The organism is Nostoc sp. PCC 7524 (assembly GCF_000316645.1).
Taxonomy (GTDB): domain Bacteria; phylum Cyanobacteriota; class Cyanobacteriia; order Cyanobacteriales; family Nostocaceae; genus Trichormus.
Window position 1 is genome coordinate 5,777,501 of sequence record NC_019684.1, and the last position, 57,671, is coordinate 5,835,171.

Annotated in this window: 53 protein-coding genes, 1 tRNA gene and 4 pseudogenes; 34 read left to right on the forward strand and 24 right to left on the reverse strand. The window is 41.6% G+C overall.

Annotated elements, in window-relative coordinates; translation table 11 throughout:
• Nucleotides 1-107: 107 nt before the first annotated feature.
• Both NOS7524_RS23545 and NOS7524_RS31235 read left to right on the forward strand, forming a co-directional pair.
• Nucleotides 108-407, forward strand: a pseudogene (locus tag NOS7524_RS23545) (transposase); the annotation flags it as partial.
• Nucleotides 408-435: 28 nt separating this feature from the next.
• A pseudogene (locus tag NOS7524_RS31235) lies at nt 436-519 on the forward strand (IS5/IS1182 family transposase); the annotation flags it as partial.
• Between the two features lie 34 nt (nt 520-553).
• Here NOS7524_RS31235 and NOS7524_RS23550 read toward each other — a convergent pair.
• A pseudogene (locus tag NOS7524_RS23550) lies at nt 554-811 on the reverse strand (IS5-like element ISAva5 family transposase); the annotation flags it as partial.
• A gap of 155 nt (nt 812-966) precedes the next feature.
• Between NOS7524_RS23550 and NOS7524_RS29685 the strand changes: the two are divergent.
• The 3 genes from NOS7524_RS29685 (at nt 967) to NOS7524_RS23560 (ending at nt 2,067) form a co-directional block, all read left to right on the forward strand.
• Nucleotides 967-1,089 carry a hypothetical protein gene (locus NOS7524_RS29685; RefSeq protein WP_015140981.1) on the forward strand — a complete coding sequence of 41 codons (123 nt, stop codon included), beginning with the start codon at nt 967-969 and terminating at the stop codon, nt 1,087-1,089.
• 194 nt (nt 1,090-1,283) lie between these two features.
• Entirely contained in the window at nt 1,284-1,598 is a 315-nt protein-coding gene (locus NOS7524_RS23555) for a 2Fe-2S iron-sulfur cluster-binding protein (protein WP_015140982.1), read from the forward strand.
• A gap of 286 nt (nt 1,599-1,884) precedes the next feature.
• Complete coding sequence (locus NOS7524_RS23560) at nt 1,885-2,067, forward strand: hypothetical protein (RefSeq protein WP_015140983.1); 183 nt, start codon at nt 1,885-1,887, stop codon at nt 2,065-2,067.
• 241 nt (nt 2,068-2,308) lie between these two features.
• On the opposite strand, the gene NOS7524_RS23565 is transcribed toward NOS7524_RS23560, so the two are convergent.
• A complete protein-coding gene (locus NOS7524_RS23565) occupies nt 2,309-2,779 on the reverse strand; it encodes a hypothetical protein (protein ID WP_015140984.1) in 471 nt (156 codons plus the stop codon).
• Nucleotides 2,780-3,224: 445 nt separating this feature from the next.
• Here NOS7524_RS23565 and NOS7524_RS23570 point away from each other — a divergent pair, with 445 nt between their 5' ends.
• Nucleotides 3,225-4,292: a DUF3326 domain-containing protein gene (locus NOS7524_RS23570; RefSeq protein WP_015140985.1), complete on the forward strand. Its 1,068-nt coding sequence runs from the start codon at nt 3,225-3,227 to the stop codon at nt 4,290-4,292.
• A 66-nt stretch (nt 4,293-4,358) separates the two neighbouring features.
• Nucleotides 4,359-4,943: a CPBP family intramembrane glutamic endopeptidase gene (locus NOS7524_RS23575; RefSeq protein WP_015140986.1), complete on the forward strand. Its 585-nt coding sequence runs from the start codon at nt 4,359-4,361 to the stop codon at nt 4,941-4,943.
• A 10-nt stretch (nt 4,944-4,953) separates the two neighbouring features.
• Here NOS7524_RS23575 and purN read toward each other — a convergent pair whose 3' ends face one another.
• On the reverse strand, nt 4,954-5,625 hold the full coding sequence (purN, locus tag NOS7524_RS23580; protein WP_041555436.1) for a phosphoribosylglycinamide formyltransferase: 672 nt from the start codon (nt 5,623-5,625) through the stop codon (nt 4,954-4,956).
• 124 nt (nt 5,626-5,749) lie between these two features.
• Between purN and NOS7524_RS23585 the strand changes: the two genes are divergently transcribed.
• Together NOS7524_RS23585 and tatA are read left to right on the forward strand one after the other, a co-directional pair.
• Nucleotides 5,750-6,631, forward strand: coding sequence for a carbohydrate ABC transporter permease (locus NOS7524_RS23585; RefSeq protein ID WP_015140988.1), 882 nt, complete (start codon nt 5,750-5,752; stop codon nt 6,629-6,631).
• 205 nt (nt 6,632-6,836) lie between these two features.
• Nucleotides 6,837-7,013 (forward strand): twin-arginine translocase TatA/TatE family subunit, encoded by a 177-nt coding sequence (tatA, locus tag NOS7524_RS23590; protein ID WP_015140989.1) that lies wholly within the window; start codon nt 6,837-6,839, stop codon nt 7,011-7,013.
• 67 nt (nt 7,014-7,080) lie between these two features.
• On the opposite strand, the gene cphA is transcribed toward tatA, so the two are convergent.
• Both cphA and NOS7524_RS23600 read right to left on the reverse strand, forming a co-directional pair.
• Nucleotides 7,081-9,786, reverse strand: a complete 2,706-nt coding sequence (cphA, locus tag NOS7524_RS23595) for a cyanophycin synthetase (RefSeq protein ID WP_015140990.1) — start codon at nt 9,784-9,786, stop codon at nt 7,081-7,083.
• Between the two features lie 170 nt (nt 9,787-9,956).
• A complete protein-coding gene (locus NOS7524_RS23600) occupies nt 9,957-10,820 on the reverse strand; it encodes a cyanophycinase (RefSeq protein WP_015140991.1) in 864 nt (287 codons plus the stop codon).
• A 562-nt stretch (nt 10,821-11,382) separates the two neighbouring features.
• On the opposite strand from NOS7524_RS23600, the gene trmD reads away from it, so the two are divergent.
• From trmD to argH, 6 genes are all read left to right on the forward strand, one after another.
• Nucleotides 11,383-12,108, forward strand: coding sequence for a tRNA (guanosine(37)-N1)-methyltransferase TrmD (trmD, locus tag NOS7524_RS23605; protein WP_015140992.1), 726 nt, complete (start codon nt 11,383-11,385; stop codon nt 12,106-12,108).
• Between the two features lie 50 nt (nt 12,109-12,158).
• Nucleotides 12,159-12,641 (forward strand): 2-C-methyl-D-erythritol 2,4-cyclodiphosphate synthase, encoded by a 483-nt coding sequence (gene ispF / locus NOS7524_RS23610; RefSeq protein ID WP_015140993.1) that lies wholly within the window; start codon nt 12,159-12,161, stop codon nt 12,639-12,641.
• Between the two features lie 280 nt (nt 12,642-12,921).
• Nucleotides 12,922-14,709 carry an ABC transporter substrate-binding protein gene (locus NOS7524_RS23615; RefSeq protein WP_015140994.1) on the forward strand — a complete coding sequence of 596 codons (1,788 nt, stop codon included), beginning with the start codon at nt 12,922-12,924 and terminating at the stop codon, nt 14,707-14,709.
• Between the two features lie 128 nt (nt 14,710-14,837).
• Nucleotides 14,838-15,626, forward strand: a complete 789-nt coding sequence (larB, locus tag NOS7524_RS23620) for a nickel pincer cofactor biosynthesis protein LarB (RefSeq protein ID WP_015140995.1) — start codon at nt 14,838-14,840, stop codon at nt 15,624-15,626.
• A gap of 98 nt (nt 15,627-15,724) precedes the next feature.
• Nucleotides 15,725-15,931, forward strand: a complete 207-nt coding sequence (locus tag NOS7524_RS23625) for a hypothetical protein (RefSeq protein ID WP_015140996.1) — start codon at nt 15,725-15,727, stop codon at nt 15,929-15,931.
• 131 nt (nt 15,932-16,062) lie between these two features.
• On the forward strand, nt 16,063-17,451 hold the full coding sequence (gene argH / locus NOS7524_RS23630; protein ID WP_015140997.1) for an argininosuccinate lyase: 1,389 nt from the start codon (nt 16,063-16,065) through the stop codon (nt 17,449-17,451).
• Nucleotides 17,452-17,617: 166 nt separating this feature from the next.
• On the opposite strand, the gene NOS7524_RS30265 is transcribed toward argH, so the two are convergent.
• On the reverse strand, nt 17,618-17,782 hold the full coding sequence (locus tag NOS7524_RS30265) for a hypothetical protein (protein WP_015140998.1): 165 nt from the start codon (nt 17,780-17,782) through the stop codon (nt 17,618-17,620).
• Between the two features lie 775 nt (nt 17,783-18,557).
• Here NOS7524_RS30265 and NOS7524_RS23635 point away from each other — a divergent pair.
• From NOS7524_RS23635 to phnE, 5 genes are all read left to right on the forward strand, one after another.
• On the forward strand, nt 18,558-19,052 hold the full coding sequence (locus NOS7524_RS23635) for an NUDIX hydrolase (RefSeq protein ID WP_015140999.1): 495 nt from the start codon (nt 18,558-18,560) through the stop codon (nt 19,050-19,052).
• A gap of 145 nt (nt 19,053-19,197) precedes the next feature.
• Nucleotides 19,198-20,013: an alpha/beta fold hydrolase gene (locus NOS7524_RS23640; protein ID WP_015141000.1), complete on the forward strand. Its 816-nt coding sequence runs from the start codon at nt 19,198-19,200 to the stop codon at nt 20,011-20,013.
• A 506-nt stretch (nt 20,014-20,519) separates the two neighbouring features.
• Entirely contained in the window at nt 20,520-21,494 is a 975-nt protein-coding gene (locus NOS7524_RS23645; RefSeq protein WP_015141001.1) for a phosphate/phosphite/phosphonate ABC transporter substrate-binding protein, read from the forward strand.
• A 157-nt stretch (nt 21,495-21,651) separates the two neighbouring features.
• Complete coding sequence (locus tag NOS7524_RS23650; protein ID WP_015141002.1) at nt 21,652-22,386, forward strand: phosphonate ABC transporter ATP-binding protein; 735 nt, start codon at nt 21,652-21,654, stop codon at nt 22,384-22,386.
• 94 nt (nt 22,387-22,480) lie between these two features.
• Nucleotides 22,481-23,275, forward strand: a complete 795-nt coding sequence (gene phnE, locus NOS7524_RS23655; protein ID WP_015141003.1) for a phosphonate ABC transporter, permease protein PhnE — start codon at nt 22,481-22,483, stop codon at nt 23,273-23,275.
• 105 nt (nt 23,276-23,380) lie between these two features.
• On the opposite strand, the gene NOS7524_RS23660 is transcribed toward phnE, so the two are convergent.
• Entirely contained in the window at nt 23,381-24,007 is a 627-nt protein-coding gene (locus NOS7524_RS23660) for a (2Fe-2S) ferredoxin domain-containing protein (RefSeq protein WP_015141004.1), read from the reverse strand.
• Between the two features lie 49 nt (nt 24,008-24,056).
• Nucleotides 24,057-24,323: an Asr1405/Asl0597 family protein gene (locus tag NOS7524_RS23665; RefSeq protein ID WP_015141005.1), complete on the reverse strand. Its 267-nt coding sequence runs from the start codon at nt 24,321-24,323 to the stop codon at nt 24,057-24,059.
• A 547-nt stretch (nt 24,324-24,870) separates the two neighbouring features.
• Between NOS7524_RS23665 and NOS7524_RS23670 the strand changes: the two genes are divergently transcribed.
• The 7 genes from NOS7524_RS23670 (at nt 24,871) to nblB (ending at nt 34,243) form a co-directional block, all read left to right on the forward strand.
• Nucleotides 24,871-25,425: a Dps family protein gene (locus NOS7524_RS23670; protein WP_015141006.1), complete on the forward strand. Its 555-nt coding sequence runs from the start codon at nt 24,871-24,873 to the stop codon at nt 25,423-25,425.
• 958 nt (nt 25,426-26,383) lie between these two features.
• Nucleotides 26,384-29,644 carry a carbamoyl-phosphate synthase large subunit gene (carB, locus tag NOS7524_RS23675; protein WP_015141007.1) on the forward strand — a complete coding sequence of 1,087 codons (3,261 nt, stop codon included), beginning with the start codon at nt 26,384-26,386 and terminating at the stop codon, nt 29,642-29,644.
• A gap of 736 nt (nt 29,645-30,380) precedes the next feature.
• Nucleotides 30,381-31,337: an RNA polymerase sigma factor, RpoD/SigA family gene (locus NOS7524_RS23680; RefSeq protein WP_015141008.1), complete on the forward strand. Its 957-nt coding sequence runs from the start codon at nt 30,381-30,383 to the stop codon at nt 31,335-31,337.
• A gap of 172 nt (nt 31,338-31,509) precedes the next feature.
• Nucleotides 31,510-31,854 carry a DUF760 domain-containing protein gene (locus tag NOS7524_RS23685; RefSeq protein WP_015141009.1) on the forward strand — a complete coding sequence of 115 codons (345 nt, stop codon included), beginning with the start codon at nt 31,510-31,512 and terminating at the stop codon, nt 31,852-31,854.
• Between the two features lie 521 nt (nt 31,855-32,375).
• A complete protein-coding gene (gene mutT, locus NOS7524_RS23690) occupies nt 32,376-32,789 on the forward strand; it encodes an 8-oxo-dGTP diphosphatase MutT (protein ID WP_015141010.1) in 414 nt (137 codons plus the stop codon).
• A gap of 193 nt (nt 32,790-32,982) precedes the next feature.
• Nucleotides 32,983-33,447 carry a CBS domain-containing protein gene (locus NOS7524_RS23695; protein WP_015141011.1) on the forward strand — a complete coding sequence of 155 codons (465 nt, stop codon included), beginning with the start codon at nt 32,983-32,985 and terminating at the stop codon, nt 33,445-33,447.
• 133 nt (nt 33,448-33,580) lie between these two features.
• Nucleotides 33,581-34,243, forward strand: coding sequence for a phycobilisome degradation protein NblB (gene nblB, locus NOS7524_RS23700; protein WP_015141012.1), 663 nt, complete (start codon nt 33,581-33,583; stop codon nt 34,241-34,243).
• A gap of 188 nt (nt 34,244-34,431) precedes the next feature.
• Here the strand turns inward: nblB and NOS7524_RS23705 are convergent, their stop codons facing one another.
• The 5 genes and pseudogenes from NOS7524_RS23705 to NOS7524_RS23720 all read right to left on the reverse strand — a co-directional run bounded on the left by NOS7524_RS23705 (nt 34,432) and on the right by NOS7524_RS23720 (nt 38,435).
• On the reverse strand, nt 34,432-35,073 hold the full coding sequence (locus NOS7524_RS23705; protein WP_083882633.1) for a PEP-CTERM sorting domain-containing protein: 642 nt from the start codon (nt 35,071-35,073) through the stop codon (nt 34,432-34,434).
• Nucleotides 35,074-35,766: 693 nt separating this feature from the next.
• A complete protein-coding gene (locus NOS7524_RS23710; protein WP_015141014.1) occupies nt 35,767-36,507 on the reverse strand; it encodes a PEP-CTERM sorting domain-containing protein in 741 nt (246 codons plus the stop codon).
• Between the two features lie 518 nt (nt 36,508-37,025).
• Nucleotides 37,026-37,197: pseudogene (locus NOS7524_RS29695) on the reverse strand (IS630 family transposase); the annotation flags it as partial.
• Between the two features lie 218 nt (nt 37,198-37,415).
• Nucleotides 37,416-37,488 (reverse strand) — tRNA-Phe (locus NOS7524_RS23715).
• Nucleotides 37,489-37,565: 77 nt separating this feature from the next.
• Complete coding sequence (locus NOS7524_RS23720; RefSeq protein ID WP_015141015.1) at nt 37,566-38,435, reverse strand: metal ABC transporter permease; 870 nt, start codon at nt 38,433-38,435, stop codon at nt 37,566-37,568.
• A gap of 143 nt (nt 38,436-38,578) precedes the next feature.
• Here NOS7524_RS23720 and NOS7524_RS23725 point away from each other — a divergent pair, with 143 nt between their 5' ends.
• Complete coding sequence (locus NOS7524_RS23725) at nt 38,579-38,941, forward strand: ArsR/SmtB family transcription factor (protein ID WP_015141016.1); 363 nt, start codon at nt 38,579-38,581, stop codon at nt 38,939-38,941.
• A gap of 17 nt (nt 38,942-38,958) precedes the next feature.
• Here the strand turns inward: NOS7524_RS23725 and NOS7524_RS23730 are convergent, their stop codons facing one another.
• Nucleotides 38,959-39,729, reverse strand: a complete 771-nt coding sequence (locus NOS7524_RS23730) for a metal ABC transporter ATP-binding protein (protein WP_015141017.1) — start codon at nt 39,727-39,729, stop codon at nt 38,959-38,961.
• 121 nt (nt 39,730-39,850) lie between these two features.
• The gene (locus tag NOS7524_RS23735) at nt 39,851-40,876 is read right to left on the reverse strand and encodes a metal ABC transporter substrate-binding protein (protein WP_041555932.1); all 1,026 of its coding nucleotides are present in this window, start codon (nt 40,874-40,876) and stop codon (nt 39,851-39,853) included.
• Nucleotides 40,877-41,231: 355 nt separating this feature from the next.
• Between NOS7524_RS23735 and NOS7524_RS23740 the strand changes: the two genes are divergently transcribed.
• Nucleotides 41,232-42,860 carry an iron uptake porin gene (locus NOS7524_RS23740; RefSeq protein WP_015141019.1) on the forward strand — a complete coding sequence of 543 codons (1,629 nt, stop codon included), beginning with the start codon at nt 41,232-41,234 and terminating at the stop codon, nt 42,858-42,860.
• A gap of 134 nt (nt 42,861-42,994) precedes the next feature.
• Here NOS7524_RS23740 and NOS7524_RS23745 read toward each other — a convergent pair whose 3' ends face one another.
• From NOS7524_RS23745 to NOS7524_RS23770, 7 genes are all read right to left on the reverse strand, one after another.
• Nucleotides 42,995-43,819, reverse strand: a complete 825-nt coding sequence (locus tag NOS7524_RS23745; protein ID WP_015141020.1) for a hypothetical protein — start codon at nt 43,817-43,819, stop codon at nt 42,995-42,997.
• A gap of 798 nt (nt 43,820-44,617) precedes the next feature.
• A complete protein-coding gene (locus NOS7524_RS23750) occupies nt 44,618-45,520 on the reverse strand; it encodes an MBL fold metallo-hydrolase (protein ID WP_015141021.1) in 903 nt (300 codons plus the stop codon).
• 11 nt (nt 45,521-45,531) lie between these two features.
• The gene (gene panD, locus NOS7524_RS23755) at nt 45,532-45,915 is read right to left on the reverse strand and encodes an aspartate 1-decarboxylase (protein ID WP_015141022.1); all 384 of its coding nucleotides are present in this window, start codon (nt 45,913-45,915) and stop codon (nt 45,532-45,534) included.
• A 236-nt stretch (nt 45,916-46,151) separates the two neighbouring features.
• Nucleotides 46,152-46,664 (reverse strand): inorganic diphosphatase, encoded by a 513-nt coding sequence (locus tag NOS7524_RS23760; protein WP_015141023.1) that lies wholly within the window; start codon nt 46,662-46,664, stop codon nt 46,152-46,154.
• A 428-nt stretch (nt 46,665-47,092) separates the two neighbouring features.
• Entirely contained in the window at nt 47,093-47,278 is a 186-nt protein-coding gene (locus tag NOS7524_RS28935; protein ID WP_015141024.1) for a hypothetical protein, read from the reverse strand.
• An 871-nt stretch (nt 47,279-48,149) separates the two neighbouring features.
• Nucleotides 48,150-49,121 carry a DUF362 domain-containing protein gene (locus NOS7524_RS23765; RefSeq protein WP_015141025.1) on the reverse strand — a complete coding sequence of 324 codons (972 nt, stop codon included), beginning with the start codon at nt 49,119-49,121 and terminating at the stop codon, nt 48,150-48,152.
• A 147-nt stretch (nt 49,122-49,268) separates the two neighbouring features.
• Nucleotides 49,269-50,681, reverse strand: a complete 1,413-nt coding sequence (locus NOS7524_RS23770; RefSeq protein WP_015141026.1) for an aspartate ammonia-lyase — start codon at nt 50,679-50,681, stop codon at nt 49,269-49,271.
• A 157-nt stretch (nt 50,682-50,838) separates the two neighbouring features.
• On the opposite strand from NOS7524_RS23770, the gene NOS7524_RS23775 reads away from it, so the two are divergent.
• Together NOS7524_RS23775 and pgsA are read left to right on the forward strand one after the other, a co-directional pair.
• Nucleotides 50,839-51,402 (forward strand): Uma2 family endonuclease, encoded by a 564-nt coding sequence (locus tag NOS7524_RS23775; protein WP_015141027.1) that lies wholly within the window; start codon nt 50,839-50,841, stop codon nt 51,400-51,402.
• A gap of 20 nt (nt 51,403-51,422) precedes the next feature.
• The gene (pgsA, locus tag NOS7524_RS23780; RefSeq protein ID WP_015141028.1) at nt 51,423-51,938 is read left to right on the forward strand and encodes a CDP-diacylglycerol--glycerol-3-phosphate 3-phosphatidyltransferase; all 516 of its coding nucleotides are present in this window, start codon (nt 51,423-51,425) and stop codon (nt 51,936-51,938) included.
• 13 nt (nt 51,939-51,951) lie between these two features.
• Here the strand turns inward: pgsA and rfbB are convergent, their stop codons facing one another.
• Nucleotides 51,952-53,016 (reverse strand): dTDP-glucose 4,6-dehydratase, encoded by a 1,065-nt coding sequence (gene rfbB, locus NOS7524_RS23785; protein WP_015141029.1) that lies wholly within the window; start codon nt 53,014-53,016, stop codon nt 51,952-51,954.
• A gap of 93 nt (nt 53,017-53,109) precedes the next feature.
• On the opposite strand from rfbB, the gene NOS7524_RS23790 reads away from it, so the two are divergent.
• The gene (locus tag NOS7524_RS23790) at nt 53,110-53,835 is read left to right on the forward strand and encodes a Uma2 family endonuclease (RefSeq protein WP_015141030.1); all 726 of its coding nucleotides are present in this window, start codon (nt 53,110-53,112) and stop codon (nt 53,833-53,835) included.
• A gap of 167 nt (nt 53,836-54,002) precedes the next feature.
• Here NOS7524_RS23790 and NOS7524_RS23795 read toward each other — a convergent pair whose 3' ends face one another.
• Nucleotides 54,003-54,941: an NAD-dependent epimerase/dehydratase family protein gene (locus tag NOS7524_RS23795; RefSeq protein WP_015141031.1), complete on the reverse strand. Its 939-nt coding sequence runs from the start codon at nt 54,939-54,941 to the stop codon at nt 54,003-54,005.
• 258 nt (nt 54,942-55,199) lie between these two features.
• Between NOS7524_RS23795 and NOS7524_RS23800 the strand changes: the two genes are divergently transcribed.
• Together NOS7524_RS23800 and NOS7524_RS23805 are read left to right on the forward strand one after the other, a co-directional pair.
• Complete coding sequence (locus tag NOS7524_RS23800; RefSeq protein ID WP_015141032.1) at nt 55,200-56,342, forward strand: glycosyltransferase; 1,143 nt, start codon at nt 55,200-55,202, stop codon at nt 56,340-56,342.
• A gap of 112 nt (nt 56,343-56,454) precedes the next feature.
• Entirely contained in the window at nt 56,455-57,213 is a 759-nt protein-coding gene (locus NOS7524_RS23805; RefSeq protein ID WP_015141033.1) for a sugar transferase, read from the forward strand.
• The last annotated feature ends 458 nt before the right edge of the window (nt 57,214-57,671 follow it).

Here is a 57,671-nt window from a genome sequence, read left to right on the forward strand (position 1 = left end):
TTTCTTATGCCTCAGTCTCAGAGGGTGTTTGAAAAGTCAGAAAGGTTGTAAAAAAGCTCTCTCAGTATAAGCTGTGAATGAATAGTAAACAGCACCGAGAGAGTGACATGAGTCAAGCTTACCCCAGCAATCTGACCCGTGACCAATATGAATTTCTCAGTGACCTGATTCCAGAGGCAAAACCTGGTGGACGCAAGCGTGAAGTTGATATGTGGGAAGTCCTAAATGCAATTTTCTATATTTTGGTAGAAGGAGTGAGATGGCGAGGGCTACCGGGTGACTTTCCGCCCTGGCAGACAGTGTACACATATTTCCGTAATTGGCGCAAAGATGAGACTTGGCTGTTAATCCATGACAGTCTCAGGGAGTGGGTGCGGATAGAACAGGAACGACACAAGAGTCCAACCCTTCGGGAAGCAAGCTACGGAAGCGGGATTGGCTAGAGATTATGAATTATTGCCCGAAACTTCAGAAACCTTTATCTACCTTGCAATGATCCGTATTATGGTGAAGCGATTGGCTTAATTTTTGACTCCCTAGGACTTTTCAAACATCCTCTCACTGCATCCGCCGCTTGTCTATCAGTTAACCCTTCGATAAATTGCATTACTGTCACTAATGCCAGTTGTCCTGCTGATATTCCACTTTGACCACAATCTGCGCGGTAAAGTTTGACAAAATCTTCATCCTTATATAACACTCCTATTTCATCCCGCATCTTCATATATATGTTCCCTTTGGGAAATGAATTCCGGGCTACTTGCGCTGTTGTTTCAGGAATATGCGACATATCACGCGGGTGCAGGGTCACAATCTTTGTAGATGCTACGCTCAATATACTTATTCTCTTTTTTCAACTGTTCCAAACTATTGAGGGGCTTAACCCCTCAATAACTCGCCAACAGTATCCTACAAGGAGAGAGGTACCCTGCGGGTAGGCTTACGCCATCGTAAGAGAAGCAAGCTATGGAGAGGGGTTTTCCATATCCCGTGAAAAGTCAGGAAGAACTAGCACCACAAGAAAAACAACGTGCTGAATGCCAAGCCGCTAAGTTGCGGGAGTTAAATATTGACCCGGATGTTCTATAAAATTATTGATGATATTGAGCGATGACCGACCGTGTGTCGTAGACCATCGCACCCTAGATTGCTCAATTCTAAATTAAGCTGCTTCAGTTAGATGCAGGCGATCGCGCTTTCTTTAGTAGTTGATCATATCTGCAATATTGTTAAACAATTCAGATATAATAATGAGTTTGTTTATTGCATTAATTTTTTAGAATATGTCCAAGACTTACACCGTTGAGATTCTCCACCAAGGCAAAACCTACACATTACAAGTTCCTGAAGATAAAACCATCTTATCAGTTGCCGATGAGCAAGGGCTAGATTTACCCAGTTCTTGTCATGCTGGTGTGTGTACAACTTGTGCAGGACAAATTATAAGCGGAACTGTAGACCAAACTGACGGCATGGGAGTTAGCCCCGAACTGCAAAAAGAAGGCTACGTATTGCTGTGTGTAGCTTATCCTCGTTCTGATGTGAAAGTTGAGACAGAAAAAGAAGAAGTAGTTTATCAGAAGCAATTCGGTAAGTAAGACAAATTCAAAATTTAAAAACTACTTGCTTAGGTAGGTAGTAGGGAATAGGGAATAGGGAGTAGGGATGAAGCCTTTTCTATTGATCACTAGCTTCTCAAAAATCCAATAGAACAGCTATTTGATTTTTGCAAATATTCAGCACACCTGATAATTCTTTCTGGTTTGTCACCTGTTACCTGTGACATAGCACCGATTACCTACCTACTACTATAAATAACAACACTGTTGAATTACCGTTGAGATCGGTTATTCTAGAATCTACCAATCAACCGGATTAACAGCAATGACAACTCATTTTATTACCGCAGAAATCGACCTCCAAGAAACACCCACAGAATTGCAACAAGTAATTGAAGCAGAATTACAAAAGCAGGGTGAACCTCTACGCTGGGCAATTACTGCTGTAGACTCTGATGCAGAAAAGGCGACTGTGGAAGCTGTGGTGACTACAGTAAATGTTGAGTAATTAAGTGCTGTAATTGCAGCCCATACTGAGTATTAAGTATGGTTCATTCATAATGAAAAGCTCCTAAAGCATGAGAAGAGATTTATCTTCTTTGACTTTAGGAGCAAGTTAAAATCATACTTAGTTAGAAGCTCAGATATCAAGTATGCTCAAACATTTGGAACATACCTATAGAAATCAAAGCGGATTCCTATAGACTAAAACTCATCTGTTATAAAGTTTTGCCAGACTCCATGCAAAATTATTTTTCTCTAATTTCATAGAACCAGATGATTGACCTGCCCTCTTCTTTCATGAAAGCACGAACTCTTACAGAATCGTTAGATGTAGATTTATCTGATGGGTCATCCATATCATCCCAGATTTTTTGTGCTGGGGAATTACCACTTTGATTGATACTGCCAATATTGATTTTTCTTCTGCCAATAATAGGCCATGAAGCGGCTAATTGTATGAAACCTGAACCTCCTGCAATTTGATAGTTTGCACCAAATGAAAAGGAATTACAGTCAAATTTTCCTACAGATAATTCATTTGAAGAAATATCACCAATAGGCCAGTTTTCCGAATCATTGTATGCGCCTACACGACTAAGTTGATAACGCGTAAAGTTAGCTACTTCGATAACATATTTTTTATCATATGTTACCAAATGGATAACCTGGTCTATGGTTTGATTTACATCAATGTTTAATGCTGCGGATACTGCCATGGTAGTGAACCCTTTATTAGTTGATACTTGGTATATTTAGTCTCGGAAGAGATAGCTAATTAATTGGAAATTAAGCTGTTAAAGCTTCATAAAAATATTGGCTATCAAACATACAAGCTTGAAACTTAGCCAATGTTTTTTGTGCCATCTCTTCTACTGACTATTGCTATTATTTGATAATTTTTTTTAAATCAACATCCTGATTAACACTGTTGTTTGGAATAATTATTGCCAAGCATTTTGTGTGATTACACTTAAAAGTTAATTTTTGAGATGAAATTTTAAATCATGTTATGCAACATTTCGATGATGTCACTTACCTTATTGGAATTGTTGTAAGCAAGGTCTAAGTATATTTCACAAATTTAATCAAATTTTTATAGCTTAATTTGAATTTTAGTCGAGTCTCAACTCAGTATTTCAAACTGAAAAGTAACTGCTTAATATGAATCATCCTTACACTGTTATTCTCATAGTCCCAACTGGCGTTGGTGCGTCAATTGGCGGCTATGCAGGGGATGCTATACCCGTTGCTAGATTAATCGCACAGGTTTGCGATCGCCTAATCACTCACCCCAATGTCCTCAATGGCGCAAGCTTGTACTGGAATATTCCCAATGCTTTCTATGTCGAAGGCTACGGGCTTGACAAATTCGCTGCCGGGTGCTGGGGTTTACGTCCTGTACGCAATAACAAAATAGGTTTACTTTTAGACCAAGGAATTGAACCAGAGTTAAGGCTGCGACACTTACAAGCAGCCGATGCAGCGCGGGCGACTCTGGGTTTAACTTTAACGGATTATGTAACTACTGATGCACCATTAAAAGTAGAATTACGGTCTGCGTCATCGGGTGCAAGTTGGGGAACTATTGGCAACCCAGATAGTTTACTCAGGGGAGCGGAAACATTAATTAAACAAGCTGGGGCAGAAGCGATCGCAGTTGTTGCCCGTTTCCCCGATAATATGGATGAGGAAGCAGTGCAGAACTACCGCCTAGGCAAGGGAGTAGATCCAATAGCAGGTGCAGAAGCCGTAATTAGCCATTTAATAGTCAGAAACTTTCAAATTCCTTGCGCCCATGCACCAGCCCTAGCTGCTGAACCTCCAGAGCTTAATTTATCGCCGCGATCGGCTGCGGAAGAATTAGGTTATACTTTTTTACCAAGCGTACTCGTAGGATTGAGTCGCGCCCCACAATTTATATTAGAAAAGGGATTAACAGCATCCCTCGCTGCTGATATTTGGGCAGAACAAGTAGATGCCATAATTATGCCAGCCACCGCCTGTGGTAGTAGTGCATTACTCAGCCTCAGTCAAAAGCCATGCCAAATCATCACTGTAGAGGAAAATCACACCCAAATCAAAGTACCTCCCCAACCATTGGGAATAAAATCTATACAAGTAAACTCATATTTAGAAGCAGTAGGAATATTAGTTGCCCACAAAGCAGGCATAAACCCAACTTCCCTAAATCCTAAAATAAATCCTTTGTCAAAATTCAAAAGTCATTAGTCATTAGTCATTAGTCAAAAGAAGTTCTTAATTTTTAATTGATTCGTCCCCATTCCCCAAACACCCGTGGTTGAACAACAAAAACAAGAGCCAGAAATTCCATACTTAACACGTACCCAAGTGCTAGTAGCGATGGGAGTCACTGCTACTTTGTTGTGGATAGTCGCCAAATTGTGGTTACGCTTTGGCAATTTTTTATTATTTGAATGGCACTGGTATCCTAGGGACTTTGCTTTAGGGCTGGGTGTGGGTGTAATGATTACAATTCTGAGTGGACTGACTTACCGCTTTTACCCCGCATACCGCAAAAGTGCAGACTACTATTTAGAATTAGTGCTGAAGCCTCTAGCATGGCCGGATTTAATTTGGTTAGGCTTGCTACCAGGATTAAGTGAAGAATTATTATTTCGCGGTGTCATGTTACCCGCTTTAGGACTTGATCATTTCGCGGTAATTGGCTCTAGTGTGTGCTTTGGGATTTTGCATCTAAGTGGTTCCCAACAATGGCCTTATGTGATTTGGGCTACCATTATTGGGTTAATTCTCGGTTATAGCGCCCTGTGGAGTGGCAACTTGCTAGTCCCAATTGTCGCTCATATGATGACAAATTGGGTTTCTAGCTGTTTGTGGAAACTAAAAAATAATCATTAGTTTTTCTCCCTTACACTCCTACACCCCTTAATATTTCTCCTTGCCTTGTTGCAGCTAGTGCGATCGCTTGTGGTAGTATGCGATGTTCTTGGACTTGAATCCTGGCGTGAAGTGTTTCAGCCGTGTCATCTGGTAGGATTGGCACGGCTGCCTGCATTAATATGGGGCCGCTATCTACTTCTAAACATACTAAATGCACCGTGCAACCAGTAATTTTTACCCCTGCATCCAAGGCTTGTTCGACAGCATGAATACCTTTGAAACTAGGTAGCAAACTGGGGTGAATATTAATAATTCTCTGGGGAAAGGCATCAATTAACACAGATGTCACAACTCGCATCCAACCAGCTAAAATTAGCCAATCGACATCATATTCCTGTAAAGTATTGACAATTTCCTGGTCAAAAGACTCGCGGCTTTTGTAGGCACGGTGATTCAATAAAACCGCCTCTACGCCCCTATCTGCTGCCTTGCTTGCTACTTTAGCTGAGGGATTATTGTAAATTAAAACTTGAATTTGGGCATTGAGTTGTCCATCTGCGATCGCTTGGGCAACTGCTTCAAAATTACTGCCACTACCAGAAGCCATAATCCCCAATTTTAAAGGAGCATCTGCCGCCAATTGATGAGTGTTAATCCTGGGAGAAACAAGGCTAGAGGTAGAATCAGGGCGGAGGTTCATAAGCAATTCAAAAATCAAAACTCAAAACTCAAAATTAAGCGACCAAGACCAATTAAGTATTCTGGCTTCTAGGAGTATGCCACTTAATAGCACATTAGCTGAACTCTCAAGAGGAAAATTACAAATGCCAAAAAAATCTGCCCAGTCATGGTTAGACAATGATACATTTGCTGCCTGGACTTTTCTCACACCCGCACTAATTTTATTAGGTTTATTTGTTATTTGGCCAATTGCTTATTTGTTTTACCTCAGCTTTACTGCTGGCAGTTTCACCTCTAGAGGCACTTATTGGATAGGTTTAAAAAACTACTGGCGATTAATCCTCAACCCTGATTTTTGGCAAGTTATCGGCAACACAGTTTATTTTACCGTTGCTACTTTAATTCCTAGCTTAGTTATCCCCATAGGTTTGGCAGTATTATTAAATCGCTCCCTAGCCTTGCGGGGATTTATCCGCAGTGCCTATTTTTTACCTTCTATTATTTCTTTAGTAGCTGCCGGTTTAGGATTTCGTTGGTTATTTCAAACCTCTGGCCCCGTCAATGATTTATTAAATTTATTTGGTATTGCACCAATTTCGTGGTTGGGAGATACTTTTTGGGCAATGCCTGTATTAATTATTTTGAGTGTTTGGAAACAACTGGGTTTCAATATGGTGGTGTTTTTGGCAGGGTTGCAGGCTATTCCTTCCAGTCGCTACGAAGCAGCAGAACTAGACGGTGCTAATGGTTGGCAACAATTTTGGCACGTTACTTTACCCGGATTGCGCCCAACTTTAATTTTTGCCACAATTACCACTGCTATTTTTACCTTGCGGAGTTTTGAGCAAGTTTATGTAGTCACAGGTGGTGGACCACTTAACACTACTAATTTGCTCGTTTACTACATTTATCAAGAAGCTTTTGGTCAATTTGATTTTGGGTATGCCGCCGCAGCCGCCACAATCCTGTTAGCCATCACTCTTGTTTTTGTGTATTTGCAATTACAAACCTGGGGTGAGGATTAGGATTCTACTCGCTCCCCATGATCCCAATCAACTATCCTAACCACCACAAGCAGCTATAGAATGGGAAGGACTCCACAATGGCTTATTAGTTTCCGCAATTTCCGTTAGCTCTATCTTCGCCGATTAATGAATGTTATAAGTTAGCTCAGACTCATTGGGGCGTGGCAATAGAACCTTTATATAGTTAATTCAGGAGGCACTCTATATGTTATTTGGACTAGGATGGCCAGAAGTAGCAATCATCATCGTTGTAGCTATTGTGATTTTTGGCCCAAAAAAAATTCCCGAACTGGGAAACGCACTAGGTAAGACCCTACGGGGTTTTAAGGAGGAACTGAACAATCCTAGTGAGGATAATCATCCGGGAGAACAACAAAAGTAAAATTCAAATTTTTCAACTCAGCAACGGTCAATAGTAGAGATGCGATCGCTCACATCTCTACTATCAACTACAGCAAAGTATTAATCACAGAATTAGATGCTATGCCATTTTGGTTATCTACAATGGTGGTGTGTGTATTTTGTTGTTGTATCTCTTCTTGAACTACTCCGCGTAGCTTAATCAGTTTAATAGCACGGCTGACGCTTTCTGGCAGAATTACCACCAAACCATTAGCAGGAGCCATATCTAAGCCTCGGTTAATGGCTGTTGTTTCATCCAAAATTGATTCATAACGAGCATCGGGCTTGACTTGGGTGATCCCTTTGGTAATCAAGTCGGAGGCTGATCCCCTTGCTCTTCCCCTGGTATCGTCATCTTCTTTAACGATGATATAGTCAAAAATCTCTGCCGCTAGTTTACCCAATGTGACAAAATCTTCGTCGCGGCGATCGCCTGGGCCACCCACTACACCAATTCGCTCTCCGGTTGTCCAATTGCGGACAAAAGACCCTAAAGCTTCATAACTAGCTGGGTTATGGGCGTAGTCCACCAAGGCGTGGTAGTTGCCTAAATTAAATAAATTCATGCGTCCCGGTGTTTGACTCACGGAAGCGCGGAATGTCCTTAAGCCAGCGCGAATTTGCTCTATGCTAACGTTCTGCACAAAGGCTGCCAAACTCGCGGCTAAAGCGTTAGCAATCATGAACGGCGCACGTCCACCCATTGTCAGGGGTATGGCTTCAGCCCTTTCGATGCGATGTGTCCAATCGCCTTTGACAATCGACAGATAGCCATTTTCATAAACAGCTGCTACTCCTCCCTTCTGGATGTGCTTTCGCACTAATTCCGAGTCGGGGTTCATGGTGAAGTAGGCAATATTCGCTTTAGTTTTTTCTGCCATGGCGGCGACACGGCGATCGTCGGCGTTCAGAACCGCATAACCATCAGGATATATAGCTTCGGCAACTACACTCTTGAGGTGGGCTAACTGGTCAATAGTATCTATATCACCTATACCTAAGTGGTCGGCGGCAACATTTAACACTACACCGACATTGGCAGCTTCAAAACCCAAACCAGAACGGAGTATTCCGCCACGGGCTGTTTCTAATACTGCTACTTCTACTGTGGGGTCTTGCAGGATGACATGGGCGCTTTGGGGGCCTGTGTTGTCTCCCGATTCCACTAAGAAATCACCGATATATGTACCGTCTGTGGTAGTATAGCCTACCACTTTACCTGTTTGCTTATAGATATGAGCTAACAGGCGGGTTGTGGTGGTTTTGCCATTGGTGCCTGTGACGCTGAGGATGGGAACACGGCTGGATTGTTCATGGGGAAATAACATATCCATAACCGCACCGGCGACGTTGCGAGGAATCCCTTGACTGGGGGCAACGTGCATTCTAAAGCCGGGGGCAGCGTTCACTTCCACAATCACACCGTCTACTTCCCGTAAAGGACGACTGATATCTGTAGTTACGATATCTAATCCAGCAATATCTAAACCAATAATTTTAACTACCCTTTGGGCTAACCAAATATTTTCCGGGTGAATTTCGTCAGTCCGGTCTACGGCGATACCACCTGTACTTAAATTAGCGGTTGCCTTTAAATAACAAATTGTGCCTTTGGGTGGCACGCTGTTGAGGGTGTAACCTTGCCGTTCTAGTAATTGGTAGCTAGTGCGGTCAAGTTCGATTTTGGTGAGGACGTTATCATGACCCTCGCCACGATTGGGGTCTTTGTTGGTTTCCTCAATCAGTTCTGCGATCGTGGCTCTACCATCACCCACTACATGAGCTGGCACACGTTCGGCGACTGCCACTACCTTACCATCTACCACCAGCACCCTGTGATCGCGCCCAACGTAATACCGCTCAACTATGATGGAGCGGGAAACTTGCCTGGCTGCTTCGTAGGCAGATTCAGCTTCTTCCCAATTTCTGATATCGATTGTAATACCGCGGCCATGATTACCATCTAGCGGCTTAATCACTATGGGATAACCACCAACGTATTCAATGGCTTCTTCCAAATCATCCAAGAAATTAATGACTGTACCCCTAGGTACTGGTACACCAGATGCGGCTAAGATGCGTTTGGTAGCTTCCTTATCACAAGCTAGTTCTACGCCTAATATCCCAGTCTTTTGGGTCATGGTAGCTTGCATCCGCTTCTGATTCACGCCATAGCCTAGCTGAATCAAAAAGCGTGCGCCCAGCTGCATCCAGGGGATACCTCGTTTCTCTGCTTCTTTGACAATTGCTTCTGTTGAAGGGCCCAAGGAAGCATCACGCCATAAGTCTTTTAGGTCTTGTATATCTTGCTCTAGTTCTGCCTTGGGATATCGGCCACGATCAACGATACTTTGGCACAACCTGACGGCGGCTCTGCCAGCATAGCGTCCCGCTTCTTCGTTCAAATACTCAATCACCACCTGGTAAATTCCAGGGGTGGCAGTTTCACGGGTGCGACCAAAGCCTACGTGCATTCCTGCCAATTCTTGGAGTTCTAGGGCTACGTGTTCCACAATGTGACCCATCATGGTGCCTTCTCGCACTCTCATTAGGAAACCACCACGACAGCCAGGCGAGCAATAGTGACCCTCCAGACTTGGCAGCGCCTCTACTAATCCTTCATAAAAACCGGGGATTTCATTTGAGGGTGTCTCGGCAAGGTTCTCTAAGTCGAGGCGCATGACGATCAGCTTGTGGCGTCGAATGCTCCAGTAGTTTGGGCCGCGTAAGGTCTGGATCTTGAGGATTCTCATGGGAATAGGTAGATGGAGATTCGGAACCAAAATTCTAGTTTCTTACTGGAATTGACCGCTAAACTGTTCATAAAAAACAGTTTTTTCTTTTTACATGGTATTGCTCAGATTTTTCTACAGCAAAGAATAATTGACGATCAATTCAGTCTAACCTCAGATACTCTATTCCGTCAGCTGGAGATGCGGTGTACCGCAGGCAATACAGTCCTTTGGTAGAGGTGAAAGCGATCGCCATAGCTGAGGATATGCAGACGTAAGTTATGCACGGTCAAAGGTTCATTAGCGCCAACGTGGGGTTCGTTGGTATGGGTGACTTCGGTGGGATCGACAACGGTGACACTGCCTTTACCCATGACTTGTAGCCAACCATCACGCTCAAATACAGCACAAGTATCTTCATCAATGCCAATACCCAGGCGATCGGGGTGAGCTGCGATCGCACTAATCAAACGCCCCATCCGATTCCGGTTGTGGAAGTGTTGATCAACAATCACTTCGGGAATTAATCCCAAACCAGTTGCCATATCCACCAAAGAACGATTTGGTGTTTCTCCACTACCGCCACCAGCAATCATGTGATGCCCCATAACTGCTGCTCCAGCACTTGTGCCTGCTAGAGTCATATGCCCCGCTCTGACTCGCCGCCGGATTATTTCCATCGCCGATGTATCTGACAATACACCACACAGGCGCAGTTGATCTCCTCCAGTTAAAAACACCCCACTACAGTCTTCTAGGGATGCTTTCACATGGGCAGCTTCACACTGTTCCCGCTCCCGGATGTCTAAAATCTCGACCTTTTCAGCACCCATTTCTTCAAAAATGCGGATATACCGGCCGCCAATAATCGCGGGTTCGCGGGAGGCGGATGGAATAATTGTAATATAGGCCTTGCTTGCACCAGATCGTCCAAAAAAAGTTCTGAGGATTTCGCGTCCATGAACTTTATCTTCTGCGCCTCCGATTACCATCACGGCGGTTTTAGTTGCTTGGGGTGTCCTCATTTCCAGCGATTTAGCTTTTAATTCCGGCATTGTGTTTCTCCTGTCAACAACTTCAGGAGCCATCGCCTTGGACGGGTTTTCCGGCTTGTGGCGAATGGCGTGTGAATTTAACAAGGGTTATTAGCCTGATGATTCCTGCACTTTGCTTTTTGGGAGAGGACACTGCAATAGACGCACAAGAAGCCTCATTTTTTCTGGTGTTCTTTGCCGTTCCTCAAAGCCAGCGCCTTGTTTTTCACCTGTCCACTTTTTCCAGACTGGCTCAATCATGCAGGAGGGATAGTCCCTCTGGCGTTAGGGATTAGGTTTCCCCTCTGGATTTGGAGTGAGCAGGTCTTTACACACATTTTCTGAGGCTGGCCTGATGCATCCTGGAAGTTGTTAACCCAGATTATTTATTTAAATGTAGTTGTGACAATATTTAAACATAAATTAAGTAACTAGAAAAACTTTTGAGTCTAACCAAAATCAATAGTTCCGGTACTTTTAGATACTATTGATAAAGCTTATATGTAGTTTTACCCTACTATATTGCTGCTTGTGTTTGATAGACATTCAAATTTAAGATTAGTGTTCTTGAATACGAAATACTGTGCGCTTTGATATAGTTACACTTTTTCCTGACTGTTTTACCTCAGTTCTCAGTTCTGGTTTACTGGGTAAAGCCCTAGCCAAGCAAATTGCTCAAGTACATCTGATTAATCCCAGAGAGTTTACTAGCGATAAACACCGTAAGGTAGATGACGAACCCTATGGTGGTGGTGTGGGGATGCTGATGAAGCCTGAACCAATTTTTCAGGCTGTGGAGTCCCTGCCGATTCTACCCCGCCGAGAAGTCATTTTAATGAGTCCTCAAGGTCAAACCATCAATCAACCCTTGCTGCGAGAATTAGCCACCAATTACGAACAATTAGTAGTGATCTGTGGGCATTATGAAGGGGTGGATGAGAGGGTACTACATTTAGTCACCCGCGAAGTGTCTTTAGGGGACTTCATTCTTACAGGGGGAGAAATTCCGGCAATGGCCTTGATTAACGGTGTAGTGAGACTGCTACCAGGAACTGTGGCCAAAACAGAGTCGCTGACAGCCGAAAGTTTTGAGGAGGGGTTATTGGATTATCCCCAATACACTCGTCCGGCCAACTTTCGCGGCTGGAAAGTGCCTGATGTCTTGTTATCAGGAAATCATGCAGCGATCGCCAAATGGCGTTACGAGCAGCAAATTCAAAGAACCAGCGATCGCCGTCCCGATTTGCTCTCAAAATGGCAACAGGAGAAGAAGCAGAGGGAGCAGGGGAGCAGGGGAGCAGGGGAGTAGGGGAGATGAGGAAGAATAACTATTACCTACTAAACTAATGACTAATAACTATGAACATCAGAATTGGTAACGGCTACGATATTCATCGCTTGGTGAGCGATCGCGCTCTGATTTTAGGGGGTGTACACATTCCCCATGAACTAGGTTTGTTGGGACATAGTGATGCGGATGTCCTCACCCACGCCATTATGGACGCTATGCTGGGGGCTTTGTCCTTGGGAGATATTGGCCATTATTTTCCTCCCACTGATCCCCAATGGGCAGGGGCAGATAGTTTAGTTTTATTAAGTCAAGTCCATCAGCTAATTCGCAATCAAAGTTGGCAAATAGGCAATATTGACTCGGTGGTAGTTGCAGAACGTCCTAAGTTGAAGCCCCATATTAAAACAATGCGTGACAAAATAGCAGGTGTTTTAGAACTACAACCAAATCAAGTAGGTATTAAAGCCACTACCAATGAAAAATTAGGCCCTGTGGGACGAGAAGAAGGTATCTGTGCTTATGCTGTAGTCTTGCTGGTAGCTACTAATTAAATTGATGCTGTCAGAAGACAAGCAAAAAAAATCAATATAGTAAATCCCAATTACATCGAGGTACACCCTAGCCCCTAGTCTCAACTAGATTTACCTCACTAAACGGGAAACACTATAGGAATCCGGTTTGATTACTGAAATGATTTGCGTAGGTAGGCAATAGGCAATAGGCAATAGGCAATAGAAAAGAAGGGGGGTAGGGGTATACTGAGTTTTTTTCAAAAATCAAATATGATTCCTATATCAGCATCTAAAGTTCAATATTATTGCATCTAAAATCATGCAGTTGAAAAATACTATTTTCTCCCTATCTAGACGTTTTTGGATACTCATTATTCTGGCTTTATTTACAGCAGTAACAGTTGCAGCGTGCAATCCAGCAAACTTCAAAAGTTCCGCAGCACAAACACCCCGATTAGTAACCAGTATTCTCAGCGATCCTAAAACTTTTAACTATGCTCTAAGTTCAGAAGTTCCCAATGTATTTGGCTTGATTTATGAGGGTTTAATCACCGAAAACTATGAAACTGGTGAAGTCGAGCCAGCGTTAGCAGAGTCTTGGGAAGTTTCTGATGATAAATTGAAAATTGTGTTTACTCTGCGCGATGCTTTGAAGTGGTCTGATGGTAAGTCCCTCACAGTAGATGATGTGATATTTACCTACAATGAGATTTACTTTAATGAAGCCATTCCCACAGATATCCGAGATGTGATGCGGATTGGTGAAAGTCGTAAACTACCAACTGTGAGAAAAGTCGATAACCGTCGAGTGGAGTTTACTGTGCCAGAACCATTTGCACCGTTTTTACGAAGTGGTACAGGTGCGCCAATTTTACCAGCCCATGCTTTGAGGGAATCAGTAAAAACGAAAGATGCTGAGGGCAAGCCAACATTTCTGCAAAAGTGGGGAGTTGATACGCCACCAGATCAAATTGTGGGGAATGGCGCTTATACCATAGAGCGATATGACACAAGCGAACGTGTAGTTTTTAAACGCAATCCTTATTACTGGCGCAAGGGGCCGAAAGGTGAACAACAGCCTTACATTGAACGCATAGTGTGGCAAATTGTGGAATCTACAGATACATCCTTGCTGCAATTTCGTTCAGGTGGTTTAGATAGTGTAGGCGTAACACCGGATTATTTTTCTTTGCTGAAGCTGCAAGAAAAGCAGGGCAATTTCAAAATTTATAATGGTGGACCTGCTGCTGGTACTACTTTTGTCCTCTTCAATTTAAATAAAGGGAAAAGAGACGGTAAACCGCTTATTGATCCTATTAAATCTCGTTGGTTTAATACTTTAGAATTTCGTCAAGCCGTCGCATATGCAATTGACCGTCAAACCATGATTAATAATATCTATCGTGGCTTAGGTCAAACGCAAAATTCACCAATTTCTGTCCAAAGTCCCTATTATCTGTCACCCAAAGAAGGGTTAAAAGTCTACGATTATAATCTTGACAAAGCCAAGCAACTGTTAATAAAAGCTGGATTTAAGTACAATGATCAAGGACAATTATTAGATGCTCAAGGTAATCGAGTTCGTTTTACATTGCTGACCAATGCTGGTAACAAAATCCGTGAGGCCATGGGTTCACAGATTAAACAAGACTTGAGCAAAATCGGGATGCAAGTCGATTTCACCCCCTTAGCATGGAATACTTATACAGATAAGCTAGCTAATACCTTAGATTGGGAAGCTTCGATGCTGGGTTTGACTGGTGGACTAGAACCAAATGATGGGGCAAATGTTTGGTCCCCTGAAGGTGGATTACATATGTTTAATCAAAAACCCCAAGCTGGACAAAAACCGATTGAAGGATGGGAAGTAGCACCTTGGGAAGCGAGAATTGGTGAGTTATACATTCAAGCGGCAAAAGAGTTAGATGAAGCCAAGCGCAAAGAAATTTATGCGGAGACTCAACGCATCACTCAGGAGAACTTACCATTTATTTACTTGGTAAATCCCTATGCTTTGTCGGCAGTACGTAATCGCTTTGATGGCATCAAATTTTCAGCTTTAGGTGGTGCTTTCTGGAATCTACATGAAATCAAAATTGTACAATAGGGGACTGGGCATAAAAATTCAAAATAGTCTACGACAAGGCTTGCGCCTACAAAATTCAAAATTCAGATTAATACTTCCCTTCGCATCTCTACTCCCCTACTCCCCACTCCCTACTCCTTCAAATTCCCGTGACTCAACCTGAAACTTTGCGATCGCTCCTAGAGTCCGTCGCCAATGGTAAAGTAAGCCCAGATATGGCCTTAGACTCACTCAAAGACTTAGCCTATGAACCTGTGGGTGAGTTTGCCAAAATTGATCATCATCGTCATTTAAGAACTGGTTTCCCGGAAGTAATTTGGGGGCCTGGTAAGACTCCTGAGCAAATTTGGCAAATTATGGAGGTGATGCGTCAGCGTAACCCGGTAGTCATGGCAACCAGGATTGAACCAGCAACCTACACTGTACTGCAATCTAAGGTCAGAGGTTTACGTTACTACGAGTTGGCACGTATTTGTGCCATTGCTCCCCTACACATCGAACCACAGTTTACAGGGTTAATTGGTATTCTCTCGGCTGGTACTGCTGACTTACCCGTTGCGGAAGAGGCTGCTATCACGGCTGAACTTTCTGGTTTTCGGGTGCAGCGTCTTTGGGATGTAGGCGTTGCTGGTATTCACCGTTTACTGAGTAACCGCCATCTCATTGAGTCAGCATCAGTATTAATTGTTGTCGCTGGCATGGAAGGCGCTTTACCTAGCGTTGTGGCAGGTTTGGCAGATTGTCCCGTAATTGCCGTACCTACGAGTGTGGGTTATGGTGCGAGTTTTGGCGGATTAGCACCACTATTAACAATGCTCAATTCCTGTGCTGCGGGAGTGGGAGTAGTGAATATTGATAACGGTTTTGGTGCAGCTGTGTTAGCAGGGCAAATTTTGCGAACTGCCGAGAAATTACGGATGGCATCGGTTAATTCTTGAGTTATGACATCGAGTGATTGGGGACTGGGAACTGAAGATTGGGTAAATTACTGAGTCTCCAGTCCTCAGTTTCTAGCCTCTCATTTAATTAACTCAAGATGAACTACTTAAGTGATTTTATATCTCAGGCTGTTTGGCATCTGCCTTTAAATGCAATCTCAATAGCACAAAATGTTACAGACCCCAATGTGGTAGGTCAGATGCAAAAAACTTGGAATAACTTTGTCCAGACTGGTCAAATCTGGGCATTGTTGATTGGTTTGGTAATTGGCTATATCTTCAGAAACCTAACTAAGTACGGTTGACAGAGGTAGGGTGTAGGAAGTACGGAGTAAGGATTAGGAATCAGCAGGGTAGCACAGGAGCAGAGGAGAATAATATTCTCTATGCCCAATCCCCAGTCCCTAATCCCTAGTCCCCAATACCCAATATTTCTATGACCGAAAAACAAACTTGGAGTCAGAGGTTTGAATCAGCATTACATCCAGCGATCGCTCTTTTTAATGCCAGTATAGGATTTGACATAGAATTAATCGAATACGACCTCACCGGCTCCCAAGCTCATGCTCAAATGTTGGCGCATACAGGGATTATTTCCCCAGAGGAAGGGGAAAAACTGGTAGCAGGTTTAGAGCAAATCCGCCATGAATATCGCGGAGGTAAATTTAATCCCGGTGTGGATGCCGAAGACGTACACTTTGCTGTGGAACGGCGGTTAACAGAAATTGTCGGTGATGTGGGGAAAAAACTACACACGGCGCGATCGCGTAATGACCAAGTAGGTACAGATACCAGACTTTACTTACGTGACCAAATTCAACAAATTCAAAACCAGTTACGGGAATTTCAACGTGTTTTACTAAACATCGCCCAAGAAAATATAGAAACTCTCATTCCTGGTTATACCCACCTCCAACGCGCTCAACCCCTAAGTCTAGCTCATCACCTCTTGGCTTATTTCCAGATGGCACAACGAGACTGGGAACGCTTAGGAGATGTTTATCGCCGGGTAAATATTTCTCCTTTGGGGTGTGGTGCTTTAGCGGGTACGACTTTCCCCATCGACCGCCATTACACTGCCAAACTATTGCATTTTGATAGTATTTATGCTAATAGCCTTGATGGTGTGAGCGATCGCGACTTTGCCGTAGAATTTTTGTGTGCGGCTAGTCTCATCATGGTTCACCTCAGTCGTCTTTCTGAGGAAATGATTCTGTGGGCATCGGAAGAGTTTCGGTTTATCACGCTCAAAGATAGCTGTGCCACAGGTTCCAGCATCATGCCCCAAAAGAAAAATCCCGATGTACCAGAATTAGTACGGGGTAAAACTGGGCGAGTCTTCGGTCATCTCCAAGCAATGCTAGTGATCATGAAGGGATTACCCCTAGCCTATAACAAGGACTTACAAGAAGACAAAGAAGGTCTATTTGATACTGTTAATACTGTGAAAGCTTGCCTAGAAGCAATGACAATTTTGTTACGAGAAGGGTTAGAATTTCGGACTCAGCGTTTAGCAGAAGCCGTCACAGAAGACTTTTCTAATGCTACCGATGTCGCAGATTATTTAGCGGCAAGGGGTGTTCCCTTTCGAGAAGCTTATAATCTTGTCGGTAAAGTCGTCAAAACTAGCATTGCCGCAGGTAAACTCTTAAAAGATTTAACCCTAGAAGAGTGGCAACAACTACATCCAGCATTTGCAGAGGATATTTATGAAGCTATATCCCCGCGTACAGTCGTAGCAGCCCGCAACAGTTACGGCGGTACTGGCTTTGCTCAAGTTAAAACAGCACTAATAGCAGCCCACAATCAAATTGCTGAGTGCTGAGTCAGGTATGGGGGATGAGGGATTAGGTATGGGAAATATCATCTCCCCCATCTCCCCAGTCCCCAATCCCCAATCCCCAGTCCTCTTGATACTCAAAAAATTAAGGCGTACATTTGTACGCCTTGACAACTAACACAATCCAAGATTTAGAACTTCGGAGGGCTGCTTATTCAGTATCAACTGCTGCTGCGCCCTCATCTTCCTCTTCCTTGGGTGGTCGTTGTTGGAATCTTCTTTGCATCCGTCCTGTTGTAGTCCGTTTACGAAACTTTCTGGCATACGCCTGGTTCCGTAGCGCCTTTTCTTTTTTCGGGTTACGGCGCTTGGCCATGTTCACCTCATGAATAAACAACAAAAAAATTCAACTAGGCATTCTGTAGACAATATCAGCTACTGACGTTATTGATATAGCTTGGGCCTAGTTTGAAATTGTATATACTTTGAACAGCATACAATGCTACCGCATTCAAATGCGGAATGTCAATAGTGACAGTGTAGAGTGCGTCAGTACGAATAATTTCTTGGTATTTCCAGGTTTTCTCTCACTGATGCAGCATACTGACAAGCAATTTAGGATAATCTATTTTTTTGTGTTTCCTAAGTCAATAACCACTCCTCTCAGGCAATAATCAATTTAGTAATCCTTGAGACTGCTGTTATTCATCTCACTTAAAAATGAGAAAATTCACAAAAATTAGTTAATGCTATTAACTCCTATTCAGTAACAATCTCTTAGTTATCATCAAATAATCATGGGCAATTACTTTTAATCGTTATAAAATCATTTATCAGAGTTAATTAAAGCAATTGATTTTTTTAATTAACTCTGATAAAACGATATTTAATAATTAGTGTTCAGAGATGTTTTCCAGAAAATTCATCCTGATATGACTGGGAAAATGTTGAAGTATAAGAAACTATTTATGTATATCAGAATACAATTTAAGTTTTGAATATCAATGGTCAAGTTGATATATCATATGACAATAGTTAAAATGTAGTAACAAACCACAAGCATCTTTGTTTAGCACAAGATTCAATTATTTAATGATTGAGTTCATGCAAGTGGTGGGTAATTAAATGAACACAATATAAACATTTTCAGATTGAAAGTTCCTGCTTTTTTTGCGGCTCCTCTCCAATCTACGCTTAACTTGTGGCGTATTGGAAAAACTGTAATGGGTATAATTTTTCGTCATCCCATTACTGGAACAAGTATCATACCGATATTACCCGATGGACGAATTGTACTGATTCGGCGGCGTGATGATGGTCTTTGGGCCTTGCCTGGGGGTATGGTGGACTGGGGAGAAGATATCCCTAGTACAGTCTGCCGTGAGTTAGTCGAGGAAACTGGACTAGAGTTAATCAAGATTAGGCGTTTGGTTGGGGTTTACTCTGCTCCAAATCGCGATCCTAGAATTCACTCGATTTGTGTGGTGGTGGAAGCAGAAGTACAGGGAAGTATGGAAATTCAGGATAAATTAGAAGTCATGGAAATCCAAGCATTCCCTATTGATGCCTTACCTAAAGAGCCAATGTCTCATGATCACTCTCGTCAGCTACGAGACTATTTGAGCGGTTTGACAACACTAGCTTGAAAATAGTCAGTAGGAATGAGGAGTCGGGAATAGGGTGTAGGTTTAGGAAATTTTTATAACCTAATTGTGGGCAAAGTTAATTTTTGGGTTAAAATTACCAACTTAGATTTATGCTAAAAAGTCTAATTTAAAACCTTAAATAAAGATGGATACGCTGTTACGTAACGCCCGGAGAAAACTATCTCAAGGGCTATTATTCTGGCGAGAAGCTGGTGAAGGGATTCCTATAGTTTTTTTACATGGCAATTGGCATGATAGCGGCCAATGGGTAGCTGTCATGGAGTCGCTTTATCCAAACTTTCATTGTTTTGCTCCAGATTTATTAGGGTTTGGAGAATCTGATCATCCCAACATCCATTACTCTATTGATGTGCAAGTAGAGTGTATGGCTGAGTTTTTGCAAGCTTTGAAATTAGAAAAGGTAAACTTAGTTGGTCATTCCCTTGGGGGTTGGATTGCGGCTAGTTATGCCTTAAAGTATGGACAGCAAGTTGATAAGTTAGTCCTAGTAGCACCAGAGGGTGTAAAAATTTCAGGACAAGAAGCTTATTGGCAGAAAATGCAGCAGTTATTGAAGCGATCGCCACTCTTTTTTAAGATAATGCGATCGCTACGGTTTTTGACTAAAATTTTTCGTCTAGACGAAAAAATAGAACAAGATTGGCAACTACGGCAAATGGTGTTGCAATACCCTACAGCTTGCCAATTATTATTTCAACGACAGCAACCAGAACTGGAAGCAGAATTATTACAGAGTCGATTATCTGACCTAGCAATTCCTGTGTTAATTGTGCAAGGTGGAAAAGATGCTCCTGATACCTTAGCTAGAAGTCAAGCTTATAGTAAACTAATTGAGCAAGTAGAGTTAAAAATAATTGCTCACGCTGGTAATGATTTACCAACATCTTGTGTTGGTGTTATGGCTGGAGATATTCGAGATTTTATTTTGGGAAATAAATAACAGAAAAGGCGTTGCATAAATGCGGGATGAATTAAGCTTCTTGAGCAAAGTAAACTACCAATTTTTTGCGGCTTTGCGCCTTTGCGCGAAACATAAATCATCTCATTAATCAGCAACGCCACAGAAAAATTTAATTCTTCTAAAACCCGTCTGTACAGGATGAAGACGTAGGAATATTTCTAATCACTAACTTTCTTATTTTTCAATATTCATTTAGGTTCTTTGGCATTTCAGCATTGGAGCATTGGGTATTAGCTGATTAATACATAGCCTAAGTCAGTATCAGGCGATCGCACCTGTAACATTTTGTAATGAATTTGGCACGTACCCATGTTATTAATACATCACACCAGAGACTAACACAAGTTACCAGAATAATTTATTTTTACGTGAATATACGCTCTAACTATTGACTTTTATTCCTAAAAGTTTTAAATTCTTTTGTTGGGATAGATGAAATTAATTTGCAAAAATACTGCAAATAGTTTTTATAGGGAGAGTTAGAGATGAGTGTGAGCAAGAAGGGCTTGTTGGGTGCTGGTGCGGCATTCATGGCGTTAACGGGTTTAGCAGTTAGCACTTTTGGTGCAATGCAGGCGACTACTGCTAATTCAATTTATAATCAACAAGCACCACGCTTACTAGCTCTAAGGCAAAAGCGATTAACAGTAGTTTTTCCTAGCCGTTCAGATTCTACAGACTTGCAAAATAAAGCTAATGCTGTAGCATCATTTTTGTCCAAAGAATTAGGAATTTCTGTGAAAGCGCAGATAGGTGATGATACGGCGGCGGTAGAAGCTTTGAGAGCGAATCGAGCTGATGTAGCTTTCCTCAGCAGCCGTCCGGCACTGAAAGCCGAACAATTGGCAAATGCTCGCTTGCACTTAGCAGAAGTTCGCGACAACTACTCCGGTAGATTCACGTATAACTCAGTATTTGTGGTTCCCAAAGATAGCCCTCTCCAAACCAAGAGTAATGCCAAAGTCACCCTAGAGCAATTACGGGGTAAGAGAATGGCATTTACTTCTCCCACTTCTGGCTCAGGGTTTATTTTCCCAGTCAGTGAGTTGGTGAAGCAGGGATTTGTTCCCAATCGCGATCGCATGGATGGTTTCTTCGGCCAAATTACTTACGGTGGTAACTACAGCAAAGCTTTACAAGCTGTTGTGCGGGGTCAGGCTGATGTGGCTGTAGTATCAGAATATGCACTCTTCCCTCCTTACATTAACGCAGAAGAAAAAAGCAAGTTACGCATACTGCACAAAATTTCTGGTGTACCTGCTCACGGTATCGCTATTGATGATGATGTGTATGCACCAGATAGGGAAAGAATCATCAATGCTCTATTGAAGTTAAATCAGCCCCAAAATAATCAATTGCTACGAGGTTTGTACAATTCTACAGAATTGGTGAGAGTTGATCATTCTCGTCATTTAGCACCAGTGCGCGATGCTCTCCAACGTGTTGGCATTGAACCATAGTCAAAGTGCTGAGTAATGGATGCTGAGTTCTGAGTAACAACAGATTAAAGGCAGCAGACTTCAAACTATATTATCTAGAGTGGAAATGAGATTCCCCCTTACTCAGAACTCAGCAATTTCCACTGTGAACAGTTAGTGAATTTGACCGAGGCATAGGATGAGTGATTGTGTAATAGATTGTTACAACCTAGAGACGGCTTATGCTGACTCTTTGCATCGTCCTATCCTCAACGGGATTAATTGCCAAATCAAACAGGGTGAGTTTGTTGTTTTATTAGGACTCAATGGTGCAGGTAAGTCTACTTTACTGCGATCGCTCGTGGGGTTAGTACCATTAGCAGGCGGAGAAATTCGCATCAATGATTTAGAGTTAACACCCGCTACATTGGCGAAAGTTCGCCGTGATGTGGGAATGTTGTTTCAAGGTGGCGGGTTAATCCCCCAGTTATCAGCTATTGATAATGTGTTGTGTGGACGACTGGGTGTCAGAAGCACTTGGGAAACGCTGTTTGGTTTTCCCAAACGCGATCGCCTATTAGCACTAGAGTTATTAGAACAATTGGGTTTAAGAGAGCTAGCCTACCAAAAAACTAGCCAACTCAGTGGAGGGCAGCAACAAAGAGTTGCGATCGCACGGGCGTTAATCCAATCACCGCAGATCCTCCTAGCTGATGAACCCATCACAGGTTTAGATGTCATTGCTTGCCAGCAAGTGATGGATACTTTATCAGAATTACATACCCAGCATGGGATGACGATCGTTACAGTGTTACATGATTTGGGTATAGCTGCCAAATATGCCCAACGAGCGATCGTTTTGGATGCAGGGCGCATTGTATATGATGGAGTTTGCGATAACTTGCAAGAAAAATTTACACAAGTTTCAACGTGAGTAAGGGTAAGCCCAAAACAATTACTCGTCTGCCGATGAATACTAAAAGTTAAGAGTTTTGAGTTAGGTAAAAGGTTCAGAGTCAGTATAAATCATGAGTTATTTGTTGAATTCAAAACTCCTGCGTCGCTACCCTTGGGTGACTCCCTTACTCATTTTATTAATTCTAGTTATAGTTTATGGCTGGGCTTTGCGGGGTTTAAAGCTTGATTTTGAACTTCTGTACTCAAGCTGGCCTTACATTACAGATTTTATCTCACGGTTATTTCCCCCCGATACCGCAGTTATAGATATAGCAGTTAAGGCATTAATTGAAACTGTGCAGATGTCTTTATGGGGGACAACCATTGGTGCAATTGTTTCTGTACCGATTGCCATAGCTAGTGCCAATAATGTTGCCCCTCGTTGGCTGCAATGGTTGGCTAATTTGTTGCAAAATACAGTCCGTTCAGTCCCCTCAATTATTCTAGGCTTAATTTTTGTTGCAGCCACGGGTTTAGGCGCACCCGCAGGGACATTAGCCTTGGGAATTTATACTATTGGCTATCTAGCTAAGTTTTATCAACAAGCTATTGAGTCCGTTGACCGACGCTCTTTAGAATCTTTACAGGTGATGGGAGCATCTAAGTTACAAATTGCCCAATACGGTATTCTGCCGCAAGTCTTGCCCCTAGGGTTAGGCTACACCTTATGGATGTTTGAGTACAACATTCGTGCTGCCTCTGTTTTGGGTGTAGTGGGTGCTGGTGGTATTGGTTTTCAGTTGAAAAGTTATATTGATGGGTTTGAGTACAACAAAGCCACTACTATGATGCTAGTGCTGTTGGTGGTAGTTACGGTAATTGATAGTTTTAGCAGTCAACTGCGTCGCCGTCTCGATTCTATGTAGTTCTGAGATTCACCAATACAAAAATAACTGTAGAGACGTTTCGTGAAACGTCTCTACTTTTGATTGTTATGATTTTTAATGACAAATTTTTGGAAAGGTTGATCATTAAATTCTAGAAACTTGAGCAACAGCTTCAGCAAAGCTGTGATGATGTATTGCTGGCTGTGGTTCTTCTTGGTTGCTGTTAGCAAAGTGCTTATTCATTAATGCAGGTACTTGATCTGCTTGAATCCGACTGTAGCGGGTTTTATCAGGCATAACTAAATTCGGCCCACCCTTGCAGTTTTTCATGCAGCCAGTACCTTTAATAGTAACTTGGTCTTCTAAACCGCGATCGCTCAACGCCGCTTCTAACGCTTGACACAAAGCCTTACCACCACGTTTCATGCAATCAGACTTTTGACACATCAATATTGTGGCTTTAGTCTTACTGGGTTTTGGCTGAGTTGGTGGAACTGCACTTTCCCTACCAGCCATTACTCGCTCAGCTTTCAGCGTCGTTTTACCACTCTTAGCATCGTATTTTTTTTCTCCAACGACTTGTAGCCAAGTTCCAGGTGATAAACGCCAATCGAAGGTATACCTTAAATTTTTAGCTAGTTTAACGTAACATTCACCTTCGTAAGTTCCTAGTAACAAGCCTTTGAGCTTATAACCATCTTTAATAACAAAATCGATAAATCTACCCTCAAGGCAAAATTCAGATACTTCTTGACTGTGGTGTACACCCATTTTCTTTTCCCTAATTTTTAACTCTGATTTATTAATATGATCTGAGCAGCTATCCTCTATCGGAATGTGGGTAGCGAGTTTGCCAACTAGATTTGAGAGTCCAAATTAAATCTTGGCGAGAAGCTGTGAATTGTCGCATCACACTCCACAGTTGCGCTGCGGCCGTAGGACTGCTAATTTCCACACTCAAAGGCTGATTAGTTTCACAGCAACAAGGAATTTCTAACTCTTGCAGACGTTGATAAACCTGCCATCGGTCTATCCAATTCACCTCTACAACGTACCGACTTTTGATTTCTGAACTAAAAGATTTCAAGTAACTAGCCCTCAAAGTGCGACTAAGTTGCAGTAACTATCTTGCTAACGCTCCCTAGGTTGGAAAATCCTTGAGCGAGCAAACTCTAATCCTAGAATAGCGTAAGTGCAAACTTTTCTCATTTAGTTTTGCAAAAAATTTTCAAAATCTTGTCATCCCTCTCGGATTGATAAAAAGACAGATGAAGAAGGGAGTGGGAAGAAGCAGAAGCGCAGGGGGTAGGAAGAAAAGAGTGGTAGTGGCGTGTTATCGCGTCAGTGTAAGCCACCGCCAATCTTTGGTGGTGCGTTAGAGCTAACGTTCATAACCCACACTACTACAAAACTTTTATCTCTCTGTACCCCTGCCTCTTTTCAAAATAGCTTGATCAAAAAAATTAGCAACTAAAGGCAATATGTATACAATTCATTAATGAATAAAGTTTGCAATTTTACAGAATAAAAATAAAAAGTTTGCAATAATTTTTCGGCTTGCTTTTATTTTTAAGATGTTAATATGTAGAAACCAAGCAGTTAGCAAGTAAGACTGTTCAAAAGCGAGGGGAACAATGGCTGATACACAAACTCTATTACAAAATTTTGGTCAGGTTTACGACAATCCTGTATTACTAGATCGCAGTGTAACTGCTCCAGTTACTGAAGGACTTAACGTTGTTCTATCTAGCTTTCAGGCGCTGTACTTGCAGTACCAAAAACATCATTTTGTCGTTGAAGGTGCAGAATTTTACTCACTGCACGAATTTTTCAATGATAGCTATCAAGAAATTCAAGACCACGTACATGAAATTGGCGAACGCTTAAATGGATTAGGTGGTGTACCAGCTGCTTCTTTTAGCAAGTTGGCAGAACTCACTTGTTTTGAACAAGAAGCTGATGGTGTCTATTCCAGCCGCAAGATGCTAGAAAATGACCTAGCAGCAGAACAGGCAATCATCAACGTTATCCGCCGCCAAGCTGCTCAGGCTGAGAGTTTGGGAGATCGTGGTACACGCTATATGTACGAAAAGATTCTGTTAAAAACCGAGGAAAGAGCTTATCATATAGCTCACTTCTTGGCTAAAGATAGCTTAACTTTGGGTTTTGTTCAACCTGCTCAAAATTAATTTTTAGAGTATTGAAATTCAGTCTATTTATAGATGCAAAGCACCTTAATAGGACTGGAAGGAAAAGTAATCTAACTAATGACAGAGGGTATTAATACTCTCTGTCATTTTTCATGGCAGTAAATGCTTGAGTGAGATTGATCAAATGATGATTTCATTAACTTGCAAAATATTAGCATTTAACCAATAAGGCAATATTTGTATTTTGGTTGATTTTAACCTGCTCTTAATTATTGACCATATCTGGCAATATACTCATTGATAATGTCAAAACTCTTAAATTCAACAATTAGAATAATGATGATTTAGTTTATTGATAATTTTTTGAAATTAGCAGATAAAAATCAGTGATTACTAAAAAAGGGGATTTATTTAAAAACAAATACAAAAAGTTATTTTTATTAATAGACAAGGTACAGGCAGCACACCACCCGCTATGAAAGAAACAAGTCAAACCCTCCTACCTCCTGCCCTTCGGGTGACGCTCATAACGTCGCTACCGCTACACTAGCGCCACTTGCTATATGCCGGGGAACCATCCACGGCAGTTGCTCACCTCCTAGCTGGCAAATACTACTTCGACCAACATCGATGTAGATACCCCATGCTCCATGCCCATTTTCATGCTTGGCGGTGAGACTCGTCTCATCGGGAGTGCCTTGTTTCTTAAGAGATCGCGAGTAATTTGTTACAGTCAGTGCAGAAATTACTATAAAACCGAGCGTACCAGCATCTATCCTAGTAGGAGAGGGTGAGGCTACAAGTCAATACAGCCTAACGGTTCTCAATCAAGGGCAGTATTTGAGCAAGTTCCAGGCTAGCTACTACTATCTCCCCATCCCGGTTTCTTCCTTGTGTATTATCAAACGTGGAAAACTTTGATAATAAACAGCATTAGTAGAGGGAAAGAACCTTAAAATAATCAGGATTTATATTCTCGTACTCGAACCCAACGACTATGCCCCGCCGTCAAGACCTCCAGAAGATATTGTTATTAGGATCTGGCCCTATCGTAATTGGTCAAGCCTGTGAGTTTGACTACTCAGGTACTCAAGCCTGTAAAGCACTACGAGAGGAAGGTTATGAAGTGGTATTGGTGAATTCTAACCCAGCTACCATCATGACCGATCCGGAAACAGCCGATCGCACTTATATTGAACCCCTGACACCAGAATTAGTTGCCAAAGTTATCGCTAAAGAACGTCCAGACGCTTTGTTACCCACAATGGGCGGACAGACAGCCTTAAACATAGCTGTCACCCTGGCGAAAAATGGCGTATTAGATCAATATAATGTTGAATTAATTGGTGCAAAGTTAGAGGCCATTGAGAAAGCTGAAGACCGCAAACTATTCAACGAAGCAATGGCGAAGATAGGGGTGAAAGTTTGCCCCAGTGGTACAGCCTCGTCCTTAGAAGAATCGAAAGCGATCGCTCGTCAAATTGGGACGTATCCTTTAATTATTCGCCCCGCTTTTACAATGGGTGGGACGGGTGGCGGTATTGCTTACAACCAAGAAGAATTTGAGGAAATGGCACAAGTCGGGATTGATGCCAGTCCCGTTTCCCAAATTCTCATTGATCAGTCCCTCCTAGGCTGGAAAGAATACGAATTAGAAGTCATGCGTGATCTCGCTGATAACGTTGTGATTATCTGTTCCATCGAAAACCTTGACCCGATGGGAATTCATACGGGCGATTCCATCACCGTCGCACCAGCCCAAACCCTCACCGATAAAGAATACCAACGGTTGCGGGACATGGCGATTAAAATCATCCGTGAAATTGGTGTAGAAACCGGTGGTTCTAATATCCAATTTGCCGTTAACCCGGTGGATGGAGATGTAGTTGTAATTGAAATGAACCCCCGCGTTTCCCGGAGTTCGGCTTTATCTTCCAAAGCCACGGGTTTCCCAATTGCTAAGATGGCGGCGAAGTTGGCGGTAGGCTACACCTTGGATGAAATTAAAAACGACATCACCAAGAAAACCCCAGCTTCCTTTGAACCAACCATTGATTACGTTGTCACCAAGATCCCCCGCTTCGCCTTTGAAAAGTTCCCCGGTTCCGAACCAGTGCTAACTACCCAAATGAAATCTGTCGGGGAAGCTATGGCGATAGGAAGAACTTTTAATGAATCCTTCCAAAAAGCCTTACGTTCTTTGGAAACTGGCCGCGCCGGTTGGGGTTGCGACAAAGCCGAAAAATTACCCAGTGGTGAACAAATTCGCGCCTTGCTCCGCACGCCTAACCCTGACCGGATTTTTGCTGTGCGTCATGCTTTGCAATTAGGGATTAGCAGCGAGGAAATCTACGAACTTACAGGCATTGACCCTTGGTTCTTAGATAAAATGCAGCAACTGTTAGAGGTGGAAAAATTCCTGAAGCGGACACCTTTGCAACAGTTGACAAAAGAGCAAATGTATGCAATTAAACGTGATGGCTTTAGCGATCGCCAAATTGCCTTTGCTACCAAAACCACGGAAGATGAAGTCCGTGCCTACCGCAAACAGCTAGAAGTCATCCCCGTTTACAAAACTGTAGATACCTGTGCGGCGGAGTTTGAGGCGTTTACACCTTACTATTATTCCACCTACGAAGACGAAACAGAAGTTCTCCCCACTACCAAACCGAAGGTGATGATTTTGGGAGGTGGTCCCAACCGTATCGGCCAAGGAATTGAGTTTGACTATTGTTGCTGTCACGCCGCCTATGCTCTCAAAGGTGCAGGCTATGAGACGATTATGGTCAACTCCAACCCAGAGACAGTTTCTACAGATTACGATACCAGCGATCGCCTTTACTTTGAGCCGTTAACTAAGGAAGATGTCCTCAACATCATCGAAGCGGAAAACCCCCAAGGGATCATCGTTCAATTTGGTGGACAAACACCTTTAAAGTTAGCACTACCACTACAACAAGCACTCAGTAGCCAGGACTCAGCACTCACTACCAAAATTTGGGGAACATCACCTGATTCCATCGACACCGCCGAGGACAGAGAAAGGTTTGAGCAGATTCTCAAACAACTAAATATTGCTCAACCACCCAATGGTATTGCCCGGAGTTATGAAGATGCGTTAATTGTGGCTAAACGCATCGGCTACCCTGTGGTGGTGCGTCCTAGTTACGTGTTAGGTGGAAGGGCGATGGAAATCGTTTACTCCGATGCAGAATTAGAACGTTACATGACCTTTGCGGTACAGGTAGAACCAGATCATCCGATTTTAATTGATAAGTTCTTAGAAAATGCCATCGAAGTTGATGTAGATGCGATCGCCGACCATAGCGGACGAGTCGTGATTGGTGGTATCATGGAACACATCGAACAGGCGGGAATTCACTCAGGAGATTCGGCTTGTTCTCTACCTTCTATATCCCTACCGCCAGCCGTTCTTGATCAAATTCGCACTTGGACTGTACAACTAGCACAGGCACTTTCCGTAGTCGGGTTAATGAATATTCAGTTTGCTGTGGTTGGTGCTAGCAGTTATTCGCCCCAAGTGTACATTTTAGAAGCCAACCCCCGCGCATCTCGGACAGTACCATTTGTGTCTAAAGCTACAGGCGTACCCTTGGCGAAGTTGGCATCTTTAATTATGTCGGGTAAAACCTTAGAAGAACTAAACTTTACCCAAGAAATCATCCCCAAACACATCGCGGTAAAAGAAGCCGTACTGCCCTTTAATAAATTCCCTGGAACTGATACAATATTAGGCCCAGAGATGCGCTCAACTGGTGAGGTAATGGGCATAGATAGCGACTTTGGTCGCGCCTTTGCCAAAGCAGAATTAGGTGCTGGAGAGCGTTTACCACTCACAGGAACAGTGTTTGTCTCCATGAGCGATCGCGATAAAGCCGCCGCCGTTCCTGTAGTGAGAGAATTTATTGACTTAGGCTTCAAAGTCATGGCTACCTTTGGTACACGCCAAGTCCTCTCAGAACACGGCTTGGATGTAGAGCTAGTCCTGAAATTACACGAAGGTCGCCCCCACGTTATCGATGCGATTAAAAATCAGAAAATCCAACTGATTATCAACACACCTTCTGGGGAAGAAGCCCAAACTGATGCTAGATTAATCCGCCGGACAGGTTTAGCCTACAAAATCCCTATCATTACCACTATCGCGGGGGCTAAAGCTACCGTTGCAGCTATCCGTTCTCTCCAAAATACCACTTTGGACGTAAAAGTTATCCAAGAATACTGCTCAAAAGTATAAGCAGGAAAGGGGGCAGGGGAGCAGAGGGGCAGAGGAGAATAAATATTATCTAATCCCCAATCCCCAGTCCCCAGTCCCCAGTCCCCAATCCCCAGTCCCCAATCCCCAGTCCCCAATCCCCTGGAATCTACACAAAGCAGTATTTACAAGGAAAATTAAGTAATTATTATAGAAAAATAATTATGGTTTTTATTGAGATATTTTAACAAATATGAGGAAATAATTACTCTCTGCGGAAACTTCAGTAAACAACCACAGTCAAAAGCAATAGTTCGTCCGCTAGCCACATACGGAACTACTGAGGTACACAAGCCCAAAAAAGAAGATATCCTGCCTGTTGATCAATTAATATGCAACTGGTATCTCAATTTTAGACTTTTTGTACTATTCTATTAGTACATAAGTATCAAAAGAGGTACCTATCTTCTGTCCCCAGAAATTTTTATATGTTTTTTAACTTTTCTTTTCTCATAAATGTTACAATTGTTAACAAAGATTAAATACAAAAATGTTTTTTTCACAACCTTTTCTCTAACCGTAGATACTTGTGCCAGGAAAAAAATAACTGTAACGTCTAGCAGTTAAAGGCCAAGTTGGATTGATATAGCAACGAAAACCATCGGATGTATAGATTGCGAAAATAATTTACCCCAGTTTAACTGGGTAGCATCGGCAAAGAGCATCTATTCAGTTAATGACCCTACCAACAAGTCCATCATTACCAAAGAGTAGCGCCATGAAGACCGCTCAGACAGCCACAGACCTCGTGCGGAGTTACCTGCGTGAGATTGGCCGAGTACCACTCTTAACCCACGAAGAAGAAATTTTTTATGGCAAACAGGTGCAGCGTTCATCCAGCTTGCAGGAAGTGCGGGAGGATTTAGCTAGCAAGTTGGATCGTCAACCAACCTTGGAAGAGTGGGCAAAAGCGGCTGAGTTAGACATAGCAGAACTGAACGAAGCGATCGCAGATGGCGAATTTGCTAAACGCAAGATGGTAGAAGCCAATTTGCGTCTTGTGGTATCCGTTGCCAAAAAGTACATAAAACGCAATGTCGATTTATTAGACTTAATCCAAGAAGGTAGTATTGGGATGCAACGGGGTGTAGAGAAGTTTGACCCCACAAAAGGTTATAGATTTTCCACCTATGCCTATTGGTGGATTCGCCAAGCCATTACACGGGCGATCGCTGAAAAAGCGCGGACTATCCGTCTACCCATTCATATTACTGAGAAACTGAACAAAATTAAAAAAGCACAGCGTCAGCTATCTCAAAGACTAGGACGCGCTCCTTCCGCATCGGAACTAGCTAGTGAATTAGAATTAACACCTAAGCAAGTACGAGAGTATTTAGAAAAAGCTCGTCTACCTTTATCCTTAGATTTGCGCCTAGGGGATAACTATGACACTGAACTAGGAGAAATGCTAGAAGATCCTGGTGCTTCTCCCGAAGAGTTCGTCATGCAATCTTCCCTATCCTATGACCTAGAGCGCCTCATGGAGCAACTCACACCACAACAAAGAGAAGTAATTAAACTTCGCTTTGGTTTAATGGATGGACAAGCTTTAACTCTGGCGAAAATAGGTGAAATTCTCAATATTAGTCGTGAACGAGTGAGACAAATCGAGCGAGAAGCTTTAACTAAGCTGCGTAAATCGAAAGCCAGCATGGATGAGTATTTGGCGAGTTAGTCGAGAAAATCCCCTGTTTGCTGTACGGTTACACTCACTTCCTGTGGCTAAGGAACTTGTTACATTCTTTGACAGGAACACTAATTAAGCTGTTAAGTCAAGTAAACAACAGACCTTAATCTACTAAATTCGTTAACACTACAGTCAGTAGTGGTAGTACAGGAGGTACAAATTGAGTAATCAATCCAATCGAGTTTCAGAATTTTTCAACGGTGAGTCAGAAACCAGTAACTTGTTGTGGCAGTATGTTAAATCATTAAGCCCAGAGACAGTTAACCAACTATCCAAACCTACATCACCGGAAGTATTTCAGGTAATGGAACAGAACATAGTAGGAATGTTGGGAAATCTGCCCTCCGAACACTTTAACGTTACTATTACGACTAATCGGGAAAGCTTAGGACGGTTGTTAGCATCTGCAATGATTAGCGGTTACTTTCTACGGAATGCCGAACAAAGAATGAACTTTGAAATGGTATTGCAAGGATCTGAAAGTCATAATGGCGATGTCGAGTAAAATTTTCATAATTTCGCTCAGACATTCCATAAAAGTTGGGTGAATACTGCTTCACTGACGCTAACATACACATCCAAAATCAGTCTCTTAAGGAATTCTCGCAGCGTACCTTCCTGACTCACTGGCTTCTCAGTCATGCGTTAGCTGCATTAAGTAGAAAAGTCGCGCAAGCTAACGCTGCTTGTTTTTGATTAGTTGATAAATTTAATAAAAACCGTATATTACGCGCTGAAATAAGTTCAAAGCAGTTTATATTGTGAAATAAAGCCAAACTCGGTAGATATTAAATCAATCTACCGAGTTTTGTTGTTAGTTGTTAGTCATTAGTCTTTCTTCCTTGTCTTCCCAATCCCCAATCTCACGAATAGGGAACACCAAAAAATAAATTATTCCCAATTGACGGTTAGTAGGGTGCGTCAGTATGAATAATTTCTTGGTACAGGTAGGTTTTCTCGCACTGACGCACCCTTGTATATTGTTTGATCTGGAAATCCCATAAACTTAATTCTGCACAACTGCTTATGAACGAAACCACCCATCCACCTCATAAAATTATCGGTGTAGCCGTTATTTGGAACGATCAGCAGCAAATTTTAATTGATCGCCGTCGTCAGCAAGGAGTAATGGGCGGTTTATGGGAATTTCCTGGTGGTAAAATCGAGCCTGGCGAAACTGTTGAAGAATGTATTAAAAGGGAAATTTACGAAGAACTAGGAATAGCGATCGCAGTTAAAGATCATCTCATCACTATCGATCACACCTATACTCATTTGCGTGTCACTTTAACAGTGCATCACTGTCGCCTAATTGAAGGTACTCCCCAACCCTTAGAGTGTGATGAGGTGCGCTGGGTAACTCTAGATGAACTAGAACAGTTTGCTTTTCCCGAAGCAAATACCGAGATTATCGTTGCTTTGAAGGGGAGTAGGGAGTGAGGGGAGATGAGGGAGTGAGGGGAGATGAGGAAGTGAGGGAAGCAGAGGAGCAGGGGGGACAATCCAATGCCCAATCCCCAATCCCCAGTCCCCAGTCCCCTATTCCCGTAACAATGTATTAACCGTATTCGGTTAAGTCCGTTAATTTTTTACAATGTTTGCATAGACTGTGATCAAGGGTGTAAGCAAGCTAATGCCTAAAACCGTTGCCGATATAATGAGTCCTGAGCCAATTGTTGTCCGGCCAGACACTCCTCTGCAAGAAGCTATTCAAATTCTGGCAGAACGACGTATTAGTGGACTACCAGTTGTAGATGATGTCGGTAAGTTGCTGGGCATCATCTCAGAAACTGATTTGATGTGGCAAGAAACGGGTGTAACCCCACCGGCTTACATTATGTTTCTGGATAGCGTCATCTATTTAAAGAATCCTGCGGTTTATGAACGCGATTTACACAAGGCTTTAGGACAAATCGTTGGTGAAGTGATGAGCAAAAATCCTGTGACTATCACTCCCGACAAGACTGTAAAACAAGCAGCGCAACTAATGCACGATCGCAATGTTCACCGTTTACCTGTACTCGATAGCATAGGTAAAGTCGTCGGTATTCTTACCCGTGGTGATATCATCCGGGCGATGGCTGCTAGTCAAGATTAATTATTAGTCATTAGTCATTAGTCATTAGTCACAAGAAAAAATGCTTATTTAATCAGCCTGTTAACTATTGGACTATTGCCTCTTGCCTCTTGCCTCTTGCCTTTTTGCAACTTTCAGAAAATAGGGTAATTAAATGAGTATAACTCCTGAGTCCGTAAGACAATCGCTCAGTTCTGAAGATTTGGGCGATCGCTTGCGTGCTGTGAATCAAATCCGTGACTTAGAACCAGCAATTGCTTTTGAATTAGTTCAAGTTGCTATGGTTGATAGCAATTCCCGTGTGCGGTACTCAGCAGTGAGTCAATTCGATACACTCGGCACTCAGGATTTAAATTTATCTTTAGAGTTATTGCGTGGTTTATTAAATGATCCGGAGGCTGATGTACAAGCAGCCGCCGCAGATTGTTTGGGGGCGTTAAAATTACACGCTGCTTTTGAAGATTTGCAGCAGCTTTACAACACAACCTCTGAGTGGCTAGTGCAGTTCAGTATTATTGCCACCCTGGGAGAATTAGGAGATCCGCGATCATTTGAATTACTTACACAAGCACTTGCCTCTAATGTGGAATTAGTGCAAACTGCGGCGATTAGTTCTTTTGGTGAGTTGGGAGATGTTAACGCAGTACCTCTGTTAGCACCCTATGCTACCAACCCCGATTGGCAGATCCGTTATCGAGTTGCACAAGCTTTAGGACGTTTGGGTGGTGCAGAAGCTAAATCTATTTTAGAGACTTTGGCAGATGATGAAGTAGAAGCGATCGCCACTGAAGCCAAAAAATCTTTGCAATCAGTTTAAGTATGAATTTTTGGAGACTGTTCCATCAGAAACAAAGGTTGCAGCCTGATTGCAAATTAGAGAGAATGCTATATCATAAGCAAAAAAATAGATACGGCTAGAAGGTTTGTTTGCAGTTCAGCCGTACCTATTCTTAAGTTATTGTTACTTTCAGCAACTGAAAGTAACTTTTTTTATTTTCCAAAGGCTTACTGAGCCACTTTTTTACGACGATTAGCTGCAAACATCGCTGCACCAACTACGCCTAAACCAAGCATGGTAGCTGGTTCGGGAACGGTAGCAAGGTAAACACCAGAGTAAGTCACCCCAGGAAGTAAGTTACTAGCAATCGCTGCTTCAACAGCAGGTTTGCTACCAATAGCTTGTAAAGTTAACAAACCTTCACCTCCAGATAAATCTCCAGTTGAACTGGTGAAGAATCCTCGGACAGTAACATCAATAGGAGAAAGAGTTGACGTAGGAGTTCCACCCACTACGTAAGATGCAGAAGTCACGGTGAAGGTATTTCCGCCTCCTAAGTCAACAAATGGATTGGTAGCTGTGTCGGCAAGAAAGCTGATAATATTACCGACTGTACCAGATGTAAAAGTAGTAAAACTACCACTGCTAGCTGCAGGGTTAATTGTAAAGGTATTGGGGGCTAAAAAGTTGAGACTATCTCCGTTGTTGGCGAATGATGCCAAGCCATCACCTATCAAGAAAAAACTACCTTTGAGTGCAGCAGCTTGAGCAGAATCAGCAGAGGTGAACACGCCAGCAGCAGCTACGGGTAAAGCAGCTAAAGTTGCAACTGCTGCTTTCAAAAATTGGGGTTTAGAAGCGATCATCATAGACTCCTATCAAATGACTGGGAAATTAGGTTGTGTTTTTTAGTTAAGCAGATGCGGTAAATACCGCGATATGTACTTTATCTGTAAACTTCTATAAAGTACATTTGCGTAAAGATGATTACGTATTTGTAACTGCTTTTAGAATCACACAATTACATGGGAATATGCAAGATTCACCTAGCTGACTTCATCAACTCTTTAATACCAGTAATACTGTTCTTCGTAATATCCCGCCTGTGTATTTTTTTCCTAAGAATGAAAATTATGAACTTTTTCCCAGACAATTGATAGAAGTTCCTGGTGCGAAACAAAAGAACAAATCAAGTTAAAACCTGATGAATAGCCAAGATCATTCACCCAGGTTTAAACACAATAATCGTACTGAAAAGTCATAAGTTTAGCTGCGATGAAGTTGGAACGAAAGATCATTGCAACTTCATCGCGGAGGAAACACAACGTTAGGGACTTCCAATTAAAAAAATCTTCAAAATGTGGGGTGCGTCAGTATGAATAATTTCTTGGTACAGGTAGTTTTTCTCGCACTGACGCACCCTACTAACCGTCAATTTGGAAGAATTGATTTCTTGGTTTTCCCTTATTTATAGCAGTAGCCATATAGATTAGGACATCCAACAATCCTAAAACCTTTACAATGAAAGGCTTTCAATTCTGTCACCTGTCACCTGTCACCTGTCACCTGCTATACCTGTGAGCAGCTAATTTTTTATTTCTACGACGGCGAGAAATACCTATTGCCGCACCCACTAACCCTAAACCAGTTAATGTAGCTGGCTCAGGAACCGTAGTAGTAAAAACACCACCAGAAAAACTGAGGTAGCCAGTTGAAGCACCACTTGTCAGTAGGGTATTTAGATCATCGACAGTAGTATTTAGTGCTTGGAAAGTAAATATTCCAGAGCCTTGAGTTTCTTCTCCAGTGGAGCTGGTAAAGAACCCATTTAGCCCTACATTAATAGCAACGTTTGCACCAAGTTGTAATAGTTCATAGCTTGCAGATGTCAACGTAAAGGTATTGACTCCATCTATCAAAGAGCTAGTGTCATCTCCAGGCATAACTACACCGTTGGCGGGCAGGTTGCCAAAGTCAAACAATGGCACGGTAGTAGATAAACTAGGATTAAAAATGATTTCGTCAGCGATGTTGGCTGAGTTGAAAGCTGTAAAACTTCCTGTCTGGCTACTAAGAATAATTGGTGTAATTGGCTGAGGGGAGAATTTTAATGAATCTTGTGTGAATTCAACTAGGCTAGACGCTCCTGCGGGAACACTAAAACCACCATTAAAATGAAAACTACCTGTAAGTGCTGCTGCTTTGGCAGAACTTGCAGATACCATAAATCCGATAGCAGCCAACGGTAATAATGCTAGAGTCGCAATAGATCCTTTTAAAACTTTGAACTGAGAAACAACCATCTTAGACTCCTATACCAATGTCGGATCACTAAGTCATTTTTTTGGTGTTCAGTAAATGCTTAAATGCTGGCTTTACTATACGTTTCTTACTTTACTGATAGAAAAACCTAAAGTACATTTACGTATAGTTAATATGTCCTTAATACTGTAAATTAGGTTCACATAAAAAAATAAAGATCAGCAATCCTCCCATTGATAGAGATAAGGAGTATTGCTATTAAGTTGACTTTATAAAATCTTTACTTATATAAAATTTTTCTCAAATAAAAATTGCAACATAATCAAAAAAGTGGTACACAACATACTTTTTACCTAAATATTGCAATCATCTTAGTCAAGATTCCTTATATATTAAGCATCCATAAAATGAAATAACTACCCTTAGATAGAGAAAATAACTGAAAAAATATCCTTTTCTGCAAACATAAATTCACACAAAAATCACAAATTCCTTCATCACATAAACTTCGTCACAGACGAACTAAATTACACCTAGTGTCACAACACCAACTATAGGGCTAGTATTTGATTTCTGAAAAAACTCCGTACATCCGAAGAGACATAAAATCAAAGGTAGTGTTTCTAATGAACCACTCAAACATCCACTTTAAATGAAAGAATGTTGGAATGAAAGCACAAAAACGCGCCGTGGGTTTTTGCTTGTAACCAAATATCTTCAATAGGATTTTGTGATGATTCTTTATGTCCTCGTACCTTAGAAGTCTTTGAGAACATATGTATTAATGGTGTAATTATCCTCTGCTCTACAGCATTTACACCACTTTTTAGTGTAAAGGTATCCAAAAATGTCCAATATTTATCTCAAAAATAGAACCTTAGTTCTATTTTTGTTAGGATTAGAAATATAAAACCCTTGAAACCAGTGAGTTTCAAGGGTTTTAGGGAGATGCCAGGAACCAGACTTGAACTGGTGACACGAGGATTTTCAGTCCTCTGCTCTACCGACTGAGCTATCCCGGCTTGGGCTTTTTCTTTGCCACGATTAATTAATGTAGCAAACTTAAAATCATTTGGCAAGTGTTTGCACAAAAAAAAATTTATGCCGATTTCCAACGCCATTTTCTCCAGGTGAATACAGCCACAAATAAGAGAAACTGGACAAGCACGATACTGGGACCAGAGGCTAAGTTGAAAGTACCCGATACGACAATACCTGCAATGCTGCTGGTAGAACCAACTATCATTGATATACAAAGAAAAAAGCTGAAGTGGTGACTCATTAATTTGGCTGTAGAAGCAGGTATGACTAAAAAAGCGTTAACAAGCAAAACACCCACGGCTTTAATAGCCACAGCCACAGCTAGTGAAAGCAACACTACAAACCCATAGCGGTAAAATAGAACCGGAACACCTTGAACTTTGGCCACATCCAAGTTCAGTGTCAACAAAATTTGCTGTCGTAGGGTTGATAGTAAAAAAATGCTACTGCCTACAAGCAAAAGTAGTGTCAAAATCAAGTCTGTGGTATCAATAGCAAGAATATCACCAAACAAGACACGCATCAGGTTGCCGCGATACCCTGGGATGAGGCTAGTTAAAATTATACCGATCGCTAATGCTCCTGAAAGAATAATGCTGAGTACGTTATCACTCCCTAAATCAGTTTTATCAATCACGTAAAGGACAATCACACCAAAAACTAAAGTAAAAGGCAACAGCATCCAAGTAGGATTTAACTGTAGCAGCACTCCCAAAGCTACGCCTACCAAAGCTGCATGGCTAACAGCATGGCTGAAAAATGATAACTGGCGCAAAATCACGAAACTGCCAAGTAATCCCCCCAATATGCCCATCAACACCGCACCTGCGATCGCACGCTGCATAAAGGGGAATTGCAACAAACTAACCAAATCAGAACTACTGGTTACACCTAACCAATTTATCTGATGAGCATAGATTGAGTACATAAAATTAGTTTTTACAATTTTTAATAGTCAATATAGAGTATATAATTATTTATGTTTCTCATTCTAGAAACATATTTTTATACAAAAAATCAAAGTATTGTTCACAGTTTTTCATCACACTAATTTGAGTTCAATTAACCATAATGATTCAATCTGATGTCAGATGGAGTATAGATATCGATAGTAGTCTTGTGCAACCATTACCGGATGAGGTGATCACTACTGAAAAAGCCCAGCGCATGGCAGATTTTTTTAGCTTTTTAGGGGATGCAAATCGGCTGCGAATTCTCTCTTTTTTAGCCAAAAAAGAACTGTGTGTTGGCGATTTAGCCACATTACTAGATATGAGTGAATCTGCGGTTTCCCATCAGTTACGCAATTTACGGGCTATGCGTTTAGTGAGTTACCGCAAACAAGGTCGGAATGTGTTTTATCGCTTGCATGATAACCATATTTTCCATCTTTATCAGGCTGTAGCTGAACACTTAGATGAAAAAGATGAATAATCAAGTTGGCAAAATATTTAGTGGCGATGCTGGTAACGGCTAAATCCGGGACCGTATGTTGCTAAGAGATTTTGAGGCGAAAGAGCAACTTCTGGCTGCCCAGTACAAACAACGGTTTGGTTCAGGCACAGGACGCGATCGCAGTGGCGGCTTACCATGTCAATATCATGGGAAACTTGTAATACAGTCCAACCCTCTTCTCGCTTCAACTCATTAAGTAAAGTATAAAAATCTGCTGCACCTTGCATATCAACTCCAGCAAAAGCTTCATCTAATAGCAATAGTTTTCTACGCATCACCAAACAGTAAGCCAGCAACACACGCTTCAGTTGTCCACCACTCAGAGTCCCTATAGCTTGATTTTGTAAATGATAGGTATCAGTTCGTCGTAAAGCTTCTGTGACAGCTGCTGATTTTTTTCGGTTTTGACTATGTATTCTCGATAAAAATGAATAATTCTTTTGATCTTGAGGTACCCATCCCAGTCCTACCAACTCTTTCACAGAAATAGGAAAACTGCGATCAAAAATAAAATTTTGTGCCATGTAACCTAAAAGGTGGCGTAAACTTCCTAGCCTAGTCATGGGACGACCAAAAATTTCAATCCTACCGCTACTGCGAGGAATCAAATCTAAAACTGCTTTTACCAAAGTGCTTTTACCTGCACCATTTGGGCCTACTATAGCTGTATCAGTTCCTGGCATGATTTCAAAAGAAACATCCCGAACAGCTAAATAACTACCTTGATAAACAGTTAATCCCTCAACTTTGAGAATTGGCGATGTCATTTTCCTGGGTAATTAATTGATAATTGCTTAATCCACGCTATCTTGAATTGGTAGTTGCTGCGGCGTGGTTTCTACCACGAACAATTGGTGAATCTCAAGGGTAATTGGGAATTTATCACCACTACTTACAAGCCGTTTCTAGAGTTTGTAAGTTGGCTCTCATCGTCTTGAAATAATATTGTGGATCTTGTTCGCCAGTTTCCAAAGTATCTAGTGAACGCAAGGTTAAATTCAAGTCTTGGGATAGACTGGTGAGTAATTTGTTGTCTACTCCTGGTTCGCTAAACAAAGCTTTCACATTGTACTTTCTGACTGCCTTGATGGTATTTTGTACATCTACTGGAGACAGCTGATCTTCAGGAATTTGTACTACAGCTACTTGTTTGAGGTTATAACGTTGAGCTAGATATGGATAGGCATCATGAAAGGTAACAAAGGTGCAGTTAGGAGTTTTTTGTAATGTCTGCTGAAATTCGTTATTAAGATTTTCTAATTCTTTAATATAAGCAGCCGCATTGGCTTCATAGATAGCTTTATTTGCTGGGTCAGCAGCCATTAACCCATCACGAATGTTTGTTACTTGCTGTTTTGCCAATACAGGATCTAACCAAACATGGGGATTACCTTCAGCATGGTCATGATCATGATCGTGGTCTTTTTCCCCTTTTGTCGCCTTAACAACTGGTGAAATTTCATCTATGGGTTTAATGTCAGCACTGGCATTAATTTCTTTTAATTTAGGATTTTGGGCGTTTTTGACGGTATCTGCCAGAAATTCCTCTAAGCCCAACCCATTTTTGACTAGCACATCAGCTTGAGCGATCGCTTTCACATTTTCGGGTGTCGCTTGATATTCATGTACATCCACGTTTGGAGGTATTAAAACTTCTACGTCTGCTGCATCCCCAGCTACCGCTTTAGTAAACAAATACATGGGTAAAATTGTTGCCAATACTTTGGTCTTCGGCTCTTGTACTGATGGCTTAGAAGTAGTTTCTTGGGCTGTTGGTAGCTGTTGAGCAGTTGTTCCCTGGTTGGTGTTCGTTTGGTTACAACCAACCGTCACTGACACCATTAGCAAAGTCATTAAGGACAGAAGCCCATTTTGTAGTCTACCTGTTGTAAGTCCGATACGAGTCCAAATCACTGTTTCCCCCTGAAAGGATGCTGACGCTGCTGTTGTCACGATAATGAGTCTTATTATACAGTAAATTATAATAATTATCATTCTCATAAAATTGAGCAAACCCTGTTGTCAATAACCTCACAAAAGGTTTGCAGACAGTGCTGGACTTGTTTTTTCAGCTAAATGATTAACAAATGATCAATTCTTGATTCTTAAATTATCAATGAATTATGAATTGTTGATTTTTACTGTTACAAAATTTGCTCAGTGCTGCTAATATCTTGAGAATACTTTTTCAGAAGTATAGATGCTCACAAGAGATTGGTAGTAGTATTACCAAGCTAAAAGAAGTGTGAGGTAAGTGTGAGGGAAAAAAATGCAAAATTCATGGAAGTATTTGCTCGCTAGCCCGATATTTTGCAGTATTATGCTGTTTTTCGGTAATACTGCCTTTGCAGAAGAAGTATCTGCTAATGCAGAACTAAATTCAACATCAAGCGTAGGTAGTCCAGAGGTTAAACCTGAAATTAAGTCTCAAAATCAGGTATTGGCGCAAGTGACATCCGTGTCACAATTATCGGATGTCCAACCTACAGACTGGGCATTCCAAGCATTGCAATCATTGGTAGAAAGATACGGTTGTATCGCAGGCTATCCCAATCAGACATATCGCGGTAATCGAGCTTTAACCAGATATGAGTTTGCGGCTGGTTTGAATGCTTGTCTTGATCGGGTTAACGAATTAATTGCTACTGCCACCGGTGATTTAGTTACAAAAGAAGACTTAGCAAAACTGCAAAAGCTACAAGAAGATTTTTCCGCAGAACTAGCGACGCTCAGGGGAAGAGTAGACGCATTAGAAGCACGCACCAGTGAGTTAGAAGCCAATCAATTTTCCACCACAACTAAACTCCAAGGGCAAGTGGTAGCTGTGGTAAGTGATGTGTTGTCAAATGATCGCGTTGAGAATCAAGACATCACTGACAAGAATACAAGCCTGGGATTTAGGGCGCGTGTGGAACTGGTGACTAGCTTCACAGGCCAAGATACACTCTTCACCAGAATCCAATCTAACAACATTGTCAACCCGAACATTAATACTACAGAAGGCAAACTGTTTTTCGCTAGTGGAAATACTGGTGCAGAAGCTAACACCAACACTTTTATAGATACCATTTGGTATAGATTTCCTCTAGGTAAGAAAACACAAGTAATTGCCATTGGTACAGGAGGTGCAGCAGATGACTTGACCAGCACTGTAAACCTATTTGACGGTGATGGGGCTTTTGGTGCTTTGTCTACCTTTGGTACGCGCAACCCAATCTATGGTCAGATCGGTGGTGCTGGTCTAGGAGTCACTCATCAATTCAGTGATAGACTTGCTCTCAGTTTAGGCTATTTGACTGGTACAGCTAATGATCCCGCACCTGGGGCTGGCTTATTTGATGGTGCTTACGGCGCATTGGCACAGCTGACTGTGAAACCCAGCGATCGCATTACTGTAGGGTTAACATATCTCAACTCCTACAAACAGCCACTATTGGCAGGTAGTAATGCTGCAACCTTTCAAAATTTAGCAGCATCCCAAGAACTAGAAGATATAGCATTTTCTAGCAATTCCTACGGTGTTCAAGCATCTATCGGTATCAGTGATAAATTAGTCTTAGGTGGTTGGGCTGGCTACACAACAAGCCGCACCTTAACAGGCGATCGTGGAGATATTGATATCTGGAACTATGCCGTTACCCTCGGCTTCCCCGACCTTGGTAAAAAAGGTAATTTAGGCGGCATCATCGTCGGCATGGAACCAAAAGTGACAAGTTCTAGTGTTACTGGATTAAGCAAAGATAGAGATACATCCTTACATCTAGAAGCCTTCTATCAATACAAAGTCAGTGATAATATCACCATCACACCCGGAGTTATCTGGCTAACAGCACCAAACCATAACAATGACAATAATGATGTGGTAATTGGTGCGTTGAGAACTACGTTTAGTTTCTAAGTTTCCAAATCTTGCTCAAAAGGCGCAAAGTTGTTCTTTGCGTCTTTTTTTGACATCAAAGCAAAATTAAAACCCAGTAAATAAATATACTGGGTTAAAAACTTTAATATAAACCTACATTAAGAAATCAAGAACTAAACTTTTGATTTGCGTTTCATAAATGAACCAGCACTCACAGCACCGAAAGCCAATAAGCCGAACATAAAATTGGGTTCAGGAACAGTTGCAGGTTCAGTGACACCAATTAATTCTCCTACTGTATTACGAGTTCGGAAGATGGTGTACTTGTTGTTTTGAGCAGTTCCTCGTGCTGGACTACCAGATGTAGTAGTATTCAGGAACTGGGCGTTGGCACTAATTCCAGCAATCTGACCCCAAGGACGGCCACCGCCACTTACGTTATTTCCGCGAGTCAAGGAATCAACCCAAGAGTCAGCCGCATTCGCCGTTTGAATTTCTCCACCCAATTCTCCGTTTTTGGGTACATTGCCTTCAAAGCGATCACCAGGAGCTAAGAAACCTTGGTCACGTTCAGCAAGCGGTACTGGGCGAGAGAAGGGGTTGGCGTTGGAGGAGATGATGAATTCCCAATCAGTTGCCTTACTCAAAAGGGTTGAACCATTACTAAAAGCAAATTGACCTACCCACATCTCGTCAACACTTTGATCATCCCAGACAACCATGTATAAGTAATCTTTGGAATCTACCTGAAAATTCCAAGTTTCTGGGCGAGACCAATTATACAATCCTTCGCTACCCTTGCTTCCTAGTTCGTTACGGCCAACAAAATTTAGGGAGTTACCGTTTTTATCTCCATAGAATAATCCATAGTGATTATCTGCGGTAACAGTTGCAGTTCCTTGCAAAGTTACCGCCATTGCTTGACCTATACCAGTCATAGCTAAACCAACACTGAGTAATGTTCCAGTCAAAAAGCTTGTCAAGAGGTTAGAAGACATTGATTTATCTTTTGGGGTATTTGTTACCTATAGCTTGACATCTCATACTGATATTTGTGTAGTAGAAAGCAATGATTTTTACTTAAAAATATATTTAGACTGATTAACTTCAAGATAAGATAAAGTCTTTGAAGATAAAGGGTTTTATGATGTAATTTTGATTGAATTTTTCAGTATATATAGCTAGCTGATTTATATGCAAAGTATCATTTTTTTTGAGAATGAAAAAATTGCTAAGTAAAATCTACTATTTTCAAGCCCCATCAAGAGGAAAAAGACCAAATTTATAGTAAATTTGACGGAATTACAAAGTAGAAAAGGTAGAGATTACTGAACTTATCTCATAAAAACCTCCGGGAAACCGCATCCCCTCATGGGTGCGGAGAGATAGAAGCGTCGATTGAGCAGGTTTAAATACCCCCAAAGGCAATAGCCATTCTCGTAATAGGAAAGAAGGGAGTAGGGATTTAGGGAGTATTTTATGCGCCAGCGCAGGCTATACCAAGAAAAATGAGTAATAAAAAATCAGTGTTTTAGGCAAGGCTAAAAAAAGACCAGCCTCCCACAGCTGGTCTCCGAAATATTCATTCGCGTTGTCTTCTCAATAGAGTCAAAACCCAGTTGCGCTTTCCCAAAATGCAACGGGCAACTTTTCTTAACAATATTGTAACAGCCAACACAGTTTTTTAGAAAAAATTTACTAAAAAAAGATATGCCCCAAACAAATTAGCCTCTATCTTTCAGAATATTTTAAAAATGCCATGAGGGGGAGAAATAAATTTTACAGATTACCTGATGCTAATTGCTGATGGTTAATACTAAGCCTTCACTGCTAAGTAGTGCATTAGGGAAAATAGATTTTACTTCCTTCTGTACCTTGTCGAGAAAATCATCATAGTCATCTGGGTGATGATGAGAAATAATTAACTGTTTTGCATTCGCCGTCTGAGCCATTTCTACGGCTATTTGCCAAAGAGAATCAGCACAATCATGATCATGTGATGTGGGTGGGGTGTAAGTGGCGTTAGCAATGAGTAAATCTACACCTTGAATAATTTGTAGAATATCCTCTCGCTCTATTTGATCTGCACGGTTACTTAAATCTGTAATATACGCAACATTGTAGTTTTGCCAGCTGACTCGATAGCCAATTGAGCGTTGAGTTTGATTAATCAGTGCTGTTGTAATTGTGACTTCATCTAACTTGACTTCGCTGCTAGGAGTTAGATGGTAAAATTGCAATTCAGACTGCATGACCTGTAGGGGATAGGGAAAATGTGGTTGGAGCATTTGGTCACACAGACATTGTTTGATGGATGCTCCATTGGAAGCAGCCGCACCATAAATATGAAACGAATTTTCTGCAATAAATGCAGGTGCAAAAAAGGGAAAACCCTGAATCCGATTCGACTGGGAATTGGTAAAAAATAAATGGGCTTCTAGTGGCTGTTGCAAGTGCTGCCAAGTTTTACCCAGGAGGCGTAAACCAGTACCGCCATCAAAAATCAAGTTTTTACCAGCTACGTGTATTTCTACACAAGCGGTATTACCACCATAACGACTGGTATGGCTACCTGGGGTGGGAATCAAACCCCTGACACCCCAAAATCTCACGGCAAAATCACCCGCTAAATTACTGGGTGATTTTGCTGACTTTTCAGTAAGGTAGATCTGGGAACCTGACAGATCAAGATTGGACATTTTCTTTCACTTTAGATCTTAGCGAGCAGGTCATCGTAGTATCGCACTTCTAAAAGTCGGTTGTGTTCGTCCACAATGACTACCGTAGGAGTGTAACTTTTGATCTCCTCCGGAGTTAACTGCCCGTAAGTCATTATAATCACGCGATCGCCGATCATGCCTAGACGGGCGGCAGCCCCATTTAATTCAATAATTCCGGAATTGGCTGGTGCTGGTATTGCATAAGTAATGAACCGCTCACCATTAGCATTATTCACTACTTGCACTTGCTCATATGGTAAGATGCCAGCTTTTTCTAACAAGACTTTATCGATGCTGATACTACCCACATAGTTGATGTTTGCTCCTGTGAGAGTGCAATTGTGAATTTTTGCTAAAAGGAGGGTACGCTGCATTTCGGTTTCAGGTTATGTGGCAACAAGTACAAGTCTTGAGTGTTGAGTGCTGAGTCATGAGTGCTGAATCATGAGTTTTAAGTCCTAAGTAATCAATAAGCACAGGCTTGCGCCTCGATACGCTAAGGGTACTTGGTACAGGCTCAACGCCTCGCTTCTGCTAACAGCACTCGGTACTCAGCACTAATTAGGACTTTTCACTTTTTACTTTAGTCTTACCCATTAGCGATCGCCCACTATCCCTTATAAGCTTTTATTGACTTTTCAACTAGGGGTGCTACCTTGTCAACATTCTGCCAACCGAGAATTTCAGTTACTTTTTTCTCCAGATTCTTATAACTGCGGAAAAATTCAGCAATTTCATCTAAACGGTGTGGTGCTATATCTTGCAAGGATTTTACGTGAGTGTAGCGGGGATCTTTGTCTGGTACACACAGAATTTTTTCATCGCGATCGCCACCATCAACCATTTCCAAAAAACCAATTGGTCTAGCAGGAATGATACAACCAGGGAAAGTTGGCTCATCCATAATTACCATACCATCTAGGGGATCGCCATCATCCGCCAAAGTATTAGGGATAAAACCATAATCGTAGGGGTATTTTACCGAAGAATATAGTACCCGGTCTAGAGCAAATGCTTCTAGCTCTTTGTCAAATTCGTATTTGTTTTTACTGCCACCTGCAATTTCGATCAAGACATTGATCACACCGGGTTTTGGCTGGGCTGGAATACGGGATAAGTCCACAAAAAATTCCTCTCTATAGTTTCACTCAAAATTTATTGGGGACATACTCCCCGTGTAAAATTTTATGGCCAAGATGGACTTCTTCCAAAGTATTTCATCTGAACTCTATACCAGTGCTACTAATTACACATGAATATAGAAAAATCAAGTGTAATGCAACGCTTGTGTATTCTTTATCCCTGACGTTGCTGATAAAAAAGCGTTGCGATATTGATCGCGACGCTTACCATTAGCAGTTTTTCACTACTTCCCTCTCCCTGAGAAGGCATTTCCCCTTAATTAACAAAAATCACTAAATCTTTGTGTAGAACGCAGATTTAGCTCATCGCTGTTGATTTACATCTAAAAATGCTGGCTCAATATTTGCTTTCTCCATTTTTTGGAACTTTATGCTGCTGAAATCTCACATTCATGTGTGTGTTTGTTGTCTATCGCTCACCTCTCGGAAGTTCGTATGTCATGGGTTGCTGACTGTTTGGAACGTCGGTTGAATAGTGGGCAATGACAAACACAGGTAGCGTTAGAGTAACTACAGCTATCAATGTTCCCAGAATGTCTGCCAAACGATGGGAATACGTGTCGGGAGGGTTGGCAGACTGGCTATCTGAATTCATACAGAATTGGAGTTAATCACAATTGATTGTTAGGTTTACTCTCTTGTGGAGAGTTTCAATACTATTTTAGCTATTTTCTATTGTCAAATGTGTAGCCGTCAAAAACATGAACCAGTTTGGCAAGTGTCATAATTGTACATTTCCACTAGGTAATTTTGATACAAGCTTGTAAATTAACCTTTTTAGCTGAATTGCGTCACTAATTTGTTAAGGTTTATTGGCAAAATGGGCTATCTTCTTATGTTAAGAAAAGATTAAAGTAAATACTACTTCAGTGATATTTTTTATCTGTTAGAAGATTAATGAGCTATCTTGATGATGTTGCCTTGATAATATTTATATCTCCCAAATACTCTGTCTGAGGTCTTTTTAGGGATTGATGATATCAGGATAATGAGCAAAATACCGAAATTTTGCTGAAATAGATAAGTTTTTTTAGCGGTCGAATAAGAACCCTTATAAATACATTCCAATCTCAGAAAAAATGAATTAGCGCGATTTTTATAAGCAGAAAATTACCCGCATAAATACAGATATAATCCCCATATTTACTAATAATGAGTCAGTAATCACACCACAAAATTATTTAAAAATCACAATAGAAAATTTTAGGTAGTATTACTGCAATTTTGTCAATCTATACATAGGTATAGTAAAAATACTTCTGGCGGTTGACGAGGTATGGGGCGATGTAGCGTGTGTGGAAGCAGAGGAGCAGAGGAAGTAGATAAAATATACCTATTGAGGAGAAAACCGCCACTATAGGGCGGTTTGTTTAAGCAATCGGAGGGTAATTTCTAGACTACTCTTCTCACTGGAGGGTTGTTGTAGCAGAGCTTGCACTTGCTTTTGGTGGGATGTTCACGACAAACTACTGTCTACCATAGGCGCTGATGGGTTCTTTAATAAAACGAATATATAAATGTTTAAACGTAGACTTGATGACTCTGGGCATAGCAAAGTCAATCGGCATTAACTTGTCTGGAAGTTGCCAATCTGTAATTTTTAATAAATCAGGATGTAAGTTGGGAAACTCAATTGCAGCCAGTTCTGGACAAACTCCCAACCTTTGTGAAGCGGCAACAGTGGGGACTTGATGCGGTGCTACGTTGAGAATTTCTACCATTGCTCTATCTAGGGCGAAAACATCTGATGCTGCGGCTAATATGCCCAAAGGACGAGGTTCACCCCCACTGGGGCCATTGCCTTCATGACCGATGATGCCATCTAAAATGGTTAAGTCTGGATTAATTGCCCTAGCCGTTTCGACTAACATTTCACCAAAACGGTTGGCATCTTTGCCGGCTTCCATATGCCACCATGCTTTCATTTTGCCGGGAACGCAACCAAAGAGGTTTTTAACTCCCAACGTTAAGGTTAACTGAGCATGGGACTTGACTTTAGGTAGGTTAATCACTACATCTGCATCTATAGCTTCTTTACTGATTAGTAGGTGATTAAAATTTTCGCTCACGGTTTGGTAACGCTGCCCGTGAAACTCAATGATAGGAAGATTTAATTCTTGGATGATGGGCTGATAACCATTAGCTATAGCTACACCTTTAGCACTACCAAAAGCCGGACTATCTCCCAAAAATGGTTTGCCACCTGCGGTAATTACCATTTTAGCAACGGCATAAACTAATTCAGCACGGGTAGTACACTCTTTGGTGGGACGCGCACCGGTGAGTAAATTGGGTTTGAGTAAGACACGTTGCCCTGGTTTGACAAAGGCTGCCATTCCCCCAAAAGGTTCTAGCAGGGTAACTAAAGATTCCCGTAAAGTATCTTGTTCGTAAGAATTAGCCCGAATGAGGCTGACAGAGGGTTTTTGATTTTGCATGGGTGTTGATGGTGAGTGGAGATGATGAGGGGGATGTAGCTTGCTTCTGTTACGAAGGCGTAAGCCTACCCGTAGGGTGGAGGACAAGGGAGATGAGGCAGGAGGAAAATAACTTATACCCAATACCCACTCCCCAGTCCCCAGTCCCTAATTCCCAGTCCCTACAATATTGCTCATCTGTTCTAGATTTAACACAGTAGCTAGTTCTGCTTCACTCATTAGCCCTTTTTCTAAAACAATCTGCCTTAGAGATTTCCCGGTTTCTAAGGATTCTTTGGCGACGGCGGCGGCGTTTAAATAACCAATATGGGTGTTAAGTGCAGTGACTAAAGCTAAACTGCCTTCAGCGTAGGCTAAACAACGTTCCTGATTTGCGGTAATTCCCTCTATGCAGCGTTCTGTGAGGGCGGCGATGGTATTACCAAGAATTTCGATACTGTGAATCAGGTTATAGGCAATTAACGGCATCATGACGTTTAATTCTAATTGTCCGGCTTGGGCGGCAAGAGCGATCGCATTGTCGTAACCCATTACCTGAAAACACACCATTGATGTCATCTCTGCCATGACGGGGTTATATTTACCTGGCATAATCGAGGAACCGGGTTGCACTGGGGGCAATTGAATTTCCTTCAAACCAGTTTTTGGCCCGGAATCCATCAACCGTAAATCATGGGAAATTTTGGCTAAATCCTGAGCTAAGTTACGTAATGCGCCAGAAACATTGACAAATGGGGCCATACTCTGCATTGCTGCCATCAAATGGGGTGCAGGTTGTAGAGGTGATTCTAGTAATTCTGAGAGAACTTCTACCACACGGGCGCGATATTGAGGATGGGTATTTAATCCCGTACCAGCAGCACTACCTCCCAAACCCAACACCATTAAGTCCCCGGAGGCTGTGTAAATGCGGTTTTGGTGTTCTGATAAAATTTGCGCCCAAGCTCGGAAATTTTCACCTAAGCGTACGGGTACAGCATCTTGTAAATGGGTTCTGCCAGATTTAACGATATCTTGAAATTCTACAGCTTTGTTTTCTAAGGCAGCGATCGCTTTTTCTAAGGCTGGATGCAATGTCCTCGCTAATGCTAACAAGCCACCGATTCGGATTGCTGTGGGAATTACGTCGTTGGTAGACTGCCCATAGTTAACATGATCGTTGGGACTAACCAGTTTGTAATTCCCCTTCTCTTCACCCAGAATTTCTAAAGCCCGATTTGCTAAGACTTCGTTAACGTTCATGTGGTGCGAAGTCCCCGCACCAGCTTGGTAGACATCAACAACAAACTGATCGCGTAACTTCCCAGTTAATATTTCATCAGTGGCTTGTACAATGGCTTGGCTAATATCTTGGGGAATGCAGCCTAGTTCACCATTCACAATAGCTGTAGCTTTTTTAATCAAAACACAGGCATCTACGTAAGTAGACAAAGGCTTAATTCCACTAATTGGGAAGTTTTCGATTGCTCTGAGTGTTTGGATACCGTAATAAACATCACTAGCAATTTGGCGATCGCCCATTGAATCGCGTTCAATCCGAAAATCTCTATTTTCAGTCACGTTGCTTTGCTCCGAATTCAAAATTAAAAATGCCAAATTCAAAATTAACAATCTGCATAAAGAATATGACTATTGACTATATTTATGACAGTTGCGTAGCTATGTCAAATAAGCTGATCTAAGCTAACTTGTTATTAAAGATGAGTAGGAGAATATTATGATTAAAACACCAACTCAACCTATAACTTTAGAAGAATTTCTCAAATTACCAGAAACTAAACCAGCAAGTGAATATATCGATGGTGAAATCATTCAAAAACCTATACCTCAAGGTAAACATAGCAGATTACAGTTGCAATTAGCTAATGCAGTTAATCAAGTAGCAGAACCGAGAAAAATAGCACTAGCCTTGCCAGAATTACGTTGTACTTTTGGTGGACGTTCTACTGTTCCGGATATTGCAGTATTTGCGTGGCAGAGAATTACTGTAGATGAAAACGGAAATATTGCCAATGTGTTCAATACATATCCAGATTGGACAATTGAAATTCTATCTCCTGAACAAAGTACAACTAAAGTTACCAGAAATATTTTACATTGTTTAAATCATGGAACTAGCTTAGGTTGGTTAATTGATCCACAAGAAAGTGGTGTTTTGGTGTATCCACTCCATCAACAACCAATATATTTAGAAAACGAACAAGATATATTGCCTGTACCAGATTTAGTTAGGGATTTACATTTGACATTAGGGCAATTATTTGATTGGTTGAAATTATAAACAAGTTCTCAACCAAAATTATGACTTTACCCAACTGGATAACTTTTTCTCGCCTTCTGGGTGTGCCATTTCTGCTGTATGGATTGTACAATCCGACAGCACAAGCTAGGTGGATTTGTTTGGCAATTTTTCTAGTGGCGGCGCTGACGGATTGGTTAGATGGCTATTTAGCAAGAAAACTTAACCAAATTAGCGATTTGGGTAAGTTTCTTGATCCTTTAGTAGATAAATTTTTAGTATTAGCACCGTTGCTGGTTTTAGTGGAGTTGGGAAAAATCCCGGCTTGGGGAGTGTTTTTGATTTTAGCGCGAGAATTAGCGATCGCGGGTTGGCGAGTCAACCAAACGACGATTACCGGGGCGAACATTTGGGGTAAACTCAAAACTGTTAGCCAGATTATTGCGATCGCCTTGCTCATTGCACCCTTATCAGCAGAGTGGGAAATACCATCTCTCATTGCCTTTTGGCTGGCTGTTGGTTTGACGTTAATCTCTGGAGGAATTTATCTTTGGCCTCAATCTTCAGAGAGTAATTAACATTCTCAAATAATTATCTATTTTCATAGTTTTGTTGTAACCAGCTTTGGTAAGCGCCTGAACGCACTTGATTTACCCAATGTGAGTTATGCAAATACCATTGCACCGTTTTTCGCAACCCGCTATCAAAGTTTTCTTGAGGTTGCCAACCTAATTCCTGCCTGATTTTACTACAATCAATTGCATAGCGACGGTCATGACCAGGACGGTCTTTTACAAACGTTATCAAAGAAGAGTAAGAAAAATTAGATCGAGGCACTAATTCATCGAGAATTGCACAAATTGTTTTGACAACTGTCAGATTATTTTGTTCATTCAGTCCCCCAATATTATAAATTTCGCCAAGTTTACCTTGTTGTAAAACTAAAGAAATAGCTTGGCAGTGGTCGATGACATATAGCCAGTCTCGGATATTTTGCCCATCTCCATATATAGGTAAAGGTTTACTATCTAAAGCATTGAGAATAGTTAAAGGAATCAGCTTTTCAGGAAACTGAAGAGGCCCGTAATTATTAGAGCAATTTGTGGTTAAAGTTGGTAATCCATAGGTGTGATAATAGGCTCGCACAAAATGATCAGATGCAGCTTTAGACGCTGCATAGGGACTATTAGGTGCATAGGGAGTATCTTCTCTAAAAGCTGGATCTTGGGGATTCAGTGAGCCGTATACTTCATCTGTAGATATGTGTAGAAACCGAAACAGTTTTTGTTTTGCAGAGGAAAGCTTTTGCCAATAAAATCTACAGGATTCTAATAACTGAAAAGTTCCTAATACATTAGTATTAATAAAGTCTTGCGGACTCAAAATTGAACGGTCTACGTGACTTTCAGCCGCAAAATTGATAATAGCATCAGGTTGATACTGTTCTAATAAATAACTGACTAACTCAAAATTACCAATATCTCCTTGTACAAAATGATAGTTTTTATCCGTTTGCAGTTCTGCTAAATTTCCTAAATTACTGGCATAAGTTAGTTTATCTAAGTTAACTATATTAGCCCATTGAGATTGTCGAGCCAGGAGAATAAAATTAGCACCGATAAATCCGGCTCCTCCTGTTACCAATAGCGTTGGCATATTTTCTGAAAAAATAAATTGAGTGTATTTTGATTTGTACCAGAATTTTGCTGTTGTTTGTTAACTTAAAGTTAGTCGGTTAGGACTCCCCATATGTATCAAACAGATCCTCCTCATCCCGCCAAAGTAGCCCTACCTACAATGTATGATCTTCCCAGTGAATACCCGGAGGAACCCGGTTTGCCTGATCAATTTCACATTTGGCAACCTCGTCTGCTAGAAGATACGTTTTCTCCCCCCAACTATCCAGCAGAGCAAGTTTTTGTTGCCACTGACTTAAATCTGTATTATGACACCCATCATCCACTGTGGTATAAACGTCCTGATTGGTTTGCAGTGGTGGGAGTTTCTCGTCTCTATGAACAACGAGAATTACGTTTAAGTTACGTAATCTGGCAGGAAGGAGTTGCGCCTTTTGTGGTAGTGGAATTACTATCTCCGGGGACAGAAAAAGAAGATTTGGGACAAACTCTCAGGGAAATTAGCCAACCGCCAACTAAATGGGAAGTATATGAACGGATTTTACGTGTTCCTTACTATATAATTTTTGACCGCTATACTGATCAACTACAAGCTTTTCAATTAGTGGCAGACCGTTATAGCAAAATTGAATTGACTACACCTCAAATTTGGATGCCAAGTTTAGAGTTAGGATTAGGACTTTGGCAAGGTACTTACCAAGGAATCGAACGCTTGTGGCTACGCTGGTACGATGCAAATGGAAATTGGCTTCCCACCCCCACAGAACAGGAAAGCCAACGAGCTGAAAGATTAGCCGCAAAGTTAAAAGAGTTAGGAATTGATCCGAATCAGGTGTAGGGCTGGGGATTGGGGACTGGGGACTGGGGACTGGGGATTGGGGACTGGGGACTGGGGACTGGGGACTGGGGACTGGGTAAAAATTCTCCCTTGTCTCCCTGCTCCTCTGCTCCCCTGCTCCTGTATTCAAGAGTTCTTCCTAACCCCTAGCCTCTAGCCCCTAGCCTCTAGCTAGCTTGTAAAATCTCCTCATCTACAGAGAAATCTATTTCGGTTTTATCTCTTCCGGTGGCTAAATAATCTTTTTCAAAAGAGTCAGCTAACCCAGAAATTAAATCGTATTGGGGTTGCCAATTTAATTGGGTTTGGGCTTTATCGACTGAAGCGAAGAAATGCTGGACTCGCATGGGAAAAGCTTTGCGTTTGCCAAAATCAAACTTTTTCGGGTCGTAATGCACAATTTTAATGGCATCGGGTGATTTACCTGCGGCTTGAGCGCAAGCACGGGCTAAACCATCAAAAGTGACAAAGCGATCGCCTGATATATTATAAATCTGTCCAATCGCTTGTTTATTGCCAATCACCTGAGACATGGCTGTAGCTAAGTCTTGTACATGACCTAGTTGGGTAATATGTAAGCCATTACCAGGAATAGGAATCGGGCGATCGCGTACAATTCTGTCAAAGAACCAACTTTCTAAATCGTTATAGTTCATCGGCCCGTAAATATAGGTGGGACGAATGGAAGTGAAGGGTAATCCTTGCTGTTGCAAGTAGGCTTCAGTTTCGTGTTTACCCTTATGGCGGCTTTTTGGATCTACTGTATCTCCTTCTACATGGGGCAATTGGTCAGATTTGAGATAAACCCCCGCAGAACTCATATAGATAAAATGTTGTACCCGACCTTGAAAAATTTCTGCTAATGGCTGGGTATCAGACAATTCTCGACCATTATTATCAAAAATTACATCAAAATTTTCTTGTAATAATTTTTCCTTCAGCTGTGTAGGATCAGTGCGATCGCCTATAATTTGTCCTACTCCCTGCAAGTTAGGTAGGGGGCGATTACCACGATTAAACAAAACTACCTCATGCCCTTGTTCTACCAAAATCTGAGTTAAGTAGACACCTATGAATCTAGTGCCACCCATGATCAAAATTCGCATAAATTCCCAACTCCTATGTCTTTTTTAGGCACTGGGGACTGGGAAAGAGTTTTCCCAATACCTAATACCCAATCCCCAATCCCCAGTACCCAATACCCTTGAGGTTATCAGGTTGCTGTATCTCTGTGGAACCTCTACTAAAAGAAATACGTCCTAAGTTTTCATCTAGAGCAGTTCCCACATCTTGTTCGCCAAGGGAAACTTTGCAGTTAACCTCACACTTTGCTTAACTGATTTTCTATCTCTTTAAAGTTAGCTGTGCCTTTGAAATATGCTCTTGTTCATGAGTGGCTGACCCCAAAAGCCACAGGTGGTTCAGAACTCGTGGTGCGGGAAATTCTGAATCATATCGATGCCGATTTATACGCCCTGATTGATTTTGAATCTAGCAATCCTGACAGTTACTTATACCAACGTCAAATCGGCAAGACTTTTCTTCAGTATTTTCCCCTAGCTCGTAATGGTATTCAGAAATACTTACCTTTTTTACCTTTGGCAATTGAACAACTGGATTTGCGGAAGTATGACATAATTTTGTCCTCATCTCATGCAGTCGCTAAAGGAGTTATCACTACTGGTGACCAATTGCATATTTGCTACTGTCACAGTCCTATGCGCTATGCCTGGGACTTAACCTTTGATTATCTCCGCCACAGCAAACTGGGGAATGGTGTAGCAGGATGGTTAACTCGGTACTTACTACATTGTTTACGCCAATGGGATGTATTAAGTGCTAATCGGGTTGACTACTTCATTGCCAACTCACACCATACCGCCCGGCGCATTTGGCGTTGCTATCGGCGCGAAGCAACCGTGATTTATCCCCCAGTCAATGTTGAGGCATTTCCGTTTTTGCCTTACAAAGAGGATTTTTATCTTACGGTTTCCCGGTTAGTGAGTTATAAACAAGTATCTCTAATTGTTAAAGCTTTTAATCAATTGCAGCGGCCGTTGGTGATCATTGGTACAGGTTCGGAAATGAAAAAAATTCGGGAATTAGCGAACTCTAATATCCAAATACTGGGGTGGCAACCTGATGATATCGTAAAAAAATATATGGCTAGAGCCAAGGCATTTGTGTATGGTGCTTGCGAAGATTTTGGGATTGCCTTAGTCGAAGCGCAAGCTTGCGGTACTCCAGTGATTGCCTACGGTGCAGGGGGAGCTTTAGAAACTGTGCGGGATGTACGTACCTACAAAGACACAGGAACGGGTATATTCTTTAAGATGCAAACTCAAGAGGCTTTGGTGGAGGCAGTAGAAAAATTTGAAATCTATCACGATGCGCTCAATCCTGAGTATATGCGATCGCACGCCGCCCAGTTTTCACCGCAAATTTTTGCCGAACGCTACCTAGATTTTATTGATCAGTGCCACAACAACAGGCACTCTGGGAAATAATAACCAGAATTTTGTGAATTGTTTTGTATGCTTTTGGCAATTTTCCCCCAGAAGCACCTCCTTTTAGCTTTAAGATTGGGACTATGTGTGGTGTGGATTATTAAGGAGTATGATGACTGCCCAGAGCTCACTCCTCTCCGGCAAGCGACGCTCAAGGACAGATGCTAGTTCGTCTATGCGTTCTGTTATTAAGCGTGGTCAAAAAACAAAGACACCGAAAATCAAACCTCAAGGTTTGTCTTGGCCAAAATTAAACGGAGAGTTTGGTAAAAGAGTTTTCGATATTGTATTTTCGCTGTCGGTTTTGATTCTGTTCTCTCCTGTCTACTTAATTTTGGCCTTAATGATTGCTTTAAGCTCGGAAGGCCCGATTTTTTATGTCCAAGAAAGAATAGGGAAGAACTACAAGCCTTTTAATTGTATTAAATTCCGGACAATGGTCAGCAATGCGGACGAAGTCCTTGTCCAAATTATGGAAACATCGCCCCATTTGCGACAGGAATTTGAAAACAGTTTTAAGCTCAAACAAGACCCCAGAATTACCAAAATCGGTCAATTCTTGCGAATTACTAGCTTGGACGAATTTCCTCAATTCTGGAACGTTTTAAAAGGGGATATGAGTGTTGTTGGACCACGCCCCCTAGTCGCAGAAGAACTACCGAAATATGGTATACACATTGATCAGGTTTTAACGATCCGACCAGGCATTACCGGATTATGGCAAGTATCTGGGCGTAATGACATTCCTTATCCACGTAGAGTCCAAATAGACTTGCACTATGTCAAATTTAGAACATTTTGGTTGGACTTATGGATCATATTAAAAACAATTGATGTGGTGATTTTTCCTAAAAATAACGGAGCATACTGAAACAAAAACTTGAGTTTTTTTGTTAGGGGGCAGTGAATGCCCCTAGGGACTTCCAGATAAAAAAATATCCAAAATGTAGGGTGTGTCAGTGTGAGAAAACCTAGCTGTACCAAGAAATTATTCATACTGATGCACCCTACTAACCGTCAATTGGGAATAATTTATTTTTTGGTGTTCCCCTAATAGTCATATACGTAGATCCAGGATTAATTTTTAACGATGCTTTCTGAGTGCTATTAGCGGTAGCGGGGGGTTGAGCAGTATACAGAATGCTTTTTCATTAAGGAATTTTTTATACTTTATTAATTTAGGCTTAACAAATTTGCTAAATATATAAATTTTTTGCGAAGAAGAGCTTCAGTAAAATCCCTAGATAGCTTTATTACAGCCGCTTCAGCCTCAGTTTCTCAATAACAATTTAGTTTTTATTCAGTATATTTATTTACGATAGAATCCTG

Excerpts from the sequence above, each read along its gene's own strand:
- rfbB (WP_015141029.1), bottom strand. The coding sequence starts at position 53,016 with ATGCCAACGCTATTGGTAACAGGAGGAGCCGGATTTATCGGTGCTAAT.
- NOS7524_RS23565 (WP_015140984.1), bottom strand. The coding sequence starts at position 2,779 with ATGGCAGTATCCGCAGCATTAAACATTGATGTAAATCAAACCATAGAC.
- ispF (WP_015140993.1), top strand. The coding sequence starts at position 12,159 with ATGAACATCAGAATTGGTAACGGCTACGATATTCATCGCTTGGTGAGC.
- NOS7524_RS23650 (WP_015141002.1), top strand. The coding sequence starts at position 21,652 with ATGAGTGATTGTGTAATAGATTGTTACAACCTAGAGACGGCTTATGCT.
- NOS7524_RS23600 (WP_015140991.1), bottom strand. The coding sequence starts at position 10,820 with ATGCCGGAATTAAAAGCTAAATCGCTGGAAATGAGGACACCCCAAGCA.
- nblB (WP_015141012.1), top strand. The coding sequence starts at position 33,581 with ATGAGTATAACTCCTGAGTCCGTAAGACAATCGCTCAGTTCTGAAGAT.
- NOS7524_RS23790 (WP_015141030.1), top strand. The coding sequence starts at position 53,110 with ATGTATCAAACAGATCCTCCTCATCCCGCCAAAGTAGCCCTACCTACA.
- NOS7524_RS23615 (WP_015140994.1), top strand. The coding sequence starts at position 12,922 with ATGCAGTTGAAAAATACTATTTTCTCCCTATCTAGACGTTTTTGGATA.
- NOS7524_RS29685 (WP_015140981.1), top strand. The coding sequence starts at position 967 with ATGGAGAGGGGTTTTCCATATCCCGTGAAAAGTCAGGAAGAACTAGCA.
- NOS7524_RS23645 (WP_015141001.1), top strand. The coding sequence starts at position 20,520 with ATGAGTGTGAGCAAGAAGGGCTTGTTGGGTGCTGGTGCGGCATTCATG.
- tatA (WP_015140989.1), top strand. The coding sequence starts at position 6,837 with ATGTTATTTGGACTAGGATGGCCAGAAGTAGCAATCATCATCGTTGTA.
- NOS7524_RS28935 (WP_015141024.1), bottom strand. The coding sequence starts at position 47,278 with ATGAATTCAGATAGCCAGTCTGCCAACCCTCCCGACACGTATTCCCAT.
- NOS7524_RS23805 (WP_015141033.1), top strand. The coding sequence starts at position 56,455 with ATGACTGCCCAGAGCTCACTCCTCTCCGGCAAGCGACGCTCAAGGACA.
- NOS7524_RS23765 (WP_015141025.1), bottom strand. The coding sequence starts at position 49,121 with ATGCAAAATCAAAAACCCTCTGTCAGCCTCATTCGGGCTAATTCTTAC.
- NOS7524_RS23710 (WP_015141014.1), bottom strand. The coding sequence starts at position 36,507 with ATGGTTGTTTCTCAGTTCAAAGTTTTAAAAGGATCTATTGCGACTCTA.
- argH (WP_015140997.1), top strand. The coding sequence starts at position 16,063 with ATGACCGAAAAACAAACTTGGAGTCAGAGGTTTGAATCAGCATTACAT.
- NOS7524_RS23555 (WP_015140982.1), top strand. The coding sequence starts at position 1,284 with ATGTCCAAGACTTACACCGTTGAGATTCTCCACCAAGGCAAAACCTAC.
- mutT (WP_015141010.1), top strand. The coding sequence starts at position 32,376 with ATGAACGAAACCACCCATCCACCTCATAAAATTATCGGTGTAGCCGTT.
- NOS7524_RS23740 (WP_015141019.1), top strand. The coding sequence starts at position 41,232 with ATGCAAAATTCATGGAAGTATTTGCTCGCTAGCCCGATATTTTGCAGT.
- NOS7524_RS23660 (WP_015141004.1), bottom strand. The coding sequence starts at position 24,007 with ATGGGTGTACACCACAGTCAAGAAGTATCTGAATTTTGCCTTGAGGGT.
- NOS7524_RS23670 (WP_015141006.1), top strand. The coding sequence starts at position 24,871 with ATGGCTGATACACAAACTCTATTACAAAATTTTGGTCAGGTTTACGAC.
- NOS7524_RS23725 (WP_015141016.1), top strand. The coding sequence starts at position 38,579 with ATGATTCAATCTGATGTCAGATGGAGTATAGATATCGATAGTAGTCTT.
- cphA (WP_015140990.1), bottom strand. The coding sequence starts at position 9,786 with ATGAGAATCCTCAAGATCCAGACCTTACGCGGCCCAAACTACTGGAGC.
- NOS7524_RS30265 (WP_015140998.1), bottom strand. The coding sequence starts at position 17,782 with ATGGCCAAGCGCCGTAACCCGAAAAAAGAAAAGGCGCTACGGAACCAG.
- NOS7524_RS23695 (WP_015141011.1), top strand. The coding sequence starts at position 32,983 with ATGCCTAAAACCGTTGCCGATATAATGAGTCCTGAGCCAATTGTTGTC.
- panD (WP_015141022.1), bottom strand. The coding sequence starts at position 45,915 with ATGCAGCGTACCCTCCTTTTAGCAAAAATTCACAATTGCACTCTCACA.
- NOS7524_RS23625 (WP_015140996.1), top strand. The coding sequence starts at position 15,725 with ATGAACTACTTAAGTGATTTTATATCTCAGGCTGTTTGGCATCTGCCT.
- NOS7524_RS23570 (WP_015140985.1), top strand. The coding sequence starts at position 3,225 with ATGAATCATCCTTACACTGTTATTCTCATAGTCCCAACTGGCGTTGGT.
- NOS7524_RS23560 (WP_015140983.1), top strand. The coding sequence starts at position 1,885 with ATGACAACTCATTTTATTACCGCAGAAATCGACCTCCAAGAAACACCC.
- purN (WP_041555436.1), bottom strand. The coding sequence starts at position 5,625 with ATGAACCTCCGCCCTGATTCTACCTCTAGCCTTGTTTCTCCCAGGATT.
- NOS7524_RS23730 (WP_015141017.1), bottom strand. The coding sequence starts at position 39,729 with ATGACATCGCCAATTCTCAAAGTTGAGGGATTAACTGTTTATCAAGGT.
- NOS7524_RS23720 (WP_015141015.1), bottom strand. The coding sequence starts at position 38,435 with ATGTACTCAATCTATGCTCATCAGATAAATTGGTTAGGTGTAACCAGT.
- NOS7524_RS23750 (WP_015141021.1), bottom strand. The coding sequence starts at position 45,520 with ATGTCCAATCTTGATCTGTCAGGTTCCCAGATCTACCTTACTGAAAAG.
- phnE (WP_015141003.1), top strand. The coding sequence starts at position 22,481 with ATGAGTTATTTGTTGAATTCAAAACTCCTGCGTCGCTACCCTTGGGTG.
- NOS7524_RS23775 (WP_015141027.1), top strand. The coding sequence starts at position 50,839 with ATGATTAAAACACCAACTCAACCTATAACTTTAGAAGAATTTCTCAAA.
- NOS7524_RS23680 (WP_015141008.1), top strand. The coding sequence starts at position 30,381 with ATGAAGACCGCTCAGACAGCCACAGACCTCGTGCGGAGTTACCTGCGT.
- carB (WP_015141007.1), top strand. The coding sequence starts at position 26,384 with ATGCCCCGCCGTCAAGACCTCCAGAAGATATTGTTATTAGGATCTGGC.
- NOS7524_RS23705 (WP_083882633.1), bottom strand. The coding sequence starts at position 35,073 with ATGATGATCGCTTCTAAACCCCAATTTTTGAAAGCAGCAGTTGCAACT.
- pgsA (WP_015141028.1), top strand. The coding sequence starts at position 51,423 with ATGACTTTACCCAACTGGATAACTTTTTCTCGCCTTCTGGGTGTGCCA.
- NOS7524_RS23745 (WP_015141020.1), bottom strand. The coding sequence starts at position 43,819 with ATGTCTTCTAACCTCTTGACAAGCTTTTTGACTGGAACATTACTCAGT.
- NOS7524_RS23795 (WP_015141031.1), bottom strand. The coding sequence starts at position 54,941 with ATGCGAATTTTGATCATGGGTGGCACTAGATTCATAGGTGTCTACTTA.
- NOS7524_RS23640 (WP_015141000.1), top strand. The coding sequence starts at position 19,198 with ATGGATACGCTGTTACGTAACGCCCGGAGAAAACTATCTCAAGGGCTA.
- NOS7524_RS23585 (WP_015140988.1), top strand. The coding sequence starts at position 5,750 with ATGCCAAAAAAATCTGCCCAGTCATGGTTAGACAATGATACATTTGCT.